The organism is Streptomyces sp. NPDC126510 (assembly GCF_040302345.1).
In the GTDB taxonomy this organism is placed as follows: Bacteria; Actinomycetota; Actinomycetes; order Streptomycetales; family Streptomycetaceae; genus Streptomyces.
Window position 1 is genome coordinate 62,767 of sequence record NZ_JBEORR010000017.1, and the last position, 57,671, is coordinate 120,437.

Below are 57,671 nucleotides of genomic sequence, written 5' to 3' on the forward strand. Positions count from 1 at the left end.
CACGGCGCTGACCGTGGCCGGGGCCGGCTATCTGGTGTGGCTCGGCTGGGGGGTGCTGCGGCAGCCTGCGGCCCTGACAGCCGCCGAGGAGGCCGTGGGCGGCGAGGGCACCTCCCGTGCGCGGGTCCTGCTCAGAGGGATCGGGATCAGCGGCCTCAACCCCAAGGCGCTGCTGCTCTACTTCTCCCTGTTCCCGCAGTTCATCGACCCCGCGGGTGCCTGGCCGGTCGCGGGCCAGACCGGCCTGCTCGGCTCGCTGCACATGACCGCCTGTGCCGTCGTCTACCTCACCGTGGGAGTCCTCGCCCGCACCGTCCTGAGGACCAGGCCCTCCGCGGCCCGGGCGGTGACCCGGGTGTCCGGCGCCATGATGATCGCCATCGGCGGGTTCCTGCTGGTGGAGCGCCTGGCCGGTTGAGCGGCATCGAGCGGCCCCTGCCGGGGCACAACGGGGCGCGCGGCGATCGGACCGTACGCGCTGGTCACAGTGGCGCCTCTCGGCAGACGAGCCTCAGCGAGCCGGTAGCGGGACAATCGGGTGCAGGGACCGAGTAGGCAGGTGCGGTACATCCGGAGGCACCGTGCAGGGACGCGTACCGGAGGACTTGGCGGTCGTCGTCGACGCCGGCGGGGTGATCATGGTGTGGAGCGACGGTGCCCGCCGCCTGCTCGGGCACGAACCCGCCGAACTCGTGGGCCGGCCCGTCACCGACCTGCTCACCACCGACCTCCCCGAATCGACGCGGCGGCATGTCGCCGAGGGCCGGCCGTGGTCCGGCGAGGTGGCGCTGCGGCACCGGGACGGAGACCGGGTCGTGGTCCGGCTGCGGGGGACGCCGCTGCGGGACGCGGAGGGCCGGCGGCTCTGGCTCGTGACCGGCACCGTGCCGGCGTACCCGCGGGCCGCGCCCGGGCCTCTGCCCCTGTGGGACCTCACGCTCGCCCAGCTCCCCGTGCCGGTGGCCGTCTACGACCGGGACGCCCGGCTGGTCGGTGCCAACGACATCATGGCGGAGGTGATGGGCAGGTCGGTGGAGGAGATGCGGGGCCTGACCCTGTGGGAGATCGAGCCGAACCCGCCCTTCGACACCTATGACCGCCTTCAGCGACAGGTCCTGCGCACCGGTGAGATGATCTTCCACGAGGAGCACGGCACGGCCCCGGGCGAGATCCGGCCACACGCCTGGTCCATGTTCCTCTCACCGCTGAAGGACGAGACCGGCACGGTCCAGGGCATCTCGGCCACCGTGTTCGACACCACGGAGCAGTCCTGGGCCCGGCGGCGGCTGGCGGTGATCAACGAGGCGAGTCTGCGGATCGGGAGCACCCTGGACGTGACCCGGACGGCCGAGGAGATGGCGGAGGTGGCCGTCACCGCGGGGTTCGCGGACTTCGTCACCGTGGATCTGCTGGAATCCGTGGCCCGGGGCGACGAGCCGGGACCGCTGCCGCCGGACTCGCCGGTCATGCTGCGGCGCAGCGCGCAGCGGTCGGTACTGGAAGGCTGCCCGGAGTCGGTGGTGGCGCCGGGCGGCGCGATCCGCTACCCGGTGGGGACGCTTCCGCTGCGGACCCTGGCCGCCGAGCGGGGCGCCCGGCACCGGCCGGGGGATCCGGATCTGCTGGAGTGGCTCGAGTCCTCCCCCGACCGGGCCGAGACCGTGTCCAGGTATCTGATCCACTCGGTGATGATGGTGCCGCTGCGCGCCCGGGGTGTGACCCTGGGCATGGTGCACTTCCTGCGCCACCGGACCCCTGACGCGTTCAGCGAGGACGACCTGCTGCTCGCGGAGGACATCGTCGCCCGGGCCGCGGTGAGCGTGGACAACGCCCGGCGCTTCACGAGGGAGCGCCGCATGGCGCTGGCCCTCCAGCGCAGTCTGCTGCCCGAGCGGCTTCCGGACCTGGCGGCGATGGACATCGCCTACCGCTACCTGCCGACCGGGTCCGGTGCGGACATCGGAGGCGACTGGTTCGACGTGATCCCGCTGTCCGGCACCCGCGTGGCCCTGGTGGTGGGCGACGTGGTCGGCCACGGCATCCACGCGTCGGCCACGATGGGCCGCCTGCGGACCGCGGTACGCACGCTCGCCGATGTCGATCTCGCCCCCGACGAGCTGCTCACCCAGCTGGACGACCTGGTCATCCGGCTCGACCGGGAGGAGGGCCCGGGGGTGCGCGGGGCGGAGGAGACGCCGGGGCAGGTCGGCGCCACCTGTCTGTACGCCGTGTACGACCCGGTGTCCCGCCGCTGCACCATGGCCCGCGCCGGGCATCCGCCGCCCGCGCTGGTCACGCCCGACGGCGGCGTACGGTTCCTGGACCTGCCGGCCGGGCCGCCGCTGGGTCTGGGCGGCCTGCCGTTCGAGGCCTCCGAGATACAGCTGGAGGAGAACAGCACGCTCGCCCTCTACACCGACGGTCTGCTCGAGGCGCCGGGGCACGACCTTGAGGCCGGCACCGCCCTGCTGCGCCAGGCACTGAGCAGCCCGGCGGGCGCGTTGGAAGAGACCTGCGAACAGGTGCTGCGCACGCTGCTGACCGGCCGGCCCGACGACGACGTCGTGCTGATGCTGGCGCGGACGACCGTGCTCGACGCCGGGAAGGTCCGCACCTGGCAGCTGCCACCGGACCCCGCGGCCGTGGCCCGGGCGCGCAAGATGGCCGGTGAGCAGCTGGCCGAATGGGGGCTCACGGAGGCGGAGTTCGCCACCGAACTGATCGTCAGCGAACTGGTCACCAACGCGCTGCGGTACGGCGGCGCCCCCATCGAGCTGCGGCTGATCCGCGACGCGACCCTCATCTGCGAGGTGTCCGACGGCAGCAGCACCGCGCCGCATCTGCGCCGGGCCCGGGTCTTCGACGAGGGCGGGCGGGGGCTGCTGCTCGTCGCGCAGCTCGCCGAGCGGTGGGGCAGCCGCCAGACGGCCACGGGCAAGACCATCTGGGCGGAACAGCCCCTGCCCGCCGGGGTGTGAGCCGGGCTACCGGGTGTCGACGATGCCGCCGGTCACCGCGATGACCTCGCCGACCGTGTAGCTGGAGTCGGCGTCGGAGGCGAGGTAGACATACGTCGGTGCGATCTCCTCGGGCTGGGCCGCGCGCTCCAGCGGGGCCTCGCTGCCGATGTGGGCGAGCCCGTCCGGCGGCATGTGCGGATCCGCCTCGTTGAGGGGTGTCCAGGTCGGCCCCGGCGCGACCACGTTGGCCCGCACCCCCCGCTTGGCCAGGTGCACGGCGACGGACTTGGTCAATGTGATCAGTGCGGCCTTGGACGCCGCGTAGTCGATCATCGTGGTACTGCCCTTGAGGGCCTCCTCGGTCGCGGTGGCGATGACCGCGTCGCCGGGGCCGAGATGGGGCAGGGCGGCCATGAGCAGGTGGAAGTACGCGTAGACGTTCGTCTTGAACGTCAGGTCGAAGTCCTCCGCGGTCAGCTGCTCCAGTTCCAGTTTGCTGTTGAGGTAGGCCGCGTTGCTCACCAGGATGTTCAGGCCCCCGAGTTCCGCCACCGTCCGTTCGACGGCCGCTCGGCAGAACTTAGGGTCGGTGAGGTCGCCGGGCAGCAGCAGACAGCGCCTGCCCTGCTCCTCCACCTCGCCGCGCACGCGCTCGGCGTCCACCTGTTCCTCGGGAAGGTGGACGACGGCGACGTCGGCGCCCTCGCGCGCGTACAGCAGCGCCACGGCCCTGCCGATGCCGGAGTCGCCGCCGGTGATCAGTGCGGTCCTCCCCTCCAGTTTCCCCGCGGCCCGGTAACGGCTCGCCCGGTAGCGCGGCTCGGTGCGCATGTCGGCCTCGAGGCCGGGCCGCCGCTGCTTGTCGGAGTCATAGGGCGGGTCCGGCTCGGACACGACCTGGGGTGCGGACTTTTCCTGCTCGGGCTGCACATCTTCCCCTTTGCCGGTGTCGTCCACGGCGTGGCTCGGCTCGCCTGTCACGCCGTCCTTGCCCGGGCCGCGTTCCCACCACGGCGGCAGGCATGTCCCCTGTCGTCCGGAAGGGGGCGCGGTGTCCGGAGCGGAATGCCGGGAAGCACGAGGGGTACTCCGACGATCTTGCAAGCCGGCCTTCGGGCCGTACGTCGTCGGAAGGAGAGCCGTGTCTGACGAGACGGTGAAGAACGTCTTCGTGATCGGGCTCGACGAGGCCAACCTGCCCACGCTCCAGCAGGTCCCGGGAGCCGACCAGCTGCGTTTTCACCAGCTGCTGACGATCGAGGAGCTCCAGGTCGGCGAGGTGGACCTGCCGACACTGCTCGACAGGGCCCAGGGCGTGCTCGACGCGTTCGACGGCAGCATCGACGCGATCGTCGGCTACTGGGACTTCCCGGTCAGCACGCTCGTCCCGATGCTGAGCGAGCGCTACGGCACCCGCAGCACCAGCCTGGAGTCCGTGGTCAAGTGCGAGCACAAGTACTGGAGCCGGCTGGAGCAGCAGAAGGCCACCGACCGGCACCCGCGCTTCGGCCAGGTCGACCTGTCGGCCGAGCCGCCGCGCCCGCCGGAGGACGTGACCTTCCCGATGTGGCTCAAGCCCGCTCTCTCGTACTCCTCCGAGCTCGCCTTCGGAGTGGATGACGAGGAGGAGTTCCGCAAGGCGGTCGCCGAGATCCGCGACGGCATCTCCCGCATCGGCCGTCCCTTCGAGCACATCCTCGAACGCATCGACCTGCCGCCGGAGATGCACGGCGTGGGCGGCCGGGTCTGTCTCGCCGAGGAGGCGATGTCCGGCGTCCAGGTCGCCGTCGAGGGCTACGTCCACCAGGGCGAGGTGACGGTCTACGGGGTCCTGGACTCCATCCAGTACCCGGACTCCTCCTGCTTCCTGCGCCACCAGTACCCCTCGATGCTGCCGCCCCCGGTCATCGCCCAGCTGCATGACGTGAGCGAGCGCGTGATGCGGCAGATCGGGATGGACTCGGCCACCTTCAGCATCGAGTACTTCTACGACCCGCGGACCCAGGAGATCAACCTGCTGGAGATCAACCCGCGGCACTCCCAGTCGCACGCGGAGCTGTTCCAGTACGTCGACGGCGTGCCCAACCACCACTGCATGGTCCGTCTCGCCCTCGGCGAGGACCCGCACATGCCGCACCGCGAGGGCCCCTACGCGATGGCGGCGAAGTGGTACCACCGCTGGTTCACCGACGGTGTGGTGCGCCGGGTGCCGGGCCCCGAGGAGATCGCCCGCATCGAGCGGGAGACCCCGGGCGTCCGCATCGAGGTGATCCCCGGCCAGGGCGACAGGCTCTCGGAGCTGCCCGGGCAGGACAGCTACAGCTATGAGCTGGCGCACATCTACACCGGCGGAGCCGACGAGGCGGAGCTGCGGGAGAAGTTCGACCACTGCGTGGCCGCCCTGGGCCTGGCCTTCGAGGACGCCCCGGCCGGGACCGACGCCGCGCGAAAGTGAGGAGCACGTCACTTCCATGCGTTACGTGAGCAACCTGCCGTACGAGACGAAGGAAGAAGAGCACGTCACGATCCCGATGTCCGACGGGGTCCGGCTCTCCGCGCACATCTGGCGCCCCACCTCCTCGGACCAGGAGCCGGTGCCGGCGGTGCTGGAGTACATCCCGTACCGCAAGCGCGATCTGACGGCCGTACGGGACTCGATCCACCACCCCTACCTCGCCGGCCACGGTTACGCCTGTGTCCGCGTCGACCTGCGCGGCACCGGTGACTCGGAGGGCGTGCTGCGCGACGAGTACCTGGAACGGGAGCAGGCGGACGCCGAGGAGGTCCTGGCCTGGCTGGCGGAGCAGCCCTGGTGCGACGGCGGCACGGGCATGATGGGCATCTCCTGGGGCGCCTTCGCGGCGCTGCAGGTGGCGGCCCGCCGGCCGCCGAGCCTGAAGGCCATCGCCATCGCGTCCTTCACGGACGACCGGCACTCCGACGACATGCACTACATGGGCGGCGCCCTGCTGTCGGACAACCTGGCCGAGGCGGGCACCATGTTCGCCTACGGCACCTGCCCGCCCGACCCGGCGGTGGTCGGCGACCGCTGGCGCGAGATGTGGCACGAGCGGCTGGAGAACACCGAGCCCTGGGTGCTGGAGTGGCTGCGGCACCAGCGCCGCGACGACTACTGGCGGCATGCCTCGGTGTGCGAGGACTACACGAGCGTGCGATGTCCGGTCCTGGCCTCCAGCGGCTGGGCGGACGGCTACTCCAATGCCGTGACCCGGCTGCTCGGGAACCTGGACGTGCCCCGCAAGGGGCTGATCGGCCCCTGGTCGCACAAGTTCCCCCACCTCGGGGAGCCCGGCCCCGCGATCGGCTACCTCCAGGAGCTCGTGCGGTGGTGGGACCACTGGCTCAAGGGCGTCGACAACGGCGTGATGGACGGGCCGATGCTCCGGGCGTGGATGCAGGACAGCGTGCCGCCCTCCACCTCGTACGAGGAGCGGCCGGGCCGCTGGGTGGGCGAGCCGGACTGGCCGTCCCCGCACATCCGGCCCGTCACGCACCCGCTCACGCGGCACACCATCGGACCCCCGCAGGACGCGACCGCACAGGTGTCCGAGGGCGGTGCGGCGATGACCGTGCGCTCGCCGCTGTCCGTCGGCCAGTTCGCGGGCAAGTGGGCCTCCTACAACGCGCCCCCGGACCTGCCCTACGACCAGCGGGAGGAGGACGGCGGTTCCCTCGTCTTCGACAGCGAGCCGCTGACCGAGCCGGTGGAGATCCTCGGCTCGCCGAGCGTGGAGCTCGACCTGTCGGTCAGCGAGCCGGTCGCCATGGTGGCCGCGCGGCTGTCCGACGTGAGCCCCGACGGCGCCGCGACGCGCGTCTCGTACGGCATCCTGAACCTGACCCGCCGTGACAGCACGGAGAATCCCGAACCGTTGGAGCCGGGGCGGCGCTACCGGGCCACCATCCCGCTGAACGGTGTGGCGCAGGCGTTCCCGCCCGGCCACCGCATCCGGCTGTCCCTGTCGACGTCCTACTGGCCGCTGGCCTGGCCGGCGCCGAAGCCGGCCCTGCTCAGCGTGCACGAGCACTCCAGCACGCTCACCCTTCCGGTGCGGCCGGTGGAGGAGCCCGACGAGGTGCCGTCGTCACCTTTCGGCGAACCCGAGGGCACTGTCCCCTTGGCCACGACTCAGGTGACGCCGCGGGAGCAGCGCTGGGAGGTCAAGCGAGACCTGGTGGACTACCGCTCCGAGCTGGACATCGTGAAGGACCAGGGCACGGTCCGCTTCGAGGACATCGGTCTGGATGCCGGCCGCCGCGCCCACGAGCGCTACACGGCGGTCGCCGACGACTTCACCTCGGTCGGCGGCGAGACCACGTGGACCATGCGGTTCGGGCGGGACGACTGGGACGTCCGGGTGGTCACCCACACCCGGCTCACGTGCGACGAGACGGATTTCTTCGTCGACGCGACCCTCGACGCGTACGAGTTTGACCGCCGGGTGTTCTCCCGCACCTGGAACGAGAAGGTCCCCCGCGATCTGCTGTAGTCGGCGTCACCGCAGCAGGGCGGTGCACCAGCGGAAGTGCCCGTCGTCCGGGCCCATGCCGAAGAGGTCGTAGGTGATGAGGGCGTAGGCCCTCTGGTAGAGCTCCAGTACCTCTTCGGCATGGCCCAGTTCCCGGGCGAAGAGACGGGTCAGCTCGGCGGTGTGGTGGGCGGCGTGAGGTCCGTACATGTCCCAGACGGCGGCCGTGACGGCGGCCTCGAAGGCGGGGTCGCCGGCGGTGGTGCAGAACCCGAAGTCGAGGACGGCGACCGGGCGTCCGGTCTCGTCCATGTGGATGTTGGGCGGCACCAGGTCGCCGTGGACGACGCTGTCGGCCCGGTCGGGCAGCGCCCGCAGCGCGGCGGTCGTGCGGGACACGACGTCCGCGAGTTCGGGCACCCGCGCGGCGAGGGCGTGCCGGTTCCGGCCGGCCGCCCGTTCCACGAGGGCGGCGAGCGCGTCGGGGAAGCGGGAGTGGCCGTGCCAGAGCGGCCGGTCGTCACCCTGGACCACCAGGCGCCGCATGGCCTCGCTGCCCGGGACGGAGGCCAGTGCGCGCAGGACGGTGAGCAGGGCGTCGGTCTCGCTGCGGGGCAGGTCACGGGCGGGCGGCTCGCCACCGTCCTGGTCCGAGCGCAACGGGCGCCCCCCGAGCTCGCGTTCGTAGCTGACGAGCACTCCGTCGTGCTCCTCGACGTCGAGGATCTCAGGAGTGCCGAAAGGCAGGGGATGCGCGGCGATGTCGGCGTAGAGCCGCCGGGTGAGGCCGAAGTCCTCCGGAGGGCGCCTGTCCCAGACCTTGGCCACGGTCCCGTCCCGGAGCCGGTAGACGGTCCCCTCCATCCCGGCAGCGAGCCGCCTGGCACGGGGATACCCACGTCGGGCGAAGTACCGGAGCCAACGGTCGGACCGGTGCGTGTCGATGTCGGTCACACCCGGCATTCAACCAGTGCCCCGGTCGAGTCGCCGGGTCGGCAGGACGTCGCTGCCGCGCCAGCATCATGGCCCCTGCCGGTACGGCGGCGGATACTGGAGCACTCACGATACGGACCGGTTCCCGGCCCACCGTCGCCGCAAGGAGGGCCCCATGACCGTGCGCACAGGACGTGTCGAACTCACCCCCGCCGCCGAGGACCTGCTGCGGCGGCTGACCGGGACGCACGGGCCGGTGATGTTCCACCAGTCCGGCGGCTGCTGCGACGGCAGCGCTCCGATGTGCTACCCCCGGGGCGAGTTCCGGGTGGGTGCGTCGGACGTCCTGCTGGGGCACGTGGCCGGGGACACGCCGTTCTGGATGAGCGCCGACCAGTTCACGTACTGGTCGCACACCCATCTCACCGTGGACCTGGTCCCGGGGCGCGGCAGCGGCTTCTCCCTGGAGGCCCCGGAGGGCGTCCGTTTCCTGCTCCGCTCCCGTCTCCTCACCGACGAGGAACTGCGACGCCTCGCGTCGGAACCGCCCCTGCCGAACGGGGCGGACCACACCGCATAGGTGTTCCTCGTACGGACGGCCCGCGTCCGGGGCCCATTCACGGGGCGGCGCCTAGGCTGGCCCCATGTACACCTCCCGGATCTCCGGCCACGTCGACGCTCCTCGTGCCGCCGTCTACCGGGCGCTGGTGAGCGCGGAGGCGATCGCACGCTGGCGGGTGCCGAGCGGCATGAGCGGCGAGGTGCACGAGTTCGACGCCCGCGAGGGCGGCAGGTTCCGTGTCTCGCTCACCTACGAGGCACCGGACGCCTCAGGGAAGTCGGCCATGCGCACCGACACCTATCACGGGCACTTCGCACGACTGGTGCCGGACGAGCAGGTGGTGGAGGTGCTGGAGTTCGAGACCGTCGACCCGGCGCTGGGCGGCGCCATGACGCTGACGACCACGCTCACCGACGCGGAGGGCGGCGGCACCGACGTGCTGATGGTGCACGAGGGCATCCCCGACGCCGTACCCTCCGGCGACAACGAGACGGGCACGCGTATGGCCCTGGCGAACCTGGCCCGGCTCGTGGAGGGCGGCGGCTGCTTCTGAAAGTGCATTCTCCGGATGCGTGCATACGGAAAAGATGTGAGAAATCGCCGATAAGCCTCAACGGCGGAAGAAGACCACCCGTGGCATGACGTGCTTGGGAAGTGATTCACCCAGCGCCACCCCGTGCACCCGTGCGCCCCCCTGGAGAAGGGGTTCACCAAGTCGAGGCCCACTTGGACTGGGCAGGACATGGGGCAAGCGCCACTTCGGTGAAACGTCACCGTTTTCCCAGGTCGACTGAAGCAGGTGGTATTCGATGAACGGCTGCGTTCCTGAATCGGAACAGGCATGGACAGTTGGTACTGCTCCAGGCATATTCCCATCCATCGGCCACGGTATCGCCTTGTTCCGCCGGCCGCTGGATTTTCTGAATTCTCTTCCCACGCGGGGCGATCTGGTCGAGATACGCCTCGGCCCCCGGCGGGCGTGGATGGTGTGTCACCCGGAACTGGTCCACCGGATGCTCCGGGACACCCGCACCTTCGACAAGGGCGGACCCCAGTACGAGAGGCTTCGGGCCCTGATGGGTGACGGGATCGTCACCTGCCCGCATGCCGAGCACCGGCGTCAGCGCCGTTTGCTGCAACCCACTTTCCGCCCCCTCGGCGTGGCCGCGCAGACGGACATCATGGCCGAGGAGGCCGCGTCGCTGTGCCGGGACTGGCGCAGCGGGCAGCGAATCGATGTCAGTGCCGGCACGCTGGGTCTGACGACCCGTCTGATCAGCCGGCTGCTGCTGTCCGACTCGCTGGGTCCCGCCGCGACCGACGAGGTGCGGCACTGCCTCGCCGCCATCGTGCGGGGCCTGTTCGTGCGCACGGTCGTACCGGTCGACGCCCTCTTCCGTCTCCCCACACCCGCCAACCGCCGTTACCGGCGGGCGGTGGACCGGGTGCGCGAACTCATCGGCACGGCCATCGACGAGCGCCGCGGGGGCGCTCCCCGCGACGATCTGCTGGGGCTCCTGCTGAACGCCGCAGCGGACGCGGACGGCGGGCCTTCGATCACCGAGCGGGAGGTCCACGACCAGTTGGTGTCCCTCCTGCTCACCGGTTCCGAGAGCCCTTCGATGTGTCTGGCCTCCACCTTCAGCCTCCTGGCCCGGCACCCGGACGTGGAGCGGCGGCTGCACGCCGAGGTCGACACCGTCCTCGCCGGCCGGTTGCCGGACGCCGACGACCTGCCGCGTCTGGTCTACACCCGGGCCGTCCTCACCGAGACGCTGCGCCACTCCCCTCCCGGCTGGCTCTTCACGCGGGTCACCACCCGGGAGACCGAGTTCGCCGGACGCCGGCTGCCGCGGGGAACCACGGTCCTGTACAGCCCCTATCTCCTGCACCACGACCCCGCGTCGTTCCCGGAGCCCGAGGCGTTCCTGCCCGAGCGCTGGCTGGCGGGCGAGGCCGCCGCCCGCCCGCACGGGGCGCTGATCCCGTTCGCGGCGGGCAACCGCAAGTGCATCGGTGACCTGTTCTCCATGGCCGAGATGACGGTGGCCCTGGCGACCATCGCCGGTCGCTGGCGGTTACGGCATCCGGCCGGGCGCGTCCCCTCCCCGCGCCCGGGGGCGACGCTGGGGCCGAGGTCCCTGACGATGATCTGCGCATCACGGTCGGACGCGCCGGGCGACACCGCGCCGCACGGCCTCGCCCTCACGCCGGGCACCGTGCGGGCGGCATCCAAGACGGAGAACACCCGGAGGGACGGTGACAACGGTGTCCACCACGCATGAGGAAAGGGCGGCCCTCGCGCAGGACGTGCTTCCCGCGTCCACCTTGGCCGAGCTGATCGACGCTCACCTCTACATGCCCTTCCCGTTCCGGCGCAGTCCGCACGAGGCGGCTGTCACGGCGGGTGTCGACGAGTGGCTGCGCGGGACGGGACTGAGCGACGAACCAGGCGTCCCGGCCATGATCTCCCACACGCGCCCGGCCGAACTCGCCTCCTACAACAGCCCCGACGCGGATCCCGGCATCCTGCAGCTCGTAGCCCACCAGATCGCCTACCAGTTCGTCTTCGACGACCGGGCCGAGGAGGTCGGCCGGCACCGGCCCGGCCGGCTGCTGCCCATGCTGGGCGAGAGCATCGCGATCCTGCGGGACGGCGCACCGCCCGACACCCCGCTGGGAGCGGCCCTGTCCGACCTCTACCGGCAGGTCCGCGCCCGGTGCACACCCGCACAGGCCGCCCGCTGGGCGTGGAAGAGCCGCGAGTACGTGCACGGACTGCTGTACGAGGCGGTGGCCCAGACCCACCCCTCCCCCCTGCGGCCCGGGCTGTGCACGTCGATACGGTCCCTCACCGCGGGCGTCGAGCCCTTCCATCCGCTGTGCGAGGCCGCGCAGCCGTGCGAGCTGACCTCCGCGGAACTCCATCACCCGGTCATGCGGCAGCTGAGCCGGCTGTCGGCCGACGCCGCGGTGTGGATCCCCGACCTCTTCTCCGCTGTCAAGGAGCAGCGGTCCGGCGAAATGATCAACCTGGCGCTCGCCTACCAGCGGGCCCATCGGTGTTCCCTGCCGATGGCCGTCACCCTGGCCATCCAGCAGATCAACCGCACGATCCGCGAGTTCGAGAGCCTCTACGCCGAGATCGAACCGGAGTTGAGCCCTTCGGGCGTCGGCTACGTGGAAGGCATGGCCGGCTGGATCCGTGGCTGCTACTACTGGTCCCGCACCGTGCCGCGCTACGCGGACGCGGCGGCTCCGGGCCTGCGGTGAGAGGGCGCGTCGTCAGAGTGCCGGGCGGGTGCCCATTCGGGCCACGGTACCCGCCCTGCCCGCATTTCACGCGGCTGTAGAAGGTCATTCACCCTTCTTTGTCGTGCTCGTTCCGGATTCCGGAACGGTGTCCCTCGGGAGGCGTACGCTCGCGCTGCCTCCCGATGGCCGACGACAGGAAGCGGTACGGCACATGGCGAATGAGCTGCGGCAACCCACGCCCGAGAACCGGCCGTTGCTCGAGCGCCGCAAGGAGCTGCGGGCACTGGACTCGGCGTTGAGGGGCCTGCGGGACGCCGTCGAGGGCGTCCCTCAGGCACCGCGCGGTGGGCTCCTCGCCTTCACCGGTCCGGCCGGGATGGGCAAGACCGCCCTGTTGACCGAGGCCCGCGCCCGTGCCCGGGCACAGGGGTTCACCGTGCTGTCGGGCAGGGGCGGCGAGAAGGAGCAGGAGCTGGCGTTCCACCTGGTGCGCCAGGTCGTTCAGCCCGCGCTGGCGCCGATGGACGAAGAGGAGCTCCGTACCTTCCTGGGCGGCTGGTACGACATCGTCGCCGCCGCTCTCGGTCTGGTCGCCACGCCGAGCGGCCATGTCCCGGACCCGACCGGGGTCCGGGACGGTCTCGACTGGGTGATGACGCGCCTGGCGGTGATGAAGACGCCCGTGGTCCTGCTGCTGGACGATCTGCACTGGGCCGACGTCGAGTCGCTGACCTGGCTGGCCTCGTTCGCGCCCCGGGCCGTGGACCTGTCGATGCTGATCGTGGTCGCCTTCCGGCCCGACGGACTGCCGCTCGAGGCAGCGGCCTTCAGCTCCCCGTCCGCCGACCTGGGGAGCCGTCCCTTCACTCTGGCGCCGCTCAGTGCCACGGCCGTGGCCCGGATCGTCCGGGACGAGGTCGGCGAGGAGGCCGAGGACGCGTTCTGCGAAGAGTGCTGGGAGGTCACCGGAGGGAGCCCGTTCGAGGCGGTGGAACTCTCCATCAGGCTCGGCGAGCGCAGGCTGAGGGGCACGAGCGCGGACCTGCCCGCCATGCGTGACCTGGCCGCCGCGGTGAAGGGGCCCGGGCTGATCGAGCGGCTCCGGGGGTTCGGTACCAGCACTGTCCGCTTCGCCTACGCCGCGGCCGTCCTCGGGCGGGCCATCTCACCGGAACTGGCCGCCCGAATCGCGGCGATCGGCAGCACGGCGGCGGCCGAGGCCACGGAGAAGCTGCGCGCCGCCCGTGTGCTGGCCGACGGCGAAGTGCCCGGAGGGAGCCTGGAGTTCCTCCACCCGCTGATCGCCACAACCATCTACCGGTCCATCGGGCCGAGCCTGCGGGAGGGACTGCACAACTCGGCCGCGGAGGCCCTCCGGGCGGCCGGGCTCGGCCCCGCCGCCGCGGCCCGCCACCTGCTGGAAGTCCCCTGCGAGGGCAGCACCGAGGCCGTGGCCTGTCTGCGGGAGGCCGCCCGGGAGGCGCTGCACTCCGGCGCCCCGGAGGCGGCCCGGCGGCTGCTGAACCGGGCCCTGCAAGAGCCACCGATGCCGGAGGAGCGTGCAGCGCTGCTGCACGAACTCGCCTGCGCGACCTTCCTCATCGAGCCGACGGCGACCGTGACGCATCTGCGTCAGGCGCTCGCGGAACCGGGCGTCGATCCCGAGTTGCGTGCCGCGATGGTGTACCGGCTGACCCAGGCCCTGGCCCACACCGACCGGATGGCGGAGGCCGCGACGGTGGCCGCGGACGAGGCGCACCGGGCCGCCGCGCATCCCCGGATCCGGCTGCGGATGCAGGCCGACCACTTCGTGTGGAGCGCGTTCCGCACCGACGAGCCGGACTCGGCCGGCCGTTCGCGGAAGCTGGCCCGGCTCGCCGACCGCCTGCCCGGACGTGGTCTGGAGGAGCGCTACATCATCGGGTCGCGCGCCTGGGACGCGATGATGTGCGGCGAGCCCCGCCGGAAGGCGCTCTCGTATGCCGAGGAGGCCCTGCGCGGCGGGCTGAGCTGGACCCATGAGAACCACGGCTTCGAGGTGCCCGTCTCGGTCGCGCTGGTGTTCATGTACTGCGACCAGCCCCGACGTGCCGAGGAGCTGTTCGCGAAGGGCATGGCCGAGTGCGAGTCGAAGGGCTGGCGCGGTTCCCACCTGGCCCTGGGCCAGACGCTCTCCGGGTACATCCGCTACCGCCGCGGCCTTCTGGCCGAAGCCGAGAACCTGGTGCGGGAGGGTCTGCGCATCGCCGACCGGGTGGAAGGCGCGGTGCCCGCCCAGTGGTTCGCCGTCGGCATCCTCATCCAGACGCTCCTGGCCCGCGGCCGGGTCGTGGCGGCACGCCGGCTCGCCGACTCGTACCACTACGGCGACGTCATCCCGAACGCCGTCATCTACCCCGACCCGCGCACCGTCTACGCCGAACTGCTCCTCGCGGAGGGCCGGACCGACGAGGCCGCCGCCCTGCTGACCGACGTCGGCGATTGGCTGGAGGGCCGGGAATGGCGCAACCCCTCATGGTGCCCCTGGCAGCTGGGGCTGGCCTCGGCCCTGTCGCGCAGTGCTCCCGACCGGGCGGTGCGCCACGCCCGGGACGCGGTGAAGCGGGCCCGGGACTTCGGCGCGGCATCCGCGATCGGCCAGGCGCTCCAAGCTCAGGCGGAGGTGACGGGCGGTGAGGCGGGGCTCGATCTGCACGCGCAGGCCGTCGACCATCTGCAACAGTCGCCCGCGGCGTACGAACTGGCCCGTGCCCTGGTCGGCCACGGCGCCGCGCTGGCCCGCGACGGCCGTCTGCACCAGGCCGCCGATCGTCTCTACCAGGGCCTGGAAGGCGCGGTGCACTGCGGTGCCGAGGGCCTCGCCGCCCGCGCCAGGCGGGAGCTGTCGGCGGCCGGACTGCGGCCGCTGCCCCTGCGCTACGCCCAGACGGACACGCTCACCGCGCAGGAGCGCAAGGCCGCCGAGATGACGGTGGGGGGCCATGCCTCGGCGGTCGTGGCCAAGGAACTGCGCCTCACCGAGGAGGGGGTGCGACGGCTGCTCTCGTCCGTCTACCGCAAGATCGGCACGGACGCGGAGGGCCTGGTCGCGGCGCTGGAGACGTTCCCCCGGCCGCGGCCGTGACCGATGCCCGCCACGTCCCGGTCGCCGGGCGGCCCGGACCGGACCGTGCGTATGCGGCGCCCGCTCACCGCGGCCGGGAGTTGTGCTGCGCCCGATGCCCCATCGACTCCCAGAAAGCCCGCAACTCCGCGATGTCCGTGCGGCGCTGCCAGGACGCCTTGGGATGCAGGCCGGAGCGGGAGTGGGACAGGAGGGTGGCCTGGGCGCGGCAGAAGGCCTCGCCGAGTTCGACGCGCTGGCCGTCGAGGCCCTTGGGCGGGTAGGGGCACAGTTCGAAGGCGCAGTCGTCGCGGCAGTTGGAGCCCGCCTGGGAGGAGGCCGTGCGGACGGTGGTACGGGCGGGGTCGAGCGGGCTGCGGTCCAGGGTGAGGCAGGGCGGCAGGTCGGGGCGGGCGGTGTGCTGCAGGCGGCGGATGCGGTCGGTGGGCCAGTCGCCGCGTTCGGCCAGGTTGAGCAGCAGCAGCACGTCGGCGAGGAGCTGCTGCGCGCTCGGGTGGAGGGCGCTCCAGCCGGTGGAGGGCGGAATCCAGAGGTTGTGCTTGCGGGCTTCGCCCCGGGACGTCTGGGAGCCGACGTGCGCGGCGACGCCCGACTCGTCGATCCACAGGAACCGTTCGGGCTGCCGGGTCTCGAGCGCCCACACGCACAGCTTCCCGGCCGCCGTCACGAAGGGGTGCTCCGGCTCTCCGTCCGGCCGTGCCAGCCATTGACGGACCTGCTGGGCGGGGTCGGAACCGTGGCCGCTCGCGGGGTGGGAGACCGTGGCGCCGTCCGGCAGGTCCCAGAGGGTCAGCGCGTGCAGCAGTGTCAGGCGGGTGAACCAGAAGCGGGTGCGCTTGAGCATGTCCCAGGCCTGTTCGCTGAGGTACTCGCGGGCCTCGGACCGGGCGTGCGGATGACGGTGCCGTCGGTTCGCCGCGTACTTGAAGCCCTGGGCGAGTGCCACCTCCACGTTGAGGTCGAGCCGGGCGCGCGCGTCCGGGCTGTCCTCGGGGATGCCGACGCGGCGCACCCAGCTCTCCAGGAAGGCGTACGGCGTGTCCTGGTGCCGGTGGGTGGTGACCGAGCCGACGAGCAGCGGGACCAGCCAGGCGCACAGGGTGTTGTCCCGCCACTGCCGTTCCTCGGCCTCGCGGTCCTCACGCTCCCGTCTCCGCTCCTGACGCCGCTGCTGCTCACGCTCCTTCAGTTCCCGCTTCATTCGGGCGACCTGGCCCTCGCCGTGCCGTCGGCGCCGGCTCTCGCGCTCGCCGACGACCTCGGGCTGCTGGCCGCCCCACATCTCCTCGGTCCAGTCGGGCTCCCGCTCGACCCGCCCGCTCTCGACCACCTGCGGTCCGCGCAGTCTGGGCTGGAGCGCCTCGAAGGCGAGGTCGCCGCCGGCGCCGATCTCCTGCGCGATGGCGTGACGGACGGCGTACGAGGGCTCCAGGCGCGCGATCTCGAAGAGTTCCAGGTAGGCGGGCCGGAGGGTCTGGCGCTGGGCGACCCCGCGCATGGCCTCGCCGAACCGGGTCACGAGCAGGGCCTTGGCGGTTTGCAGGGTGTGCGGGTCGCGGGCCCGCAGCTCGGGCCAGGAGGTGCACAGCCGCATGGCGATCAGGTGCTGTTCCGGCTCGGCGTCGACACTGTCGATCTCCAGAGCGGCCGCGTAGAGCTCCAGGGCCTTGCTGTGCAGGGTGCGGCCGAAGAGCGGGCGCACCTCCCGTTCGTCGTCGTCGCCCTGGCCGCAGGTGCGGAACGACTGCGCCTGGCAGGCGGCCTCCATCAGGAGGTCGCGGGCGGCGCTCACCGGGCACCAGCAGGTCCCGTCCGGGCCCGCCGCGCCCGGCTCGTCGTGGACGCACGCGCCGTCCGGCAGCCGGGAGTGGAGCACCATGGCGATCAGCAGCTCCCGGCCCGGACTCCGCAGGGCCGCCGGGAAGAACGACCCCTCGCGGGGTTCGTCCGGGACGTCGGGATGGATCACCGCGTTCAGGAAACGGGCGCCCAACTGGGCCTGGATGACGCTGTGCTGGAAGCGGACGCGGTCCCCACCGAGCTCGATCAGCTCCATCCGGGCGCCCCAGTGGGCGGCAAGCCTGAGGTCGATGCCGCTGTCGCCGACCCTGCGGGCCAGTTCGCGGACGATCTCGGGGAAGCGGGAGTCGGCGGGGTCCTGCTCGTCGACGACGTCGGCGAACCGCACCTCCGAGGTGTCGAGGGCGAGCCCCACGCACGCGAGCGCCGACAGATAGTGGACGGTCGAGCGGCGCTCCTCCGGGGAGAGCGGCAGGTGCGGCCGGAAACGGCCGCTGATGAGGGCGCTGAGCCAGGTCTCGAACAGATGGAACCGCAAGGACGCCCGGTCGCCGCCCCTGGTCTCCACCGCCTCTTCCTCCGTGGGGACACTGAGGGCGCGCTCCAGCAGGCCCTGCTCGTGCAGTTCGGCCGCGATCTCCAGATAGGTCGGGGCCTCCGCGATGCCGGCCCGCTCGACGATCCAGTCCAGCCGCTGGCGGTCTTCCCCCGCGCCCCCTGAGGAGATGTAGGTGAGGGCGGCCTCCTCGCTCAGCGGCTCCAGCTCGGTGAGGGAGGCCTCCATGCCGCGCAGCGAGTCGTGCGGCCGGGAGGTGATGATGAGCGGCAGCCCCTCCTCGTTGGCCCGGCGGATGGCCAGCCGGATGATGGTGTCGCGCTCCTCCGTCAGGGCGGTGGCGGTGAGCGCCTCGTCCAGGCCGTCCGCGAGCACCACGATCCGCCCCTGCTGGCTCAGCCGCCGCCACACCTTCTCCGCTTCCGCGCCGGAGCGGATGGTGCCCTGTACCTCCCGGCAGAAGCGGGCGAAGGCCAGGTCGCGGAAGTCGAGGTCCTTCTCGGCGGCGCGCAGCCGCAGCGGCACGGGCACGGCCCCACGCTCCGCGAGCCTCTGGGTCAGCAGCACCACCAGCGCTGTCTTGCCGGTGCCGATGCCGCCGACGACGACATGGGTGCGGCGGAAGCGGCGGTCGCGCAGGTCCTCCATGAGGACGGCGCAGAGCTGGTCGCGGCCGACGACCCGGCCGAAGATGCCGCCCGCGGTCTCCACGAGTTCATGGGGGTCTCCGAGTGCCTTGCGTACATAGGCCTGGCGCACGTGGCGGAATCGGAAGAACAGGTACGTGACGGTGGCCAGGGCGAGGGTGAGGAACGGCATGAACAGCGACTGCAGGATGCTGCAGCTGAAATTGTCCTTACCGTCGCACTGATCGCTGATCCATCGGACGGGCGAGTGGAAGCTCTTGTCCTGCGGCAGGGTGATGAGGGCCGTGACGGCGAGGAACAGCATGAGCAGCGCCCCGATGAACGTCAGCACCAGCAGTGCCACGTACGTGCCGTTCTTGCGGACCCGCCAGGTCCTGGTCCGGTCGTAACCCTGCCGCATCAGCCGGCGCCGGTGCAGGGCGCCGCGGACACCGAGCCCGTCGCGCAGTACTCGCCCGAGCCGCCGGGGCGGTCCTCCTCCTTCGCTCACCCTGTGAATCTTCCGCCTCCCGGGATGTTTCCGGCACGGGCGACCCCGGATTCACCCGACGGAAGCGCCGAAGACGCCCGCCACCCGGCCGTACGGCACCGGTGCCGCTCGAGCGGTAACCGGGCGCTTCGCCCTCCCTCTTCCTCCACGGCCGCGTGCTTGACGCTGAACCGTTTCACTGCTTCCCTCGAATGACTGCCCATGGGAGCGCTCCCATGCCATCCCCACATGAAGGGAATCCCGTGCAGACCTCCCCCCACGCCTTCTTGAGACGCGCCCTGCCGGCCCTCCTCGCGGCCATGCTCATGACCTGCCTGCTCTCCTGGGCCGACGGCTCGCCCGCGGCTGCGCGGACCGGCTTCACCGGCACCACGGGGAAGGCGGCGGCACCCGGGCAGCCAGGCGACCCGAACATCAAGTTCGTCGGCCGCTGGGACACCACCGGCTCGGCCACTGCCTACACCCCGTACTGGGCGGGCGCCTACTACCGGGCCGGCTTCACCGGGCGGACGGTCAAGCTGAAGCAACGGAACACGATCGACCTGTGGGCGCGGATCGACAACGGTCCCGTGCGGTTCTACGACGACGTCAAAGGGACGGTGAACCTGACCCCGACGGCCCTCTCCCCCGGCAACCACACGCTCCAGGTCAACTACCAGGTGGTAGCCGGGTCGTACAAGGGTGACGCCGTCTTCCAGGGCCTGGTCCTGGACAGTGGCGCGACGACGTTCGCACCGCCGGCCCCGGCCAGGACGATCGAGTTCGTCGGCGACTCGATCACCGTGGGCACGACGAGCTCGCAGAACGCCCGTACCGCGTACGGCTGGCTGATCGGGGAGCGGCTGGGCACGGAGCACACGCAGATCGCCCAGGGCGGGGCCTGTCTGGTCGCCGCGGCAGACGGATGCGTCGGGCTGGAGCGACAGTTCACCAAGCTCAACCCGAACGCGGCGACGCCGGACTGGAATTTCTCCCGCTACCGGGCCGACGCGGTCGTCATCAACCTCGGCACCAACGATGCCGGGCACGGGGTGAGTGCGGCGCAGTTCCAGTCGGCGTACGGCAGCCTGCTGCGCAAGGTACGGGCCGCGTATCCGCAGGCGTGGATCTTCGCACTGGAGACGTTCCGTGGGCGGTTCGTCCCGCAGACCGAGGCCGCGGTGAAGGCCGCCGTCGCCGGTGGAGACGCTCGGGTGTCCTTCGTCGACACGACCGGCTGGCTGGGCTCGGGTGACCTGACGGACTCGGTGCACCCCAACGACCGGGGACACCGGGTCATCGCCGACCGGCTGGCGCCGGTCATCGCGGCGCGGATCGGTTCGTAGCGGGCCTGAAGGTCAGGGGGCGGGTCTCAGATCGGGCCGGGGCCCGCTCCTCCCTTGAGGCGTTCCAGGTCGGAGGGGCGGACCTGGATGACGACCAGGGCGATCAGCGCGGCCACGGCGGTGAAGATCGCCGCCATGATGAAGGCGGCCGACACACCGGCGGTGAGGATCTCGTCGGACCAGGGTTTGGGCAGTTGCCCGGTCTGCTGGAAGCGGATGCGTTCGGCCGGGGTCGCCTGCCGGAGGAAGTCCGGGACCTGCTGCTTCGCCTCGTTGGTGCTGGCGGTGCCGAACATCGTGACGAGGATGGACAGGCCGAGGGAGCCGCCGACCTGCTGGGTGGCGTTGAGGAGTCCGGAGGCCGCACCGGTCTCCGGCGTGGGCACGTTGGACAGCGCCATGAGCGTCAGCGACACGAACTCCATGCCCATGCCCAGGCTGAAGACGAGCATCGGGCCGAGGACGCTGCCGGCGTAGGTGGAGTGAACGTCGGTCAGGGTCAGCCAGGCCAAACCGGCCGCCGCCAGGATCGCGCCCACCACCATGAACGGCTTGGGTCCGTAGACGGGCAGGAACCGCGAGGCCAGTCCGGCTCCGACGGCGATGACCGCACTGACCGGCAGGAAGGCCAGTCCGGCCGCGAGCGGGCTGAACCCGAGCACGTCCTGCACGAAGAGCGTGAGGAAGAAGAACATGCCGAAGATGGCGGCGGCCAGGCACAGCATGATGCCGTAGGTGCCCGCACGGTTGCGGTCGGCGAACATGTGCAGCGGCGTGATGGGTTGTCTGGAACGCCGCTCGATCATGATGAAGGCCGCCAGGACCACCACCGCCCCGGCGAACGAGGCGAGGGTCAGTGCATCCCGCCAGCCTTCCTGCGCCGCTCTGATGAAGCCGTAGACGAGCAGCACCATGCCCGCGGTGGAGGTGAGCGCGCCGGCGATGTCGAAGCGCCCGGGGTGGCGTTCGGACTCCCTGATGAAGCGCGGCGTGGCGAGCACGATGAGCAGGCCGATGGGCACGTTGACGAACAGCACCCACCGCCAGTCCAGCCACTCCACCAGCATGCCGCCGGCGAGCAGGCCGATCGCGCCGCCGCCGGCCGAGACCGCGGCGAAGACCCCGAAGGCGCGGTTGCGCTCCGGCCCCTCACGGAAGGTGGTGCTGATCAAGGCCAGGGAGGTCGGGGAGGCGATGGCGCCGCCCACACCCTGCAGGGCCCGTGCGCCGAGGAGTTGGCCGGAGTTCTGGGCGAATCCGCCGAGCAGGGAGGCGAACGCGAAGAGCAGCACGCCGAAGATGAAGACGCGCCGTCGGCCGAGGATGTCGCCGGCCCGGCCGCCGAGCAGCAGCAGACCGCCGAAGGTGAGGGTGTAGGCGTTCACCACCCAGGACAGGCTGGTGGTGGAGAAGTCCAGCGCACTCTGGATGTGCGGCAGCGCGATGTTCACGATGGTGATGTCGAGGACCACCATCAACTGGCACGAGGCGATGACGAGAAGTGCCATCGTGTGTCCGCCACCACCGGGTTCCCTGGTGGTGGTCGCCTGTGGTGAAGCCGGCTGCGGGCTGCTGCCTGCGATGTCCACCGTTCGACGGTACGCCCGGCCCCCGCACCCCACCAATCGATCACCGTCGGCCCGGCGGCGACCGGTGCGGGGCAGCGGTGCGTCGACCACGAGTTCGCGCCGGCCGCGCCGGACGCGGGAGCCGTGGAGGTGCTGCGGCTGACCGGCGAGAAGGGTGATCGCCGGCAGGTGAGTGCGGACCGTCGCCGCGGACGGGCACAGCCGCACGGCGATCTCGCCCTCGCGCCCTGTCCCGGGCCCGTGGGGAACGACGGTGCGGACCGGGCGTTCGGCTCGTCCTCGCTCAGCGGCCACCGCGAATGAGGCCCGTCAGATACCGCCAGAGCGAGGAGCGCTGCCGGGCGGACGGGTCCGGCAGGACCTCCTCGGCCACCCCGGGTGCGGGGTCGTCCGCCCACGGCCGCGGGGGCGGTGCGGAGGCGAGTTCGTAGTGCACGGGCAGGGAGCGCAGGCCGCGCATGAACGGTGAGGAGCGCCACGGCAGTTGGTCGGCGGGCAGGGCGAGGTCGAGGTGGTCGAACCGCTCGAACAGGCGCCCGACCCCGGCCGCCGCGACCGCCGAGGCGAGTTCCCGCGCCGGGCACTGCCGCGGCCCCGCTCCCCAGGACAGGTGGGCCCGGGTGCTGATGGTGGTGCCCGAGGCGACGTGGTCGGCGAAGAGCGGGTCGGCGTGGGCGGCGCCCGGGGAGACCCACACGGGGTCGCCGGCCCGGATCGTGTAGTTGCCGAGGGTGGTGTCCCGGGCCGCGAACCGCGGGACGAAGTTGACCAGGGGCGGCTTGCGCATGACGACCCGGTTCATGCTCTCCCTGACCATCCCGGCGGACAGGCTGGCACGCACGCTGCCCTCACCCGAGATGACCTCCACGACGGTGTTGGAGATGAGGATGCCGACGTGGTCGGAGGTCATGCCGAGCAGCATGAACAATTCGCGGGCGAGCTGGTCGAGCGAGAGGTCCGGGTGGGCGGCGAGCAGGTACGAGGGGAAGTCGTCGCCCGGCTTCTCCAGCTTCAGCGCGGCCAGTTCGGCCAGTGCCGCCAGCAGGCGCTCCAGCGCGGCCTCGGCGTCCTGGCCCGCGTCGAGCACGCGCCACATGTCCATCAGCGCGTCGTCGCCCTGCGAGCCGGGGAAGCCCAGCAGATGGCTGGCCACCATCAGCGGCAGCGGCCGGGAGAACTGCGCGGACAGGTCCGCCACGCCCGCTTTGCCGCCCTGCCCGACGAGGGTGATCAGTTCGTCGGCGTAGGCGGTGACGGCGGACTTCAGGCGCTTGGCCTGGGGATGGCGGGGGTCCTGGAAGGGCTTGAGGGCGACGTCCCACGCGGTGCGCAGCGGCCGGTAGCCGGGGCCGCCCTGGATCAGGATGTGGTTGACCTCCAGGGAGGGTCCGAGCGGCCAGTCGGCCGGCACCCTGCCCTCGGTGCGGGCCCGCCAGTTCTCCAGGCCCTTGGGCCAGCCGTCGTCGTCCTGGAGCACCTGGAGCGATTCGCGGTAGCCGAGGACCAGCCAGGCCGGCACCCCCAGCAGATCGACCGGCGCGACCGGGCCGTGCTGCTGCCGCAGTCGTTCGTACACGAGCGCGGGACGCGTCTCGTAGTCCCTGGTCAGCAGAGGTTCGGGAGCGAGTTCCTCCAGACTCGTGCCGTCCAGGTGCACGGGTCCGCCGTCACCCCGCTGGGATTCCATCGTCTTCCACCCTCCGACACGCCCTGTACCGGCACACCATCAGCCGGTAGCCGGAAACGGTGGGGACCCTACCCCAGGCCGAACTCGCGGGTAACGACCGGGGGTGGGTGGTGGTGACGGCCGGTCCGCGTCAGGCGGCCGTGTACCCGAGTTGACGGCGCATGTAGGGCGTCATGAGGCTCTTCGCCTTGGCCAGGGTGGTGGTGCGGCTGCCGAGGACGGCGGATTCACCGCCCGGCACGGGCAGCACGGTCAGTCCGTCGGCGGACCCGAAGGGCACGATGAGCGGGGTGCGCCGGGTCGGGCGGTAGAGGCGCGGTTCCCTGCGGTGCTTGCCCGAACTCTGCAGATAGCCACGGATGTTGTGGGCGGCCGTGTCGGCCTGGGCGAGGGCGGCGGGGGTGACCTTGAGTTCGCTGACGTCGTTCACGTCGCCGACGGCGAACACGTCCAGCCTGCCCTCCACCCGGAGCGTCCGGTCGACCTTCACGCGGCCGGCCGCGTTGAGCCAGTCGCCGTGCCCGGCCAGGCGCAGCCAGAGCGTGTTGGGGGTGGTGCCCGTCGCCCAGAAGGACAGGTCGGCCTCGACGATCGTGCCGCGGGCGTCGCGGTAGGTGCCGAAGTCGGTGCCGGGCGACATGAAGGAGTCGAGCAGCACCTCGACGTCGTGGGACTCCAGCCAGGCCAGGGCCTTGCGCCCCGGGCGTGCGTTGCCGGCGGAGTCGAGCAGCGCGGGCCCGGAGTGGGCGAGGGTGACCCGGGCGTCCGGGCGGGCGAGGCGGATCTCGGCGCTGAGTTCGACGCCGCCCGGACCGCCGCCGACGACCAGGACGTGCTCGGCAGTGGCGACGTCGCGCTGGTGCTCGGCGAACGACTTGGCCGCCTCCTCGGTGGTGGTGCCGGTGAAGCGGGCCGGCTCGGGATAGTCGGCGCCGGTGGCGATCACGACCACGTCGTACGGCAACCGCTCGCCGGTGGCGAGGACGACCTGCCGCTCGGCGGTGTCGATGCGGACGGCCTTGCCCGTGACCAGGCGCCCGTGGCGCAGCAGACGGTCGTAGGGGATGAAGGGTGTGTGCGTCCACTCGGGGTGCACCCCGGCGCGCAGGGAGGCGATGCGGTGGAAGAAGACCTCCTTGCGGTCCACCAGCGTGACCCGGGCCGTGCCGTCGAGCCGCCTGGCCAGCCGGACACCGGCATAGCCACCGCCGATCACCACTACGTCGCCGTCGTACACACCGAGTCTCCTGTGCCTGGTGGGGGAAGCGAGGGCCGCCGCGGACGGGCCCCGCTCGGATCGGCCCCCGGCGGCCACTCGACTGACGCGACAGTAGCGATTGAGAGTTAAAGGAATTCCGAGGTTCCGTGCATGTTCCGTGAAGGGATCGGCACCTGAACGGCCGTCACTTCCCCCAGATCTCGCGGTAGGCCTCCCGGTAGCCCGAGGGGTCCCAGGCCGTGGCCCCTTCGCTGTTGTCGGCCGTCGCGATGTGCACGGGGGCCACGTACCCGCTGTCGGGGCGGCCGGAGAAGGCGCGGTTGAACTCGTCGACGATCTGCCAGCCCTGGAGGGACAGCGGCTCGGGCACGGTGGCGGCCTGGTACTGCTCGCTGTTGACACGCTGGAAGGCGGACGGGTCGCCGTCCCCGGCCCCGATGTTGAAGGGCGGGCCCGAGCCCTTCTCGCCGGCGGCGCGGAAGGCGGGGGCGGCGTCGGCGAAGTACAGGTCGTTGATGGCCACGGAGTGGGTCCAGCGGTCCTGGAAGCGGGAGAGCAGGGAGGAGATCTCCCGGGGGGTACGGCTGCTCGCGTCGGGGATCGGGATGTTCTCCACCGAGAGCAGCCGTACGCCCTGACATTCGGCCAGTTGATCGCGGATCAGGTCGGACTTGTTCCGGGCGAAGGGGATCGACGCGTCGGTGATGAGCACGACCCCGGCGCGGCCGTTCGAGTCGGAGATGATCCACTGCGCGCTGATGCGGGCCACGTCCTCGACGCGGGTGGTGACGTTGGTGAAGAGGTCGGGCCGGCTGCTGGGGCCGGGGTCGGGGACCGCGTGCCAGCCGATCAGCGGGATGCCCTGGGCGTTGGCCCGGGCGGTCTGCTGGGCCGTCGAGTCGGGATCGAACCCCCCGATGACGATGCCCGAGGGCCGCAGGGCGACGGCTTCGCTCATGGCCGCCTGGATACCGGCCGGGGTGCCGCCGCCGTCGATCACCCGCACGTTCCAGCCGATGGCACGGGCGGCGTCGCGCACCCCGTCGGCCGCGCCCGCGACACCGGGGTTCGTCATGGTCTGGGCGACGTAGACGAGGCTCTTGCCGGACACCGCGCGGGGGCCACTGTTGGGTCCGCCCCAGGGGGTGTCGGTCCGCTCCGCCCGGGCGACGGCTTCCCGGGCCCGGGTATGGACGGCGGGGCAGCCGCTCGGGCCGGTAGTGCTCTCGTCGGCGGCGTCGGAGGAGCCGCGTTCGCAGCCGGTGAGGACCGCGACCGTGGCCAGCAGGGCGCAGGAGGCGAGCCGCGCGGCGCGGACTGCGGGGGCGGCCTTGCGGGTGTGGTGCACGGGAGCTCCAGTGAGGGGATCGACGCGCCGGGGCGAGCCGTCAGGGTCAGGGCGGGGTCGTGCCGCCCTCCCGCGCGGGAGAGGACGGGGGCGGCGCGGCGGGCGTGTCGCGGGCCGCGCCACCGCGCAGCCGGCGGCGGGCGGCGTATCCGGCCAGACCCACGGCGATGAGCAGGGTGCCGCCGTTGAACAGCGGGACCGTCCAGAACTCGGCGCCCAGCTGCGCGATGCCGGTGAGGCCGACGGCGAGCACGGCGACGGCGACGACGGTGCCGAGGGCGTTGGGCCGGCCGGGTTTGATCGCCGTGGAACCGAGGAGGGCGCCGACGAAGGCGGGCAGCAGGTAGTCGAGGCCGACGCTCGGGTTGCCGATCTGCTGCTGGGCGGCGAGCAGCACCCCGGCGAAGCCGACGATCAGGCCGGAGGCGGCGAACGCGTGGACGGTGTACCTGCGGGTCGGGATGCCCACGAGGTCGGCGGCCCGCGGGTTCGACCCGACGACGTACAGGTACCGGCCGAGCGGCAGCCGCTCCAGCACCAGCCAGAGGGCGGCCGCGAGGGCGAGCACGTAGAAGGCGGGGACCGGGAGGCCGAGGAACGAGGAGTCGTAGAGGTCGGTGAACCCGGGGGGCAGGCCCTGCGGGCCGGGGACGATCCGGCCGCCGTCGGTGATCCAGCCGGTCACGGCGTACATCATGCTGCCGGTGCCCAGGGTGGCGATGAAGGAGTCGATCCGGCCGAACTCGACGATGACACCGTTGAGGACGCCCACGACCAGACCTCCGGCGAGCACGGTGACGCAGGCGAGCGGCCAGGGCCAGCCCTCGCGGACGACGAGCTGCAGCACCATCACATGGGCCAGGCCCAGCCCGTAGCCGATGGAGAGGTCGAACGCGCCGGTGACGACGGGCACCATGGCGGCGAGCGCGAGGACCGCCGGGATCGACTGGTTGGACAGGATCGAGTCGAGGGTGTCCAGCGTGGGGAAGGTGTCCGGCAGGGCGAGGGAGAAGGCCAGGTAGAGCAGGGCCGTGAGGACGAGCAGGCCGTAGGCGCCGATGTGGTGGCCGCCGGGACGGCGCCGCGGCCGGGGCGTCACGGCTGCCCGGCCGGCGACGGGGGCATGGCCGAAGCCGCCCGGGTGAGTCCGGCGACGGTGAGCGCGGGGCCGCTCAGCTCGGCCGTCACGGTTCCGCGCACGAAGACCAGAGTGCGCCGGCACACGCTCGCCACCTCCTCGAAGTCGGTCGACAGCAGCAGCACCGCGAGACCCCCCTCCAACGCCTCGTGGAGCAGGCGGTGGATCGCGGCCTTGGCGCCGACGTCGACGCTCGCGGTCGGCTCCTCCAGGATCAGCAGCCGCAGGTCCGTCCGCAGCCAGCGGCCGAGCATGACCTTCTGCTGGTTGCCGCCGGACAGTGTGGCGATGGGCGTCTCGCTGTCGCGGGGGCGCACCGAGAAGCGCTCCATGAGGGCGGCGGCCCGGGCCCGTTCGCCGCGGGGGCCGATCCAGCGCTGTGCGGGCAGACCTCCCGCGCGGGGGTTGGCCAGGAGGTTCTCCCGTACGGTCAGCTCGGCGAGGCAGCCCTCGCGCAGCCGGTCGCCCGGCACCAGGCCGACCCCGAGGGCGACGGCCTCCGCCACGGTACGCGGGTGGTACGGCCGTCCGTGCAGCACGGCCCGCCCGTCCAGGAGGGGGTGGGCACCGGCGAGGGCGCGGCCCAGGTCCATGTGCCCGGCGTCGGAGAGGCCGACCAGGCCGAGGACCTCCCCGGCGGCGAGCTCGAAGGTCACGGGCCCGGCCCGGGAGGTGCGCACGCCGTCGAGGCTCAGGACGGGGGGCGCACCGGCTGCTGGTCCGGCACGGCGGTGGGCGGCCGGTTCGTCCGCCTCGCCGACGATGTCGTGGACCAGACGCGCGGGGCTGCGGTCGGCGAGCCGGCCGTGGCTGACGAGCCGGCCGTCACGCAGGACGGCGAAGCCGTCGGCGACCCGGTAGACCTCGTCCAGGCGGTGGCTGACGTAGAGGACCGCGTGTCCGCGGTCGCGCAGATCGTGCAGGACGCGGAAGAGGCGGTCGCAGTCCGCGGCGGGCAGGCGTGCGGTCGGCTCGTCCAGGACGATGAGCCGCGCGCGTGCGGCCAGGGCCCGGGCGATCGCCACCAGCGAGCGGTCGGCCGGCGCGAGACCGGAGACCGGCGTGTCCGGATCGAGGTGTGCGGCGACGATCCGCAGGGCCTCGAGGCAGCGCGCGCGGGTGCGCCGCCAGGAGATCAGACCGGACCGGCGCCCGTACCCGGTGGTCAGGGCGAGGTTCTCGGCCACCGTCATCCACTCCACGAGGCCTAGGTCCTGGTGGATGAACGACATGGCCCGGGTGGCGGTGGGGCTGCCGAGGGGTGCTCCCGCGACGGTGACCTGCCCCGCGTCCGGGTCGTGGACTCCGGCGAGGATCTTGATGAGGGTGGACTTCCCGGCGCCGTTGGGCCCGAGGAGGGCCAGGACGCTGCCCGGATGGACGTCGAGGTCGGCCCCGGCCAGCGCGACGGTGCCGCCGAACCGCTTGCTGAGTCCGCGGATCCGGACCAGGGGTTCCGGCCCGAAGGGCGAAGCCGTCTCCGGGGGCGTGTCGGGAGCGTCGCGCACTCGATCAAATTACAGCATTCCGGGCATTTTTCAGCCTGCTACGGCTCCGACGGGGAGTGGCCTCCCCGGTGTCCGGCCGATGGCCGCCTCACACCGTGTCGAGCCCGCACTCGGCCCAGATGACCTTGCCCTCGGGCAGATAGCGCGTGCCCCAGCTCTGTGACAGCTGCGCGACGAGGAACAGGCCGCGTCCGCCCTCGTCCGTACTCGCCGCCCGGCGCAGGCGCGGTGCGGTGTTGCTGGCGTCGGAGACCTCGCAGATCAGGGTCCGGTCGTAGAGCAGCCGCACCCGGATGGGCTCGGCGCCGTGCCGGACGGCGTTGGTGATCAGCTCGCTGAGGATCAGCTCCGCTGCGAACGCGGTCTCCTCCAGCCCCCGGTCGGACAGCCACCGCACGGCGGACGCCCGCACCTCGCCGACGAGGGCCGGGTCGGCGGACAGCTCCCAGGTGGCGATCCGGCCGGGGTCCAGGGCGTGCACGCGGGCGACGAGCAGGGCGATGTCGTCGTGCGGGTGCGCGGGCGCCACGGTGTCCAGGACCGCCTGGCAGGTCTCCTCGGGGGCGCGCCCGGGATGGGCCAGGGCCTCGCGCAACTGCTCCAGGACCACGTCGACGTCGCGGTGCCGGTCCTCGATGAGCCCGTCGGTGTACAGCACGAGCTGGCTGCCCTGGGGAAGGTCGACCTCGACGGCGTCGAAGGGCAGGCCCCCGAGACCGAGCGGAGGCCCGGCCGGCAGGTCGGGGTAGGTCACGGTGCCGTCGGGGCGGACGAGCGCGGGGGGCGGGTGGCCGGCGCGGGCCATCAGGCACGTCTGGGCCGCCGGGTCGTAGACGGCGTAGAGGCAGGTCGCACCGATGACGCCGGCGCCCTTGCCGTCGGGGTCCTCCCGGTCGAGGCGCCCCACGAGGTTGTCCAGGTGGGTGAGGACCTCGTCCGGCGGGAAGTCGAGCTCGGCGAAGCTGCGGGCGGCGGTGCGCAGCCGGCCCATGGTGGCCGCGGAGAGCATGCCGTGGCCGACGACGTCGCCGACGAGGAGACCGACGCGGGCGCCGGGCAAGGGGATGACGTCGTACCAGTCGCCGCCCACGTCCGACTCGGCGGGCAGGTAGCGGTGGGCGACCTCGACGGCGTCCTGGTCGGGCAGGCCATGCGGGAGGAGCCGGCGCTGGAGGGCCAGGACCATGGTGCGTTCATGGGTGTAGCGCCGGGCGTTGTCGATGGACAGGGCGGCGCGGGAGGCCAGTTCCTGGGCGAGGGAGCGGTCGTCGTCGCCGAAGGAGCCTCCGGCGCGGTAGAAGCAGGCGACGCCCAGGACGACACCGCGGGCGAGCAGGGGCACCGCGATGAGGGAGTGCACGTGGGCCAGCAGCCGTGCGGTGGGCTCGGGGTCCTGGGCGAGCCAGCCCGCGGCGGCTTTCAGGTCCGGTTCCAGCACGGCCTCGCCCCTGCTGAGGCAGCGCAGCTGGGGCGTGGCCGGGCCGAAGTCGATGCGCTTGCCGACCGGCGTGAAGGGCAGGCCCTCGCGGATGCCGTGGACGACCGTGCGGCGCAGGTCGGCGAGGGGGTCGGCGGACTCCTCGCCGCGCAGCACGGCGTCGGGCAGGTCGATGGTGACGAAGTCGGCCAGTCCGGGGACGGCGGTCTCGGCCAGCTCCTCGGCGGTGCGGCGCACGTCCAGGGTGGTGCCGATACGGGTGCTGGCCTCGGACAGCAGCTCCAGACGCCGGCGCGCCGCGAGGGCATAGGCCCCGACCTGCGGCTCCCCCAGCATCACCAGACCCCGGGCCGGGAAGGCCTCCTCGGACTGCCGCTCACCCGCGGCACTCCCGCCACCACCGGCCGCAAGGGCCCCATCGGGCTCGCCAACGCCCCGGGCCGGGAAACCCTCCCCGGACTGCCGCCCACCCGCGGCACTCCCGCCACCACCGGCCGCAAGGGCCCCATCGGGCTCGCCAACGCCCCGGGCGCCGTCGCCCGGGCCGGCCGCACCGGGCTCGACGGGACGTCGATCGCCGCCGGTCGCGGCAGGCCCGGCGGGGGGCGGCGGGTGGTCCGTCGCGGCAGGCCCGACGGTGCTCGGCACGTGATCCGCCGCTGCGGGCACCGCGGGAGGCGCTTCGCCGTGCGTCGGGTCGGTTCCATCGGCGCCCGTGGCGACGCGGAGCCCGTCGGTGCCGCCAGGGCCCGCCGTTCCGCCGTCTCCGTCGGGCGTCACGGCGGGGAGGGAGGATGCGGTGAGGTGCCCGGCCGGCAGGGTGAGCGCCGGGCGCGGGGTGGAGAGTGCGACGGCGGGGGCGCCGAGGCCGGACAGTTCGTCCGTCTGGCGGGGTATGACGAGCGGCTCCCCCACCGGGACGTCCGGCAGCAGGGCCTCGATGGCGAATCCCCGGACCCCCGAGCCGCTCGTCACCGGACGGCTCACCAGCGTCACCCGCCGGCCGCCGGGCAGGGTCACCTCGGTGGCGCCGCGCTGCGCACGGGAGATCAGCTCGGCGGCCTTCTCCCGGAGGATCTCCTGGTCACGGGGGTGGAACTCGTTCGCGAGCGCCTCCAGCGCCACGCCGTGGCGCGGACCGGCGGTCACGGCCCCGGGTGCCAGGTACGTCCGCAGCAGGGCCTGCTCGCGCGCGGAGCTCTGTCCCAGCAGCCGCCGCTCGATGCCCTCGGCCGCCCGGCGGATGGCGACACCCAGCGCGGGCCGCTCGAAGGCGCGCGGATAGCCGAGGCAGAGGACGCCCTCGATACGCCCGCTGAGCGGGTCCCGGACGGGCATCGCGACGCAGGCGTTCTGCTGGGAGCGTTGCGCGAAGTGCTCGGCGCCGTAGACGCGGATGAGCTGCCGTTCCGCCAGGGCCAGTCCGATGCCGTTGGTGCCGGCGACCTGCTCGGCGAAAACGAACCCTGGGACGACCTGGATGGCTGGGAGGCTCCGGGCCATCGACGGGTCCCCGAAGCGGCGCAGCAGGACCGTCCCGGTCGCGTCGGCGACCGAGATGTTGACCTGGCTGCCGGCGAACGCGGACTGCAGCCGGTCGAGCACCGGCGCGGCCGCCCGGACGATACGGCCGCCCGCGTCGAAGTCGTCCCGGTAGGGCAGGTCGAAGGTGTCCGGCGACAGCCCCAGGGACCGGCAGCGCTGCCAGGAGTTCAGGATGGACGTCCGCACGCCCGTCGCGACGGGCTCGCCCTGGAGGAACAGCTCGCGCAGACTGGCGGGCCCCGTGCCGTCCGTCGCACGCCCCGCCGGCCTGGGTTCCTCGCCGGACCGAACCACGCTTCGCCTCACTTGCGCCCGCGATAATCCGCTGCTCGGAAGAGAATCTGGCATTGATGAGGATACGGGCATTACGGGCGGGCGTCACGGCGCGCCGGGGTCGGGCGGGGCCGACGGCCGGGCGCCGGGCGGGGCAGACGGCCGGGCGCCGGGCGGCGGGACCGCGCTCACCCCAGGAAACTCAAGCGCACCTTCCGTTCCGGGTTGTCCTTGTTGGTGTCCACCAGGCACACCGACTGCCAGGTGCCGAGCTCCAGCCGGCCGCCCAGCACGGGAAGGGTCGCGTGGGGCGGGACGAGGGCGGGCAGGACGTGGTCGCGGCCGTGACCGGGGCTTCCGTGCCGGTGCTGCCAGCGGTCGTCGGCGGGCAGCAGGCTGTGCAGCGCGGCCAGGAGGTCGTCGTCGCTGCCGGCACCGGTCTCCAGGACGGCGATGCCGGCCGTCGCGTGCGGCACGAAGACGTTGAGGAGGCCGTCGCGGCCGGCCGCCGCCTCACGCAGGAAGGACTCGCAGTCGCCGGTGATGTCGAGGACCTTCTCGGCGGCACCGGTGCTGACGTTCAGAACGCGGGTGGTGAAGACATCTGACATGCCCCCATCCTGACGCACGCGCCGGACTTTCAGCGGGCCACGCGGGGCCGGTTGGTGATACACGCGTCCCACTGATCGAGACGCCGTTGACCGTGCGCATGCCAGCTGGCTAGGTTCGGCCGCATGTTGCGTTCAGCCCTGCTCACCACGCGCGGTCACATCGACCTGCTGCGGGTGGCCTCCGCCGCGTGTCGCCGCGGCTGCTGACGCCCCTCTCCTCCTCCCCCCCGGCTCACTCGCCCCCGTTCCGCCTGTCCGCCGATCGCTCCTGATCACATGGGCACGGCGGCGGTGAGGCGCGCTTGCCGCAGCCCGCGCTCTCCCCCGTGGATCACTCATGAGCATCAGTCATGCCCCGCCGGTATCCGAAAAACACGATATTTCGCCTGTATCGGCTTCCGATCTCGACCTTCAGCCCCTCGTCCCCACGTCTTCCCGCCGCGCTCGCGTCCCGCGCTGGCTGCGCCGCACCACCGGCCCGGTGCTGTTGCTCGCGCTGTGGCAACTCCTCAGCAGCAGCGGCGCGTTGCCCCCCGACGTGCTCGCCTCACCCAGCCGGATCGCCCAGGTCGGCACAGACATGCTGGCCGACGGTTCACTGTCCACCGCCATGGGCACCTCACTCCAGCGGGTCGCCGGCGGGCTGCTGCTCGGCCTGGTCGTCGGCACCGGACTCGCCCTGCTCTCAGGCCTGTTCCGGATCGGCGAGGACCTCGTGGACGCGCCCGTGCAGATGCTGCGGACCGTGCCGTTCGTGGGACTCATCCCGCTGTTCATCATCTGGTTCGGCATCGGCGAGGCACCCAAGGTCGCCATCATCACGCTCGGCGTGACCTTTCCCCTCTACCTCAACGTCTACGCCGGAATCCGGGGCGTGGACGCCCAGTTGATCGAGGCCGGCGAGTCCCTCGGACTGTCGCGGTGGGGACTGGTGCGGCACGTCGTCCTGCCCGGCGCCCTGCCGAGCGCCATGACCGGCCTTCGGTACTCGCTCGGCATCGCCTGGCTCGCGCTGGTCTTCGCGGAGCAGGTCAACGCCGATTCCGGCATCGGGTTCCTGATGGTGCAGGCGCGGGACTTCCTGCGGACCGACGTGATCGTGGTCTGCCTCGTCGTCTACGCCTTCCTCGGCCTGCTCGCCGACTTCATCGTCCGCTCTCTCGAAAAGGTGCTGCTGCAATGGCGACCGACGTTCACCGGCCGGTGACCCCGCAGGCGGTCCATGTCGACGGCCTCACCCGGTCCTTCGACGGCCGGGCCGTCATCGACGACCTGCGACTGGACGTCCGGCCGGGCGAGTTCGTGGCCCTGCTCGGCCGCAGCGGCTGCGGCAAGTCGACGCTGCTGCGCATCCTCGCCGGGCTCGACCGCGACATCGAGGGCACCGTGCTGGTGCCGCGCCGCAAGGCCGTCGCCTTCCAGGCACCGCGGCTGATGCCGTGGAAGAAGGTGTGGCGCAACGTGCTGCTCGGTCTGCCCGGCAAGCCCGAGCGCACCGTCGCCGAGCAGGCTCTGGACGAGGTCGGCCTCGGCCACCGCACGGACGCCTGGCCCAAGACCCTCTCCGGCGGCGAGGCCCAACGCGCCTCCCTGGCGAGGGCGTTGGTGCGCGAACCCGATCTGCTGCTGCTCGACGAACCGTTCGGCGCGCTCGACGCCCTCACCCGGATCAAGGCCCAGCGGCTCGTCGGCGAGTTGTGGCAGCGCCGCGGCTGTGCGGTGCTCCTCGTCACCCATGACGTCGAGGAGGCCGTTCTGCTCGCCGACCGCGTCCTGGTCATGGACCGCGGGGTCATCGCCCATGAGCAGCACATCGACCTCGACCGCCCGCGCGACATCACCGACCCCCGCTTCGCCGCCCTGCGCGCCGGCCTCCTCGAACGCCTCGGCGTCGAGTCGACGGCCGCCGAAGCCGCCTGACCCCCTCCCCGCGTACCGCCCGTACGCCGGTACGACCCACACGAACGGAACCACCATGCGACGACGACGCCTCTCCCCCGCCGCCCTGCTCCTCCCCCTCGCCCTGCTGCTCACCGCCTGCGGCGGCACCCCGGCAGCCGGCACGTCGGACGGCCGCGTCGACGGCAAGGGCTCCGTGACACTGAACGTCGGTGATCAGAAGGGCGGTTCGGAGGCCATCCTGCGGGCCGCCGGGGAACTGAAAAACCTCGACTACAAGATCAAGTGGTCGACGTTCACCTCCGGCCCGCCGCTGCTGGAGGCCATCAACGCCGGGGCCGTCGACACCGGAGGCGTGGGCAACACCCCGCCGGTCTTCGCGGCCGGTGCCGGTTCGAGGATCAAGGTGGTTGCGGCCTGGCACGGCACGTCCAAGGGCGACACCATCCTCGTCCCGAACGACTCCCCCCTGAAGCGCCCCGAGCAGCTCAAGGGCAGGTCGGTGGCCGTCGCCCAGGGGTCCTCCGCACACTTCCAGCTGATCGCCTCCCTGAAGAGGGCCGGGCTGAAGCTGAGCGACGTCAAGGTCAAGTACCTCCAGCCGGCCGACGCCCTGGCCGCGTTCACGTCCGGCAAGGTCGACGCGTGGGCGGTGTGGGACCCGTACACCTCCCAGATCCTTCAGGGCAGGCAGGGGCGGGTGCTGACCGACGGCGACGGCGTGACCAACGGGCACACCTTCCAGGTGGCGGCCCCGGCCGTCCTGAAGGACAAGAAGAAGGCAGCCGCCCTCAAGGACTACCTGGAGCGGCTGCGGCGGGCCTACACCTGGGTGTACGACCACCAGGAGGAGTGGGCGAAGGTCTGGGCCGAGGACACCGGGCTCCCAAAGGACGTGGCGCTGGCCGCGGTGAAGCGCACCTACACGACCCGGATCGCGGTCGCCGTCGACAAGCCGCTGATCGCCTCCGAGCAGGAGATCGCCGACACCTTCACCGCTTTGAAGCTCATCCCGCGCAAGGTCGACTTCGCCGAGTTCACGGACACGCGCTTCAACGGCGATCTGCCGCCCTCGACCACTCAGGCGCGTCCTTCGGCCGGTTCGTGAGGCAGCCGTGTGGGTCCCCCGCCACCGGGGGGGGGGGAGCGCGCGCGTCATGTCCTCGGCAGGAGCTCCATGGCGGGAAGATCCGCAGCGGGAAGATCCACCACCCCGCCACGGTTAGTAGAAATGTGAACAACACACGCGAGGTCGAGGTAGTCGTCATAGGCGCAGGTCAGGCCGGTCTGGCCGGCGCCTATCACCTGCGGCGATCCGGTTTCGAGCTGGACCGCGACTTCGTCGTGCTGGACCACTCCCCCGGTCCCGGCGGCGCCTGGCAGTTCCGCTGGCCGTCGCTGACGTACGGCAAGGTGCACGGCATGCACGCGCTGCCGGGCATGGAGCTCACGGACGCGGACCCGTCACGGCCGTCGTCCGAGGTGATCAGCGCGTACTTCGACCGCTACGAGCGGACCTTCGACCTGCGGGTCAGGCGCCCGGTGGACGTACGGACGGTGCGCGAAGGGCCGGGCGGACGGCTGCTCGTGGAGACCTCGGACGGCGTGTGGTCGGCGCGGGCGCTGATCAACGCGACCGGCACCTGGGACCGGCCGTTCTGGCCTCGTTATCCGGGCCAGGAGACCTTCCGGGGGCGGCAGTTGCACACCGCGCAGTACCCCGGGCCCGAGGCGTTCACGGGGCAGCGGGTCGTGGTGGTGGGCGGCGGCGCCTCGGGGACCCAGCACCTGCTGGAGATCGCCTCGTACGCGGCGGCCACCACCTGGGTCACGCGGCGCCCGCCCGTCTTCCGGGAGGGGCCTTTCGACGAGGACGCGGGCCGCGCGGCGGTGGCGCTCGTCGAGGAGCGGGTACGGCGGGGACTGCCGCCCCGCAGTGTCGTCTCGGTCACCGGGCTGCCGCTCAACGACGCGATCCGGCAGGGCATCGAGGACGGGGTGCTGGACCGGCGGCCGATGTTCGACCGGATCACCCCAACCGGTGTGGAGTGGGCCGGCGGGCGCCGCCTCGACGCCGACGTCATCCTCTGGGCCACCGGCTTCCGCCCCGCGATCGACCACCTCGCCCCGCTCCGGCTGCGCGCTCCGGGCGGCGGCATCCGCATGGAAGGCACGCACGCGGCCGCCGACCCCCGCGTCCACCTCGTCGGCTACGGGCCTTCGGCCAGCACCATCGGAGCCAACCGGGCCGGACGCGCGGCCGTACGGGACATCAGGCGGCTGCTGGAGCGCGAGCCGGTCGCGGCGTGACACGGGCGGGGCCGCCAGGCTGTCACCCGGCCGCCCGGGCCCCGCTCTTCTTGATCTGTGCGTTGAACTCCGCGACGTTGCGCTGGTGTTGCCGGTAGTCCGCGGTGAACCGGGTGTCGCCCGGGCGGACGGTGACGAAGTACAGCCAGTCGCCCGCGGTCGGGTTGACGGCCGCCCGCATCGCCTCCTCGCCCGGGCTGCCGATCGGCGTGGGCGGCAGGCCCATGCGCTGGTACGAGTTGTAGGGGCTCTCGATCCGGGTGTCGCTCTCGGTCGTACGAAGGGCGGAGCGGTTGAGGGCGTAGTTGATGGTGGAGTCCATCTGCAGGGGCATACCGCGTTCGAGGCGGTTGAAGATGACCCGGGCCACCTTGCCCATGTCGGCCCTGGTGGCGGCCTCGGCCTGGACGATGCTCGCGATGGTGACGGCCTGATACACGTTCATGGCGTTGCGCTGCGCCCCGGCGGCGATGGGCGCACCGTTGAACTTCTTGTTCGCGGTGTCGACCATGAGCGCGAGGAGCTGGTCCGGAGTGGTCTTCTCCTGGAGCGGATAGGTGGCCGGGAAGAGGTAGCCCTCCGGATTGCCCTCGGCGTCGTTGGGCAATTTCAGCGCGGCCTTGTCCAGGGACTTTCCGGTACTGCCGGCAGGCAGGGCGAGGGCCTTGTCGACGGCCGCGTAGACCTGGCTCGCGCGCCGGCCCTCCGGGATGGTCAGGGTCATGGGCCGGCTCTCCTCCTCGGTCCCGGTCTCCAGGGTCAGCAGCGGCACCGCCACGGCGGTACCGACCACGACGGCTCCGGTCGCGACGAGGGCGATGCGTCCCCGGCGCGTCAGTCGAATCGTGCTCCGTGGCGGAGTGTTCGTCTCCATGCGGGCACGGTAACCCGCATATCGTCACAAACCCGGCATATTTTCATCTTGTCGGCTCCAGTTGGGCATCCCGGCGTACGAGTGCCGCGTACCGGCCGCCCTCGTCCATGAGGTCCTCGTGCGTACCGCGTTCGACCGCGCGGCCCGCGTCGAGGACCACGATCTGGTCGGCCCCCCGCACGGTCGAGAGCCGGTGGGCGATGGTGAGGGTGGTGCGGTTGGCCGACAGGGCGTCGATGGCGTCCTGGACGGCCGCCTCGGTCCGGGTGTCCAGCGCGCTGGTGGCCTCGTCGAGGATGAGGACCGGCGGGTCGCGCAGGATGGTGCGGGCGATGGCCAGTCGCTGCTTCTCACCGCCGGAGAAGCGGTGGCCGCGCTCGCCGACGACGGTGTCGTAGCCGTCGGGCAGGGCCACGATGTGGTCGTGGATCTGCGCCGCCTTCGCCGCTTGGTGGAGCTCTTCGTCGGTGGCGTCGGGCTTGGCGAAGCGCAGGTTCTCGGCGACCGAGGCGTGGAAGAGGTACGTCTCCTGCGAGACGACACCGACCGCGCGCGCCAGGGTGTCGAAGTCGAGGTCGCGGACGTCGGTGCCGTCGAGGGTGACGCGGCCGCCGGTGACGTCGTAGAGCCGGGGCACGAGGTAGCCGAGGGTGGACTTGCCGGCACCGGTGGGGCCGACGACGGCGAGACTGCCACCGGCCGGGACGGTGAGGTCGATCCCCTCGAGAACCGGGCCGCCCTTGTCGTCGTAGCCGAAGGAGACGTTCTCGAAGCGGACCTCGCCCTTGATCCGGTCGAGACGGACCGGGTCGGGCCGCTCGGTGATGTCGATCGGCAGGTCGAGGTATTCGAAGATGCGCTGGAAGAGCGCGAGCGAGGTCTGGATCTGCACCCCGGTCGACAGCAGGCTCACGGCCGGGCGGAACAGGCCCTGCTGGAGCGAGACGAAGGCGACGATCGTGCCGATGGAGACCGCGGGGCCGCCCAGCTGCAGGGCCATGCCGGCGGTCCAGTAGATGACGGCGGGCAGGGCGGCCATGACGATCGTGATGACGGCCATGCGCCACCGGCCGGCCATGTTCGACCGCACCTCCAGGTCGACGAGCTCCTCGGACTCGTCGGCGAAGGACTTGGTCAGCGAGTCGGAGCGGCCCATCGTGCGGCCGAGCAGGATGCCGCTGACGGAGAGCGACTCGGTGACGGTGGCGGCCATGGCGGCCATCTGCTTCTGACGCTGGGTGGTGATCTTCCGGCGTTCGTTGCCGACACGGCGGCTGATCCACACGAACACCGGAAGCAGCAGCAGCGAGACGACCGTCAGGCGCCAGTCGAGGGCGATCATCGCGACGATCGTGGCGACCACGCTGGTGACGTTGGAGACCAGGGAGGTCGCGGTGGAGGTGACGGTGGCCTGCATGCCGCCGATGTCGTTGGCGATGCGGGACTGCACCTCGCCCGTGCGGGTGCGGGTGAAGAAGGCCAGGGACATGCGCTGGAGCCGGCCGTAGACGGCGGTACGCAGATCGTGCATGACGCGCTGGCCGACCGTCGTGGAGATCAGGGTCTGCAGGACCCCGAAGACGCTGGTGAGGACGGCGCTGAGGATCATGCCGAGGGCGAGCAGGCTGAGTAGGCCCGTACGCCCCTCGGGGATCGCGACGTCCAGGATCTCCTTCAGCAGGAAGGGCGTGGCGACCGAGACCAGGGACGCGGCGCCGACCAGCAGGCCGACGATCGCGAGACGGCCCCGGTAGGGGCGGAAGAGGCCGAGGATGCGGCGGACCTGCCGGGGCTGCTCCTTGGAGTCGGCCGGCGGGGTCCAGGAGGCTTCACGGTCGGGATGCATGGGCTCCTACGAGGTATGCGGCGGATCGGATCACAGCTCATTGTTACCTGTACTCACAATGAACAGCATCCTGATAATGTTCCCGCATGACCACGCCCGATCCCGACGGCCTGCTCGCCGAGCAGCTGCTGCGGCTCACCCGCCGGGTGCATCGCATCCAGAAGCGCCATCTGGAGCACCGCGAGCTCGGCATCACCCCGGCCCAGTCCCGGCTGCTGCGCACGCTGGCGCACTGGGGCTCGCCGCCGCGCATGGCCGACCTGGCCGAGCGCCTCGAGGTCGTGCCGCGGGCCGTGACGACGCTCGTCGACGGCCTGGAGGCGAGCGGCAAGGTGCGGCGGGTCCCGGACCCGGCGAACCGACGGGTGATCCGCATCGAGCTGACGGACGACGGGCGGGGCGCGCTGCGCGAGCTGCGGGCGGCGCGCAGGTCGGCCGCGGAGGAGATCCTCGCTCCGCTGACGGAGGATCAGCGTCAAGCGCTCGGAGGGTTGCTGGACACGTTGATCGACGGGGCGCCGGCGCAGTCCTGCTGACGGGCCGGAACCAAGACAGCGATCACCGGCACGGCACAGCCGACCGGCGGGAGCACGGCAGCGGGCATTCGCGGCACAGCCGACCGGCGGGAGCACGGCAGCGGGCATTCGCGGCACAGCCGACCGGCGGGAGCACGGCAGGGGGCGCATTCGCGGCACAGCGGACCGGCAGCAGTACGGCAGGGGCGCCTTCACCGCCAAGCCGACCGGCGGGAGCACGGCAGCGGGCCGCGCCGCCGCTCGTCCTGCCCGTGCGGTGGCGCGGCCCGTTGCCGTTGCGGTCAACCGGCCTCGGGAGCGGGCTCCTTGAGGTCCCCGGCCTTCTGGGCCGGGATGTCCGGCACCGGTGCCCCGATGTCGGCCTCGGCACCGGCGCCCTTCTGGGTACCGACCGGCGCGGCGGCGTCCTTCCCGGCGTCGTCCGGCGCCGGGGTGTCCTCCCCGTCCAGCGTCCGCTTCGCCTGAGCGGTGTCCAGCGCCCCCTCCCAGCGGGACACCGCGAAGACGGCGACACAGTTGCCGAGCAGGTTCGTGACGACGCGCATCGAGTCCATGATGCGGTCCACACCGAGCAGCAGCGCGACGGCCCCGGCGGGGATCGCCCCGAGGGACGAGGCGGTCGCGGACAGCGCGAGGAACGCCGAACCCGGAATGCCCGCCATGCCCTTGCTGGTCAGCATCAGCACCAGGACGACGGTGATCTGCTGACCGAGACTGAGGTCCACACCCACCGCCTGGGCGATGAACAGCGTGCCGATGGACAGGTACAGCGAGGCGCCGTCGAGGTTGAAGGAGTAGCCGGTGGGGAGCACCAGCCCCACGGCGTCGTCGCGGGCGCCGGCCCGGCGCAGCTTCTGCATGACGCGGGGCATCACCGACTCGGTGGACGCGGTGCCGAGCGCGAGCAGCATCTCCTCGCGGATGTAGCGCAGGAACTTCCAGAGGCTGAGCCCGGTGACGGCCTTCAGGGCGACGGCGAGCAGCGCGTCGAACAGCGCCGCGGCCACGTAGCAGAGCACGATGAGCTTGGCGTACGTCCTCATCACGCCCAGGCCGTAGTTGCCGACCAGGTGGGCCATCGCGCCGAACACCGCGATCGGGGCCAGCCGCATGATGAAGCCGACCACCGCGAAGATGATCTCCTGGGCCTGCTCGATCGCGGGCAGGATCTTCGGCACCTTCGTATGCCCGAGGTGCAACAGCGCGGCACCCACCAGGCAGGCCAGGATGAGGACTTGGAGCAGCTCGTTCTCGGCGAAGGCGCCGACGAAACTCTGCGGAAGCGCGTTCAGCACGAACTCGGCCGTGGTGGGCAGATGGCCACCGCCCGTCGTCTCGTCGACCGCCGCGGTGTTCAGCGAGGAGGGGTCGACGTTCATGCCCTTGCCCGGGCCGACGACGTTGGCGGCGACGAGACCGATGACCAGGGCGGCCGTCGAGGCGATCTCGAACCAGATGAGGGCCTTCACCCCGATCCGGCCAAAGGCCTTCAGGTCACCGGCCTTGGCGATGCCGACGACGACCACGCAGAACACCAGCGGCGAGATCACCGTCTTGATGAGCCGCGTGAAACCGTCGCCGAGCGGCTGGAGAGCCGTGGCCGTGTCCGGCCACAGCTTTCCGACGACGATTCCGAGGACGAGTGCGCAGGAAACCTGCGCGAAAAGCGAGGTGCGCAGGGTGCGTGCGACGCGTCGCGGGAGGGACGGTACGGACGGCGGCACGAAGCCTCCTAGGGGGACGGGACACAGAGAAGCCGGAGGGGACTTCTGTGATGCGGAACGGGGATTCCACTTCCGACACCCTGAAGGCTGTCTTGATCGCGCACAAGACCGCAACGTTTCAGCCAAGTAAAACGTCGTGAGTGATACACGTCACACGCACCCGGGGGTGTCGCCTCAGCAACGGCTCCGGTCCTCCGTGAGCACCCCCTGCACGGTGCTCACGGTGCGGTCGTAGCACCCGCGCGAGCCGTACAGCCGATAGCGCTCACTCGTGGTGCCGACCGCGTGGCGCTGGTCGCGCGGTACGTTCGCCGTGTAGGTCGCGTCGCCCGTGTACGAGTCGTCGAGCCGTGACCACGCCGTGCGCCGCCCGCCGTTGATCCCCACGACCGTGGCGCGGTCGCCGAGCGTCATGACCGTGCGCAGGCGGTCGCCCGTGCCGAGGGTGGTCGTGCCGTCCATCGTGTAAGTGCGGTGAGTGCGCGTGGTGCGTGCGCCGACGGTCACCGACTCGTCGTCGGTCCAGGTGGCTTCGAGAGCGTCACGCGTCTCGCCGTCGGTCCAGCGGTGCGCGGAGGTACCGGTCAGCGAGCGGCTGACGGTGGTCCTGACGCGGCCGTGCGACGTGTCGAGGTAGCCGGCGACGGTCAGCCGGTGGGCCCCCTCGGTGACCACCCGGTGCTCCGAACCCGGCGTGTACACCGACGAGTCGGAGAGGTCTCCCGCCCTGTGCGCGGTGAGTTTCCCGGTGACCCGCTCACGCTGCTCGTCCTGCCAGACGAGGACGTTCACGGGCGTGCTCCAGCCGCTCTGCCCCTCCGGTACGCCGACCACCGAGACCTCGACGCGGTGCGGGCGGCCGTCGTTGAGGATCCCGGCGAAGGGGGTGAGGTCGTAGGTGATCGGCTTGATGTCGAAGGCGCGCGGACCCGGGATCACGTACCAGAGGAACGGGTTGGACCAGCCTCCGGTCCACACCGTCGGGAACGGCGTGGCGATGCCGGCGAGCCGGCCGTCGACCCTGATCTGCACCTCCCGGTAGGGGCCTTGACCGGCCTTGCAGGAGTACGGCGCCGGATCGGGCACCGTCAGGTACCAATACTCCTCGCAGCCGCCGCCGGACCCGGTCGCGTACACCTCGGCGAGGATGCGCTCGCTGTTGCGCGGGGTGGTGAGGGCCGAGCCGCCGTCGAGGGTGAGGACCCGGTCGGGGCTCTTCGGATCGGGGCGGCCCCGGTAGAACGTCAGCGTGACCTTGACGTCGAGGACACCCGTGTAGGTGTCGTCGACGACGTTGCCGATGAGCATCTCGACGTCCCGGCTCCTGCGGAAGGTGTCGCCGTAGCGCGTGACGTCCTTCTCCACGGACCACTCGATGCCGTCGGGTGAGGGCTGCGGGGTGGACGTCCGGAAGATCTCGACGCCGCCGACGCGGAGGTAGCCGAGCCGGTCGTACTGGCGCCCCTTGACCTTGCCGTCCAGCCGCAGCACCACCTTGCTCCAGCGGTCGCCACAGCCGCCGGGCGGGGTGTAGGTGCCGCGGTAGGGGGTGAAGTCCCGGAACCGCGCCTGCGCGAGGGTGACTTCGCAGGACTTTCCGGCGGGCTTCGCGACGGGCGGCGCGGCCGTGACCGGGTCGTGCCAGTCGGTGCCGAACTCGGCGGGGACGCCGGCCGCCCGTGCCGGGAGGTCCTCCGCGCCGGCGGGAGCGGTGCCGAGGAGGGTGCCCGCCAGAAGGGTCGCTCCGGCAAGCATGGACATGACGATCCGTCTCTTCATGGGCGGTGTTCTACGGGGAGTCGGCCACCCGCGCAATGAGGCCTAGGCCGCCAGGTCCGCCCTGTCCCCCATCACCACCACGGGACGCTGTCGCGGGTCGAGCGTGCGCAGCAGGTACCTCATCGCCCGCTCGGGCACGCTGACACAGGCCGACGTGCCGCTGCCGTGGTCCATGTGCAGCCAGATCCCGCCGCCCTTCTTCTCACCCTCGGGGCGGGTCTGGTCGTTCGGCGGGGTGCCTTTGACGCGGTTGTAGTCGATGGCGATGACGTAGTCGAAGTCGTGCCAGTGCGACTTGGCCCACCAGCGCGGGGCCGCGAAGGCGGCGGAGCGGGTGTACGGCAGTCCGGAGCCCGGGTCCGGCAGCACGCCGCCCGCGTCGCTGAGGGTGAACACGCCGACGGGGCTGCGGTCGTCGTCCTCGTGGTGGTCGGTGGTCCAGCCCTTCTTGCCGTTGTGCCCGGCCCAGCCGCGCTCCCGCTGCCAGGTCGAGCCGTGCTTGGTGTACAGCACGACCGTGGAGCCGGCGGAGTCCTTCCCGTCGCCGTAGACCGCGACGACCTGGCGGGAGCCGGCCGGGATCCGCCGCTGGAGCCGGTCGCCGACGCCGGGGATGCGCGTCGGGGCGGCCGTGGCCGCGTGGGTGCGGGCCGCCGGGCGCGCGGCTTCCGTCCCCCCACTGCCCTCCGCGCCGCCGCAGGCGGACAGAGCCGTCAGGAAAGAGGCGAGGACCGCCGTCGCGGCCACCGCTCGTCGTACGCCACCACTGTGCATCGCTCCATGGTCGCACCGCGTTCCGGGCGACGGGCTGAGGCCCTGACAGTCGGTGCGCGAGGGGTGCCGGCCCGCCGCCGGCCGAGCGCACGCGACTGTCGGCCGGTTCCGTTCGGTGGGCGGAAAACCTGTTGCCCGCCACCACGCGGCAGGGCGAACCTGTCACGGTTTGCTGCCTTCGGCCGGACCCCGCCCCCCTGACACGAGCCACTGGGACGTCATGCAGATTCAAGACCTTCCGTACCCCGACCCGGGCGTGCCGGACGCGCGTTCGGGTCCCCGATTCCTGTGGTGGCTCTTCCGGAACCAGCTGGGCGGTCAGCTCAAGTCGTTGAGCTGGGGGCTGCTGCACTTCGCCTCCGTCGCCGCCCTGCCGTTCTGTGTCGGGGTCGCCGTGCAGGCCGTCGTCGACCGCTCCGGCACCCGGCTCGCCCTGGCGGGCGGCCTGCTGGCCCTGGCCTGCGTCGGCAACGCCGTCGGTGACACCTTTCTGCACCGCACCGCGATCACCAACTGGATCACCGCGGCCGCGCGCGTCCAGCAACTGCTCGCCCGTAAGACCGCCCATCTGGGTTCGGCGCTGACCCGGCGCGTGGCGGCCGGTGAAGTGGTGGCGGTGTCGACGGGTGACGTCGAGAAGATCGGCTGGTTCGTCGAGGCCCTGTCTCGCTTCACCGCGGCCGTGGTCACCGTCGTGCTGGTCTGCGCCGGCCTGCTCGTCTACCAGCCCGCGCTCGGCGTGGTCGTCGCCGTGGGACTGCCCGCGCTGGCGCTCGCCGTGCTCCCGCTGCTGCCCCGCGCCACCCGGCGCGCCGACACCCAGCGCGAGAAGGCCGGACGCGCCACCGAACTGGCCTCCGACACCGTCGCCGGCCTGCGGGTGCTGCGCGGCATCGGCGGCGAGGAGCTGTTCCTCGACCGCTACCGCAGCGCCTCGCAGGAGGTCCGGCACGCTGCCGTGCGCAGCGCCCGGATGTGGTCCCTGATCTCCGCGATCCAGGTCCTGCTGCCCGGGCTGCTGCTCATCGCCGTCGTCTGGTACGGCGTGGGGCTGGCGCGCGAGGGCCGGATCACCGTCGGCGAACTGGTCACCGTATACAGCTCGGTCATGGTGCTGACGTATCCGCTGCGGCACTTCGAGGAGATCGCCATGGCGTACTCCTTCTCCCGGCCCTCCGCCAAACGGGCCGCGGGAGTGCTGTCCCTCCAGCGGCCCACGGACACGGCCGGATCACGCGCGCCCGAGGTCCCCTCGGGCGATCTGTACGACCCGCAGACCGGGCTGCTCGCGCCCGCCGGCCGGCTCACGGCCGTGGTGTGCGGCGACCCGGACGCGGCGGGCCTGCTGGCGGAACGACTGGGCGGGCACCCGACCCACGAGGGCACCTCGGTGCTGCTGGGCGGGGTGCCGCTCGACGAACTCCCGCTGGACAGCGCCCGTACGGCCGTCCTCGTCCAGGACAAGGACCCGGTGCTGCTGTCCGGCACGCTGCGCGAGCTGCTCGACGTACCGGCGTCGGGTGCGGTGGCACCGCGGGAGGCGCTGGCCGCCGCGCAGTGCGACGACGTGCTGGCGGCTTTGGTGCAGGGCTCGGTGGACGCGGCCGACCCGATGGACGCCCGGATCACCGAACGCGGCCGGTCCCTGTCCGGCGGCCAGCGGCAGCGGCTCGCGCTCGCCCGGTCGCTGGTCACGGACCCCGAGGCGCTCGTCCTGGACGAGCCGACCTCGGCCGTCGACTCGCACACCGAGGCGCGGATCGCGCAGGGCGTGCGGGAGTTGCGCGCGGGGCGCACGACCGTGGTGTTCACCTCCTCCCCGCTGCTGCTGGACCGCGCCGACCGGGTGGTGTTCCTGCACGGTGGGGAGGCCGTGGCGGTCGGCGCCCACCGTGAGCTGGTGAGCACCGAGCCGCGCTACCGGGCGGTGGTCACCCGTGAGACGGCGGACGACGAGGCCGCGTTGAACGGCTCCGTCGCCCTGAAGGACGTACTGCAGGAACTGGAAGAGATCGAGGAGAAGGCATGATCGGCGTCGCGCCACCGGCGTACGACCCGGCGGCCCCGACGACGGCGAACACCCTGCCGGTCGGCGCCCCCGAGACCGTCCGCGGCTACGTGGCCGAACTGCTGCGCCGGCACCGGCGGGCGTTCCTGTTGCTGGTCGCCGTCAACACCGCGGCCGTGATCGCCTCGATGGCCGGTCCCTGGCTGCTGGGCGGCCTGGTGGAACGGGTGTCCGACGGGGTGGAGAACCTGCGGCTGGAGCTCACGGCCGGGCTCTTCGTGGCCGCGCTGGCCGTCCAGGCCGTGTTCGTCCGGCAGGTGCGGCTGCGCGGCGCGATGCTGGGTGAGCGGATGCTGGCCGACCTGCGCGAGGACTTCCTCGTCCGGTCGGTCGGGCTGCCGCCCGGGGTGCTGGAACGGGCCGGGACCGGCGACCTGCTGTCGCGCATCACGACGGACATCGACCGCCTGGGCAACGCCATGCGCGAGGCCGTGCCGCAGCTGTCGATCGGCGTGGTGTGGGTGGTCCTGCTGATGGGCGGCCTGGTGATCACGGCACCGCCGCTGGCGCTCGCCGTGCTGCTGGCCCTGCCGCTGCTGATCGTCGGCTGCCGCTGGTACTTCCGGCGAGCGCCGTCGGCCTACCGTTCCGAGGCCGCCGGTTACGCCGCCGTGGCCGCCGCGCTCGCCGAGACCGTGGACGCCGGGCGCACCGTCGAGGCCCACCGCCTGGGCGAGCGCCGCGTCGCGCTGTCGGAGCGCCGGATCCGGGAGTGGACGGCATGGGAGCGGTACACGCTCTGGCTGCGGTCGGTGCTCTTCCCCGTCATCAACACCACCCACGTGACCGTACTCGCGTCGGTCCTGATGATCGGCGGCGCGTTCGCCCTGCACGGGTGGATCGACGTCGGACAGCTGACCACCGGCGCGCTGATCGCCCAGATGCTGGTCGACCCGGTGGGCATGATCCTGCGCTGGTACGACGAGCTGCAGGTGGCCCAGGTGTCGCTGGCCCGGCTCGTCGGGGTCCGGGACATCGAACCGGACGCCGGGGATCCGAGCGTGGCTCCCGACGGCCGGCATGTGCACGCCGAACGGGTGCACTTCGGCTACCTGGAGGGCGTGGACGTCCTGCGCAAGGTGTCCCTGGAGGTGGCTCCCGGCACCCGGCTGGCCCTGGTCGGCCCGTCGGGCGCGGGCAAGTCCACCCTCGGCCGGCTGCTCGCCGGGATCTACGCGCCCCGGGACGGCCGGATCACCCTGGGCGGCACCGAGCTGTCCCGGATGCCCGCCGAGCACGTCCGCTCCCACGTGGCCCTGGTCAACCAGGAACACCATGTCTTCGTGGGCTCCCTGCGCGACAACCTGCGGCTCGCGCGGACCGGTGCGGTCGACGCCGAGCTGTGGGCGGCGCTGGGCGCGGTCGACGCCGACGGCTGGGCCCGGGCGCTGGAGGACGGCCTGGACACCGAGGTCGGCTCGGGCGGGCTTGCCCTCACCCCGGCCCAGGCCCAGCAGATCGCGCTGGCCCGCCTGGTGCTGGCCGACCCGCACACACTGGTCCTGGACGAGGCGACCTCCCTGCTCGACCCGCGCGCCGCCCGCAACCTGGAACGCTCTCTGGCCCGGGTCCTCGACGGCCGCACCGTCGTGGCCATCGCCCACCGGCTGCACACGGCCCACGACGCCGACGTCATCGCCGTCGTCGAGAACGGCCGGATCAGCGAGCTGGGCAGCCACGACGAGCTGGTCGCGGCGGACGGGGCGTATGCGGCGCTGTGGAGGTCGTGGCACGGCTGAGCACCTCGTCGTGCCGGGCGGCGTGCGCCTCCTCGAAGGGCGGCCACGTCCGTGGCGTTGCGCAGTAGTGAACCGGGGTGGAAGGCTGGAATCAGGCACCGGCTCGGGGAACGCCCGGGAACCAGTGGTCCGGGCGGCGTCAGTGCTCCGTGGCGGCGGCCCGGCACGGGTCCCGTGAGAACGGGCCCGTCCCACCCCCTGGAGGTACCCGTGAACAGCTCCGACGGCTGGGGAGACGACGTCTACCAGCCGGACCAGGACGAGCAGAGGGAGGACACGGGGCTGCTCGACGCCGAGGACACCCTGGAGAACGACGGCGTCGAGGATCCCCTGGACCGGGGCTGGTCCCCTCCCGAGCGGCCCTGGGCCGTCGAGCACCTCGGGGTGACGGCGGCCGAGCGGCAGCGGGGCGAGACGCTGGACCAGCGGCTCTCCGAGGAACTGCCGGACGCCGCCGCCCCGGACGGTGACGGCCTCGGGGACTGCGCGGGCACCGACGGGGAACTCCTGGACAACGAGGTCGGCGCCGAGCGCTCCGGCCGGCTCGTGGCACCCGACGAGGGCGCCCACGAGGACGAGGAGGAAGCGCTGGTCGCCATGGACGTGGGCATCGACGGCGCCGCCGCGTCGGCCGAGGAGGCCGCCGTGCACATCGTCGACGAGGACACCCTGTCCGGCTGATCGCAGGACGGCCCGAGTCGCTCGAGGAGCATCCATGCCGCAGGACAAGCACCCCGACTACCACCCCGTCGTCTTCCGCGACCGCGCCGCCGGATACGCGTTCCTCACCCGGTCCACCGCGACCAGCGAGCAGACCATCGAGTGGGACGACGGCGAGACCTACCCGGTCGTGGACGTGGAGATCTCCTCGGAGAGCCACCCCTTCTACACGGGCAAGGCCCGCACGGTGGACTCGGAGGGCCGGGTCGCCGCGTTCGAGCGGCGCTACGGCGGCGGCTGAGGCGCCTTCCGAAGGCCGCGCTCGGATGCAGGACGAGCGCGCGTCCCGGGCCCTCAGATGAAGTTGAGCGCCGCCGCGCAGCCCACTCCGCCGAGCAGCATGAACACCGGCATCAGCACCTTGAGCTCGATCCAGCTGCCGGCCCGGAAGCGCATGGCCTTCGGTGGCCCGATCGGGTACCAGCGCTTGCGCCCGACCGGGATGGGCCACAGGATCGGGCAGCCGGACACGGTGAGCGCGTCCCCGATGTCGTGCACGATCGCGCCCAGCACCACCGGCAGCCCCAGCCACAGGTACTCCTGGCCCGGTGCCGTGAACAGCCAGTCCGCGCCGTTGCCCGGCTGGTCCAGTATGCCCGCCAGGATCCACGCCGTGGTCGCGGCCAGCAGCCACACCAGGACCTCGCTGCTGGAGCCGCGCGTCGCCCGCCACAGCAGGCCCTCGATGGCCAGGACCATGTGCACGAAGAGCACCGCGAGCACGCCCCAGCGGTCGCTGGTGATCGCCACGACCGAGGTGCCCGCACCGATCAGGACCGCCCACAGCCAGGTGTGCGTCAGCGTGCGGTGCCCGCCGGAGCGGCGCGGGTCGCCCTGCTTCTTGGTGGCCTTGTAGACGGCGTACGACAGCTTGTCGACGATCTCGCACAGCCAGCGCGACACCGGTCCGAAGGACCGGGAGATGGTGGCCGCCTTGTGGTCGAGGTCCGGGGCGAGGGCGGCTCCGGCGCAGATCAGGGCGCCGACGAGGAGGACCGGCCAGGGCATCGGGTGCCCGGCCGCCGCGGCGGCCGCACCGACGCCGAGCCAGGCGGCGGCCCCCGACAGTGAGTGTGCTGGTCCCATCATGGCCGTGGCCCGCCTCATTCCTCATGTACCGCTGTCCAGTTGGCCGGGCGCGCTGGCGTCCCGTCGGCGCCCCAGCGTAGCGTTCGTGATCTTCGGGCCCGCAGCCGATTCCCGTATCGGGCATCGGGCCGGGCAAGATGGGGGCGTGACCCTCATCGATCAGCTGCCGCGGACCCCCGACCCCGACGCCCTGTACGAAGCCTTCGAGTCGTGGGCCGGTGAGCGGGGTCTCACGCTCTACCCCCACCAGGAGGAGGCGCTGATCGAGGTGGTCTCCGGCGCCAACGTGATCGTGTCGACGCCCACCGGCTCCGGCAAGAGCATGATCGCGGCGGGTGCGCACTTCGCGGCCCTCGCCCGTGACGAGGTCACCTTCTACACCGCCCCGATCAAGGCCCTGGTGTCGGAGAAGTTCTTCGAGCTGTGCAAGATCTTCGGCACCGAGAACGTCGGCATGCTGACCGGCGACGCGTCGGTCAACGCCGACGCTCCCGTGATCTGCTGCACCGCCGAGGTGCTGGCGTCGATCGCGCTGCGCGACGGCAAGGACGCCGATGTCGGCCAGGTCGTGATGGACGAGTTCCACTTCTACGCCGAGGGCGACCGCGGCTGGGCCTGGCAGATCCCGATCCTGGAGCTGCCGCAGGCCCAGTTCGTGCTGATGTCGGCGACGCTCGGCGACGTCTCCTTCTTCGAGAAGGACCTCGCCCGCCGCACCGGTCGCCCGACCGCGGTGGTCCGCTCGGCGACCCGCCCCGTGCCGCTGTCCTACGAATACCGGTACACGCCGCTCACCGAGACCCTCACCGATCTGCTGTCCGCCCGGCAGGCGCCCGTCTACATCGTGCACTTCACGCAGGCGCAGGCCGTGGAGCGTGCGCAGGCCCTGATGAGCATCAACATGTGCTCGAAGGAGGAGAAGGAGCAGATCGCCGAGCTGATCGGCAACTTCCGCTTCACCACCAAGTTCGGCCGCAACCTCTCCCGTTACGTCCGGCACGGCATCGGCGTCCACCACGCCGGCATGCTGCCCAAGTACCGCCGCCTGGTGGAGAAGCTCGCGCAGGCCGGTCTGCTGAAGGTCATCTGCGGCACCGACACACTCGGCGTGGGCGTCAACGTCCCCATCCGCACCGTGCTGTTCACGGCCCTCACCAAGTACGACGGCACCCGTGTACGCACCCTGCGCGCCCGGGAGTTCCACCAGATCGCGGGCCGGGCCGGACGGGCCGGGTACGACACGGAGGGCTTCGTCGTCGCGCAGGCGCCCGAGCACGTCGTCGAGAACGAGAAGGCCCTCGCCAAGGCGGGCGACGACCCCAAGAAGCGCCGCAAGGTCGTCCGCAAGAAGGCGCCCGAGGGCTTCGTCGCCTGGTCGGAGCAGACCTTCGAGAAGCTCATCGGCTCCGAGCCGGAGCCGCTGACGTCCCGCTTCCGTGTGACGCACACGATGCTGCTGTCGGTGATCGCCCGCCCCGGCAACGCCTTCGAGGCGATGAGGCGGCTGCTGGAGGACAACCACGAGCCGCGCAAGCAGCAGTTGCGGCACATCCGCCGGGCCATCGCGATCTACCGCTCGCTGCTGGACGGCGGCATCGTCGAGAAGCTCGACCAGCCGGACGCCGAGGGCCGCATCGTCCGCCTCACGGTCGATCTCCAGCAGGACTTCGCCCTCAACCAGCCGCTGTCCACCTTCGCGCTCGCCGCGTTCGAGCTGCTCGACCCCGAGTCCCCGTCGTACGCCCTCGACATGGTGTCCGTCGTGGAGTCCACGCTCGACGACCCGAGGCAGATCCTCGCCGCCCAGCAGAACAAGGCGCGGGGCGAGGCCGTGGCCCTGATGAAGGCGGACGGCGTCGAGTACGAGGAGCGCATGGAGCGTCTCCAGGACATCACGTACCCGAAGCCGCTGGAGGAGCTGCTCTTCCATGCCTACGACACGTACCGCAAGAGCCACCCCTGGGTCGGCGACCATCCGCTGTCGCCGAAGTCCGTGATCCGCGACATGTACGAACGGGCGCTGTCGTTCACCGAGTTGGTGTCCCACTACGAGCTGGCCCGAACCGAGGGCATCGTGCTGCGCTATCTCGCCAGCGCCTTCAAGGCCCTCGACCACACCGTCCCGGACGACCTCAAGTCCGAGGACCTCCAGGACCTGATCGCCTGGCTGGGCGAGATGGTGCGCCAGGTCGACTCCAGCCTGCTGGACGAGTGGGAGCAGCTGGCCAACCCGGCGGAGATGACGGCCGAGGAGGCCCAGGAGAAGGCCGACGAGGTCAAGCCGGTCACCGCCAACGCGCGCGCCTTCCGTGTCCTGGTCCGCAACGCCATGTTCCGCCGCGTGGAGCTGGCCGCACTCGACCAGGTCGGCGAACTGGGAGACATGGACGGGGAGTCGGGCTGGGACGCCGACGCGTGGGGTGAGGCGATGGACAAGTACTGGGACGAGTACGAGGATCTCGGCACCGGCCCCGACGCCCGCGGCCCCAAGCTGCTGCTCATCGAGGAGGAGCCGGAGAACGCCCTGTGGCGGGTCCGGCAGATCTTCCACGACCCGAACGGCGACCACGACTGGGGCATCAGCGCGGAAGTCGACCTCACGGCCTCGGACGCGGAGGGCCGCGCGGTGGTCCGCGTCACCGACGTCGGCCAGCTGTGACGGGCCGGGCAGCAGCGAGCACAGGAGAATCCCACCCATGACGTCCAACCCGGCCGAGAGGCTCGTCGACCTGCTCGACCTGGAGCAGATCGAGGTCAACATCTTCCGCGGCCGCAGCCCGCAGGAGTCCCTGCAGCGGGTCTTCGGCGGTCAGGTGGCGGGGCAGGCGCTGGTCGCCGCCGGCCGCACCACCGAGGGTGACCGTCCGGTGCACTCGCTGCACGCGTACTTCCTGCGCCCGGGCCGGCCGGGCGTGCCGATCGTCTACCAGGTCGAGCACGTGCGCGACGGGCGGTCGTTCACCACCCGCCGGGTCACGGCCGTGCAGCAGGGCCGCACGATCTTCAACCTCACCGCCTCCTTCCACAAGCCGGAGGAGGGCAGCTTCGAGCACCAGTTGCCGCCGGCCCGCGAGGTGCCGGACCCGGAGTCCCTGCCCACCGTCACGGACGAGATCCGCGAGCACCTGGGCGCACTTCCCGAACAGCTGGAGCGGATGGCCCGCCGCCAGCCCTTCGACATCCGCTACGTGGACCGGCTGCGCTGGACCGTCGAGGAGGCCCGCGACGCCGAGCCGCGCAGCGCCGTGTGGATGCGCGCGGTCGGGCCGCTCGGCGACGATCCGCTCGTGCACACCTGCGCCCTCACCTACGCCAGCGACATGACCCTCCTGGACGCCGTCCGCATCCCGGTCGAGCCGCTGTGGGGCCCGCGCGGCTTCGACATGGCGTCGCTGGACCACGCCATGTGGTTCCACCGTCCGTTCCGCGCGGACGACTGGCTCCTCTACGACCAGGAGTCGCCGATCGCGGTCGGCGGCCGTGGCCTGGCCCGGGGCCGGATCTACGACCGTGAGGGCCGTCTCGTGGTGTCCGTGGTGCAGGAGGGGCTTTTCCGGAAGCTGGGCTGACCTTCGCGGATGAGGGCCCCGCCCGTCGGGTTTCCGATCGCGCCCCCGACCGGATCCGGCGACCATGGCAGGAGCAGGCACCGCCGGCCTCGCACGCCCGCCGATCCGGGAGGTGGCCACGCTGCACACCGTGCTCCCCGTCGTGTTCGCGGTCTGCGCCGCCTTCAGCAACGCGGTCGCGACCGTGCTGCAACGCAAGGCGGCGCTCACCGTGCCCGCCTCCCAGGGGTTGCGGGCCGGGCTGATCGTCGATCTGCTGCGCCGGCCGGTGTGGCTGGCCGGCATGCTCGCGGTGATCGGCGCCGCCGTCTGCCAGGCGCTGGCGCTGGCCACCGGGCCGCTGACCATCGTGCAGCCGCTGTTCGTGCTGGAGCTGCCGCTCACCCTCATCGTCGCCTCCGTGCTGATGCGCCGGCACCTGCCGTGGAGGGGCTGGCTGGCCGTCACGGTGGTGGTGGCCGGTCTGGCGGTCGCGCTCGCGGCCGCCTCCCCCGCCGGCAACCGCACCCATGTGGCCCTGGACCGCTGGATTCCCGCGCTCGCCGTGTGCGCGGGAGCGGTCGCCGCGCTCGCCGTCGCGGCCCTCCGGCGGCCCGCGGGCCGGGCCCGGGCGGCCTGCCTGGGTGCCGCGACGGCGATCAGCTACGCGGTGACCGCGGCGCTGATGAAGGCCGCCACCCACATCCTCGACGATCAGGGCCTCGTGGGCTTCCTCACCGCCTGGCAGACGTACGCCTTCGCCGCCACCGGTGTGTGCGCGCTGTTCCTGCTGGAGAACGCCATGCAGGCCGGCCCCCTGGTCGCCTCGCAGCCCGCGCTCACCCTGGGCGACGCCCTGGTGAGCCTCGCCCTCGGCATCACCCTGTACGAGGAGACCATCCGATCCGGGTGGTGGCTGCTGCCCCAGCTGATCGGCGTCGCGCTGATCGCCGCGGGGGTGCTCACGCTGGCGCGTATTCCGTTCACACAGTCGCTGGTGGCTCCGGACGAGGAACGGGCAACCGCGGCGGCACCCTGAGCATCGTGCACCGGGACCCGAAACCTGACCGGCGTGTTGGAGGAGGAGGTGCTCGTCGGCCGGCGACACGCTCACCACCGGGGCGTCGGTCGGCCGGCGAAGCGCGTGGATGTCTCCGCCGGCCGGGCACGCGCAAATCGGCCTCTTCCCCGGAGGGGAGTCAGCCCGTCGCTTTGATCCGCCGCCCCGCGGTCACGGCCGCGCCCGCCAGCGCTGTCGCCAGGGCGGCCCTGCGCAGCGCGGTGCGCCGTCGCCCGCCCCAGCCGCCGTGCACCGCGCCCTCGCCGGGTGCCGGTACGTGCAGCGCGCCGTGCGTGGCGGGGGCGTCCTCGTCGTGGTCCAGGTGGGTCCTGTCGGTCTGCCGGGCCATGGCCCGCTCCGAGAGCGCGGGCGCCATCCGGGCCTGACGGACCAGCGCGCGGCCCGCCGGGCCGACCACGACCTCGCGGCGCGGGCGGCGGACGAGCGCCACTACCGCGTCGGCGACGCGCTCAGGCGTGTAGACGGGCGGCATGGCCACGACCTTGTGCCCGGTGTAGTTGGCCGCCTGCTGGAAGTGCGGCGTGTCGATGGTCGCGGGCAGCACCGTGCAGACGTCGATGCCCTTCACGCCTTCCACACGCAACTGCTGGCGCAGACCGGAGCCGAGCGCCCGGACGGCGTGCTTGGACATGCCGTAAGGGTGGCTGTAGGGCTGGGCTACGGCCCCCACGATGGACGAGATGTTGATCAGCGTGCCCGAGCCCTGCTCCCGCATCACGGGCAGCGCCGCCCGGGTGCCGTACACGCACCCCATGACGTTCACGTCCAGCACCTTGCGGAAGTCCTCCAGCGGCACGTCCTCGAAACGGCCGAAGGCGTTGACCGCTGCGTTGTTGACCCAGACGTCGATCCGGCCGAACTCCCGCACCGCGCGCCGCGCCAGGTCCTCGACCGCCTTGACGTCGCTCACGTCGGTCGGCACGACCAGCCTCCGCGCCCGCCGGTGCTTCGCACACTCCTCGGCCGCCGTCCGCAGCGCCTCCTCACGCCGCGCCGCCAGCACAACGGCGCAGCCCTTGCTGGCGAACGCCTCCGCCGTGGCCCGTCCGATGCCGCTGGACGCCCCGGTCACCACCACCACGTGATCCCGCAGTCGCATCCCGCACCTCCTCACCTCTGCACGGGCCGGGCGCCTGGTGCCCGCCTCCGCGGCAGGCCGGGTACCCGCACCGCGCGCGACGGCACGGGCGAGGAGAGCGGGTGCATTTCCCGACGTGCCCCGTGAGCAGGGGCGGCGCCTTGTGGTGGGTGTGCCGCGCAGGTCGGCCCAGGACGTCGAGGATGCCTTTTCATCGTCTTCGACGCGACCTCTCGACGGGCTGTGAGTTCCTCGTGAGCGGCGCCGTCTCGCCGGGACGCCCGGACGGTGGGGCCGAGACGGTCGGCAGCCGGGCGGCCCACCCGACGCGCTCCGGCCGGGTCACCGGTCCGGCTGGCACCGGGGGCACCACACCGTCCCCCGCCCGGCCATCCGCGACCTGCGCAGCCCGGCCCCGCACCGCGGGCACCTCGGGTCACGATCGTCCCGGTGGCCGGTGAGCCAGGAGTCACGCGGTGGTACGCAGCCGGCGGTGACCGACGAGCGCAGGGTGCGGCGCATCTCGCTGTACAGGCGACGGCGGTCCTCCGGGGTGAGATCACGGGCCCCCTGGTCAGGGCGCAGCCGGGCCCGCCACAGGATCTCGTCGGCGAGCAGATTGCCGAGCCCGGCGAGCACGGACTGGTCGGTGAGGGCCGTCTTGAGCTGCCCCCGGCGGGACGAGAGTGCCTCCTCGAACTCCGCACGGTCCACCGTCAGCGCATCGGGCCCCTGCCTCCGCAGCAGCCGGTCGACGTCGGACTCGTCGTGGGCCAGCCACAGTCCCTGCAGTTTGCGCTGGTCACGGAAGCGCAGCTGGCGGCCGCCGCCCAGGGTGAACAGGACGCGGTCGTGCGTTTCGACAGGATCATCGGCATGTCCGCAGACCAGCCGCCCGGTCATGCCGAAGTGCAGGACGAGGATGGGACCGCCGGTACGGGCGAGCAGCCACTTGCCGTGCCGCTCCGGCGGGCCGAACCGCCGCCCTTCGAGCGCGTCCCTCAGCCTCCGCGCGTCGACGCCGTGCAGGACGCCCGGGTCCCGCACGTCGACCCGGCGAATGACGCGTCCCTTCGCGCAGGACTCGAGCACCTGCCGGAAGCCTTCGACGTCGGGAAGCTCGGGCACGACCGGCGCGTCAGGTTTCCTGCAGGACGGAGAGCACGTTCCCCGCCGGGTCGGTGAACCAGGCGATCAGCGGGCCGCCGCCGCGGAAGATGCCCTTGTCGTCCGTCTTGAGGTGGTCGTAGCGCTCGAAACGCACCCCTTTCCTGCCCAGCTCGTCGACCGCGGCCTCGATGTCGTCGACCGGGAAGTTGAGGATGGTGAACGTCGCCGGCGTGTGGTCCGGCTTGGGGTAGACCAGGGTGTCCCGGTCACCCGCGATGTGCAGGATCAGCAGCCCGTTCTCCTCCGACACCCGGAGCCCGAGCGTGTCGGCGTAGAACGCCTTGGCCGCGTCGATGTCGTCCACCGAGAATCCGCTGAACGCCTTCGTCGTACCGAACATGGTCGCCTCCCGGACACAGTCTCCTCAGGGGCTGACCCCGGCGCATCCGGAAAGTCATCGGTCGACGGGCCGCCCGGCGGTGGCGCGGTGCCGCCGGGTCACCCGGCCGGGCGCCCGCCTCTGCGGCGGAACCAGCCCAGCAGGCCGTGGGGAGGGCAGCCTGAGAGCGCGGGCCGCTTCGCCACCGGGGCGGGCGGTGAGGCGGGGGATTCTGATGCTGTTGCCGGGGTCCGGGGTGAGACGAGTGGCCTTGAACGTGGTCGCGGCGCGGGGGGCGACGTGGGGGGCGTTGATGATGATGGGGGTGTCGGGGCAGGTGCCTTGGTCACGGGGTCGTGCCGGCGGGCCGTCTCCATCGTGTGGGTCAGGTCCGCGCGGAACCAGGCCACCTCGTCCGGTTCACTCGCCGTCATCAGCGTCACGGCCAGCTCGGCGGTGGGTGAGCCAGGGGTGCCGTGCACCGGGAGCCGGGGGCGGCAGCGGGCCAGGCGGGCTCGCTCGCCGGGGTCCTGGACGACGTGCGCCACATCGGCCGGGCCGAGGAGGGAGGCGACCGCCGCCGCGTGCGCCCACGGGTCGTCGCCGGCCTGCCGCGTCA

At 72.1% G+C, this 57,671-nt stretch carries 44 protein-coding genes (2 of these 44 only partly in view); 23 read left to right on the plus strand and 21 right to left on the minus strand.

Going from position 1 to position 57,671, the window contains the following annotated elements:
* Together ABTX60_RS24150 and ABTX60_RS24155 are read left to right on the plus strand one after the other, a co-directional pair.
* A protein-coding gene (locus ABTX60_RS24150) for a LysE family translocator (RefSeq protein ID WP_352099084.1) crosses the window boundary here: on the plus strand, positions 1-418 show its 3' portion. The gene continues 209 nt to the left of window position 1, outside the view; only the last 418 of its 627 coding nucleotides appear in the window; its start codon lies off the left edge, out of view; its stop codon occupies positions 416-418.
* Between the two features lie 163 nt (positions 419-581).
* Positions 582-2,978, plus strand: coding sequence for a SpoIIE family protein phosphatase (locus ABTX60_RS24155; RefSeq protein ID WP_352099085.1), 2,397 nt, complete (start codon positions 582-584; stop codon positions 2,976-2,978).
* Positions 2,979-2,984: 6 nt separating this feature from the next.
* Here the strand turns inward: ABTX60_RS24155 and ABTX60_RS24160 are convergent, their stop codons facing one another.
* Positions 2,985-3,890 carry an SDR family oxidoreductase gene (locus ABTX60_RS24160; RefSeq protein ID WP_352099171.1) on the minus strand — a complete coding sequence of 302 codons (906 nt, stop codon included), beginning with the start codon at positions 3,888-3,890 and terminating at the stop codon, positions 2,985-2,987.
* 211 nt (positions 3,891-4,101) lie between these two features.
* Here ABTX60_RS24160 and ABTX60_RS24165 point away from each other — a divergent pair, with 211 nt between their 5' ends.
* Both ABTX60_RS24165 and ABTX60_RS24170 read left to right on the plus strand, forming a co-directional pair.
* Positions 4,102-5,415 carry an ATP-grasp domain-containing protein gene (locus ABTX60_RS24165; RefSeq protein WP_352099086.1) on the plus strand — a complete coding sequence of 438 codons (1,314 nt, stop codon included), beginning with the start codon at positions 4,102-4,104 and terminating at the stop codon, positions 5,413-5,415.
* Between the two features lie 16 nt (positions 5,416-5,431).
* Positions 5,432-7,471: a CocE/NonD family hydrolase gene (locus ABTX60_RS24170; RefSeq protein ID WP_352099087.1), complete on the plus strand. Its 2,040-nt coding sequence runs from the start codon at positions 5,432-5,434 to the stop codon at positions 7,469-7,471.
* A gap of 6 nt (positions 7,472-7,477) precedes the next feature.
* Here ABTX60_RS24170 and ABTX60_RS24175 read toward each other — a convergent pair whose 3' ends face one another.
* Positions 7,478-8,413 carry a phosphotransferase family protein gene (locus ABTX60_RS24175; RefSeq protein ID WP_352099088.1) on the minus strand — a complete coding sequence of 312 codons (936 nt, stop codon included), beginning with the start codon at positions 8,411-8,413 and terminating at the stop codon, positions 7,478-7,480.
* Between the two features lie 145 nt (positions 8,414-8,558).
* On the opposite strand from ABTX60_RS24175, the gene ABTX60_RS24180 reads away from it, so the two are divergent.
* From ABTX60_RS24180 to ABTX60_RS24200, 5 genes are all read left to right on the plus strand, one after another.
* Positions 8,559-8,963, plus strand: a complete 405-nt coding sequence (locus ABTX60_RS24180) for a DUF779 domain-containing protein (protein WP_352099089.1) — start codon at positions 8,559-8,561, stop codon at positions 8,961-8,963.
* Positions 8,964-9,027: 64 nt separating this feature from the next.
* Entirely contained in the window at positions 9,028-9,498 is a 471-nt protein-coding gene (locus ABTX60_RS24185) for an SRPBCC domain-containing protein (protein ID WP_352099090.1), read from the plus strand.
* A 343-nt stretch (positions 9,499-9,841) separates the two neighbouring features.
* A complete protein-coding gene (locus ABTX60_RS24190) occupies positions 9,842-11,230 on the plus strand; it encodes a cytochrome P450 (protein ID WP_352099091.1) in 1,389 nt (462 codons plus the stop codon).
* A complete protein-coding gene (locus ABTX60_RS24195) occupies positions 11,214-12,218 on the plus strand; it encodes a (-)-alpha-amorphene synthase (RefSeq protein ID WP_352099092.1) in 1,005 nt (334 codons plus the stop codon). The genes ABTX60_RS24190 and ABTX60_RS24195 overlap by 17 nt, the downstream gene beginning before the upstream one ends.
* 193 nt (positions 12,219-12,411) lie before the next feature.
* Positions 12,412-15,324, plus strand: coding sequence for an ATP-binding protein (locus ABTX60_RS24200; protein ID WP_352099093.1), 2,913 nt, complete (start codon positions 12,412-12,414; stop codon positions 15,322-15,324).
* Between the two features lie 64 nt (positions 15,325-15,388).
* Here the strand turns inward: ABTX60_RS24200 and ABTX60_RS24205 are convergent, their stop codons facing one another.
* Complete coding sequence (locus ABTX60_RS24205) at positions 15,389-18,817, minus strand: NACHT domain-containing protein (RefSeq protein WP_352099094.1); 3,429 nt, start codon at positions 18,815-18,817, stop codon at positions 15,389-15,391.
* Between the two features lie 242 nt (positions 18,818-19,059).
* Between ABTX60_RS24205 and ABTX60_RS24210 the strand changes: the two genes are divergently transcribed.
* On the plus strand, positions 19,060-20,142 hold the full coding sequence (locus ABTX60_RS24210) for an SGNH/GDSL hydrolase family protein (RefSeq protein WP_352099095.1): 1,083 nt from the start codon (positions 19,060-19,062) through the stop codon (positions 20,140-20,142).
* 26 nt (positions 20,143-20,168) lie between these two features.
* Here the strand turns inward: ABTX60_RS24210 and ABTX60_RS24215 are convergent, their stop codons facing one another.
* The 8 genes from ABTX60_RS24215 to ABTX60_RS24250 all read right to left on the minus strand — a co-directional run bounded on the left by ABTX60_RS24215 (position 20,169) and on the right by ABTX60_RS24250 (position 32,498).
* Positions 20,169-21,650, minus strand: coding sequence for an MFS transporter (locus ABTX60_RS24215; protein WP_352099172.1), 1,482 nt, complete (start codon positions 21,648-21,650; stop codon positions 20,169-20,171).
* A gap of 364 nt (positions 21,651-22,014) precedes the next feature.
* Positions 22,015-23,418, minus strand: coding sequence for a cytochrome P450 (locus tag ABTX60_RS24220; RefSeq protein WP_352099096.1), 1,404 nt, complete (start codon positions 23,416-23,418; stop codon positions 22,015-22,017).
* A gap of 130 nt (positions 23,419-23,548) precedes the next feature.
* Positions 23,549-24,655 (minus strand): NAD(P)/FAD-dependent oxidoreductase, encoded by a 1,107-nt coding sequence (locus ABTX60_RS24225; protein WP_352099097.1) that lies wholly within the window; start codon positions 24,653-24,655, stop codon positions 23,549-23,551.
* A 166-nt stretch (positions 24,656-24,821) separates the two neighbouring features.
* Positions 24,822-25,985 carry a substrate-binding domain-containing protein gene (locus tag ABTX60_RS24230; protein ID WP_352099098.1) on the minus strand — a complete coding sequence of 388 codons (1,164 nt, stop codon included), beginning with the start codon at positions 25,983-25,985 and terminating at the stop codon, positions 24,822-24,824.
* Between the two features lie 46 nt (positions 25,986-26,031).
* A complete protein-coding gene (locus ABTX60_RS24235) occupies positions 26,032-27,084 on the minus strand; it encodes an ABC transporter permease (protein ID WP_352099099.1) in 1,053 nt (350 codons plus the stop codon).
* Positions 27,081-28,526: a sugar ABC transporter ATP-binding protein gene (locus ABTX60_RS24240; protein ID WP_502992381.1), complete on the minus strand. Its 1,446-nt coding sequence runs from the start codon at positions 28,524-28,526 to the stop codon at positions 27,081-27,083. The genes ABTX60_RS24235 and ABTX60_RS24240 overlap by 4 nt, the downstream gene beginning before the upstream one ends.
* Before the next feature lie 193 nt (positions 28,527-28,719).
* Complete coding sequence (locus ABTX60_RS24245; protein ID WP_352099101.1) at positions 28,720-31,908, minus strand: SpoIIE family protein phosphatase; 3,189 nt, start codon at positions 31,906-31,908, stop codon at positions 28,720-28,722.
* Positions 31,909-32,075: 167 nt separating this feature from the next.
* The gene (locus ABTX60_RS24250; protein WP_352099102.1) at positions 32,076-32,498 is read right to left on the minus strand and encodes a YjbQ family protein; all 423 of its coding nucleotides are present in this window, start codon (positions 32,496-32,498) and stop codon (positions 32,076-32,078) included.
* 123 nt (positions 32,499-32,621) lie between these two features.
* Between ABTX60_RS24250 and ABTX60_RS24255 the strand changes: the two genes are divergently transcribed.
* From ABTX60_RS24255 to ABTX60_RS24275, 5 genes are all read left to right on the plus strand, one after another.
* Positions 32,622-32,705, plus strand: coding sequence for a putative leader peptide (locus ABTX60_RS24255; RefSeq protein WP_349817350.1), 84 nt, complete (start codon positions 32,622-32,624; stop codon positions 32,703-32,705).
* Positions 32,706-32,835: 130 nt separating this feature from the next.
* Positions 32,836-33,705 (plus strand): ABC transporter permease, encoded by an 870-nt coding sequence (locus ABTX60_RS24260; RefSeq protein ID WP_352099103.1) that lies wholly within the window; start codon positions 32,836-32,838, stop codon positions 33,703-33,705.
* Positions 33,678-34,418: an ABC transporter ATP-binding protein gene (locus ABTX60_RS24265; RefSeq protein WP_352099104.1), complete on the plus strand. Its 741-nt coding sequence runs from the start codon at positions 33,678-33,680 to the stop codon at positions 34,416-34,418. Before ABTX60_RS24260 ends, ABTX60_RS24265 begins: the two co-directional genes overlap by 28 nt.
* Positions 34,419-34,473: 55 nt before the next feature.
* Entirely contained in the window at positions 34,474-35,505 is a 1,032-nt protein-coding gene (locus ABTX60_RS24270) for an ABC transporter substrate-binding protein (RefSeq protein ID WP_352099105.1), read from the plus strand.
* Positions 35,506-35,630: 125 nt separating this feature from the next.
* A complete protein-coding gene (locus ABTX60_RS24275) occupies positions 35,631-36,707 on the plus strand; it encodes an NAD(P)-binding domain-containing protein (protein ID WP_352099106.1) in 1,077 nt (358 codons plus the stop codon).
* Between the two features lie 22 nt (positions 36,708-36,729).
* Here the strand turns inward: ABTX60_RS24275 and mltG are convergent, their stop codons facing one another.
* Positions 36,730-37,581 (minus strand): endolytic transglycosylase MltG, encoded by an 852-nt coding sequence (mltG, locus tag ABTX60_RS24280; protein ID WP_352099107.1) that lies wholly within the window; start codon positions 37,579-37,581, stop codon positions 36,730-36,732.
* A gap of 43 nt (positions 37,582-37,624) precedes the next feature.
* Positions 37,625-39,427 carry an ABC transporter ATP-binding protein gene (locus ABTX60_RS24285; RefSeq protein ID WP_352099108.1) on the minus strand — a complete coding sequence of 601 codons (1,803 nt, stop codon included), beginning with the start codon at positions 39,425-39,427 and terminating at the stop codon, positions 37,625-37,627.
* 86 nt (positions 39,428-39,513) lie between these two features.
* On the opposite strand from ABTX60_RS24285, the gene ABTX60_RS24290 reads away from it, so the two are divergent.
* Positions 39,514-39,963 (plus strand): MarR family winged helix-turn-helix transcriptional regulator, encoded by a 450-nt coding sequence (locus ABTX60_RS24290; RefSeq protein WP_352099109.1) that lies wholly within the window; start codon positions 39,514-39,516, stop codon positions 39,961-39,963.
* Between the two features lie 281 nt (positions 39,964-40,244).
* Here ABTX60_RS24290 and ABTX60_RS24295 read toward each other — a convergent pair whose 3' ends face one another.
* The 3 genes from ABTX60_RS24295 to ABTX60_RS24305 form a co-directional block, all read right to left on the minus strand.
* Positions 40,245-41,687, minus strand: a complete 1,443-nt coding sequence (locus ABTX60_RS24295) for a cation:dicarboxylate symporter family transporter (RefSeq protein WP_352099110.1) — start codon at positions 41,685-41,687, stop codon at positions 40,245-40,247.
* A gap of 174 nt (positions 41,688-41,861) precedes the next feature.
* Positions 41,862-43,466, minus strand: coding sequence for a peptide-N4-asparagine amidase (locus tag ABTX60_RS24300; RefSeq protein WP_352099111.1), 1,605 nt, complete (start codon positions 43,464-43,466; stop codon positions 41,862-41,864).
* Positions 43,467-43,508: 42 nt separating this feature from the next.
* On the minus strand, positions 43,509-44,240 hold the full coding sequence (locus ABTX60_RS24305; protein WP_352099112.1) for a hypothetical protein: 732 nt from the start codon (positions 44,238-44,240) through the stop codon (positions 43,509-43,511).
* 220 nt (positions 44,241-44,460) lie between these two features.
* On the opposite strand from ABTX60_RS24305, the gene ABTX60_RS24310 reads away from it, so the two are divergent.
* From ABTX60_RS24310 to ABTX60_RS24325, 4 genes are all read left to right on the plus strand, one after another.
* A complete protein-coding gene (locus ABTX60_RS24310) occupies positions 44,461-46,269 on the plus strand; it encodes an ABC transporter transmembrane domain-containing protein (RefSeq protein WP_352099113.1) in 1,809 nt (602 codons plus the stop codon).
* Positions 46,266-48,047 (plus strand): ABC transporter ATP-binding protein, encoded by a 1,782-nt coding sequence (locus ABTX60_RS24315; protein ID WP_352099114.1) that lies wholly within the window; start codon positions 46,266-46,268, stop codon positions 48,045-48,047. The genes ABTX60_RS24310 and ABTX60_RS24315 overlap by 4 nt, the downstream gene beginning before the upstream one ends.
* A gap of 210 nt (positions 48,048-48,257) precedes the next feature.
* Positions 48,258-48,728, plus strand: coding sequence for a DUF5709 domain-containing protein (locus tag ABTX60_RS24320; protein ID WP_352099115.1), 471 nt, complete (start codon positions 48,258-48,260; stop codon positions 48,726-48,728).
* 34 nt (positions 48,729-48,762) lie between these two features.
* Positions 48,763-49,008 (plus strand): type B 50S ribosomal protein L31, encoded by a 246-nt coding sequence (locus tag ABTX60_RS24325; RefSeq protein ID WP_352099116.1) that lies wholly within the window; start codon positions 48,763-48,765, stop codon positions 49,006-49,008.
* Between the two features lie 53 nt (positions 49,009-49,061).
* Here the strand turns inward: ABTX60_RS24325 and ABTX60_RS24330 are convergent, their stop codons facing one another.
* Positions 49,062-49,856, minus strand: a complete 795-nt coding sequence (locus ABTX60_RS24330) for a metal-dependent hydrolase (protein ID WP_352099117.1) — start codon at positions 49,854-49,856, stop codon at positions 49,062-49,064.
* 145 nt (positions 49,857-50,001) lie between these two features.
* Between ABTX60_RS24330 and ABTX60_RS24335 the strand changes: the two genes are divergently transcribed.
* The 3 genes from ABTX60_RS24335 (at position 50,002) to ABTX60_RS24345 (ending at position 54,443) form a co-directional block, all read left to right on the plus strand.
* The gene (locus tag ABTX60_RS24335) at positions 50,002-52,515 is read left to right on the plus strand and encodes a DEAD/DEAH box helicase (RefSeq protein WP_352099118.1); all 2,514 of its coding nucleotides are present in this window, start codon (positions 50,002-50,004) and stop codon (positions 52,513-52,515) included.
* Between the two features lie 37 nt (positions 52,516-52,552).
* Positions 52,553-53,425, plus strand: a complete 873-nt coding sequence (locus tag ABTX60_RS24340; RefSeq protein ID WP_352099119.1) for an acyl-CoA thioesterase — start codon at positions 52,553-52,555, stop codon at positions 53,423-53,425.
* A 64-nt stretch (positions 53,426-53,489) separates the two neighbouring features.
* Positions 53,490-54,443: a DMT family transporter gene (locus tag ABTX60_RS24345; protein ID WP_502992378.1), complete on the plus strand. Its 954-nt coding sequence runs from the start codon at positions 53,490-53,492 to the stop codon at positions 54,441-54,443.
* A gap of 160 nt (positions 54,444-54,603) precedes the next feature.
* Here the strand turns inward: ABTX60_RS24345 and ABTX60_RS24350 are convergent, their stop codons facing one another.
* The 4 genes from ABTX60_RS24350 to ABTX60_RS24365 form a co-directional block, all read right to left on the minus strand.
* Positions 54,604-55,584: an SDR family oxidoreductase gene (locus ABTX60_RS24350; protein WP_352099120.1), complete on the minus strand. Its 981-nt coding sequence runs from the start codon at positions 55,582-55,584 to the stop codon at positions 54,604-54,606.
* 321 nt (positions 55,585-55,905) lie between these two features.
* On the minus strand, positions 55,906-56,691 hold the full coding sequence (locus ABTX60_RS24355) for an Fpg/Nei family DNA glycosylase (protein ID WP_352099121.1): 786 nt from the start codon (positions 56,689-56,691) through the stop codon (positions 55,906-55,908).
* 10 nt (positions 56,692-56,701) lie between these two features.
* Complete coding sequence (locus ABTX60_RS24360; RefSeq protein ID WP_352099122.1) at positions 56,702-57,073, minus strand: VOC family protein; 372 nt, start codon at positions 57,071-57,073, stop codon at positions 56,702-56,704.
* A gap of 98 nt (positions 57,074-57,171) precedes the next feature.
* Positions 57,172-57,671, minus strand: the 3' portion of a protein-coding gene (locus ABTX60_RS24365) for a DUF6397 family protein (RefSeq protein WP_352099123.1). It continues 502 nt past the right edge of the window; 500 of the gene's 1,002 nt are visible here — the last part of the coding sequence; its start codon lies off the right edge, out of view; its stop codon occupies positions 57,172-57,174.

Coding starts and splice junctions, on each gene's coding strand:
- ABTX60_RS24170 (WP_352099087.1), top strand. CDS start 5,432: ATGCGTTACGTGAGCAACCTGCCGTACGAGACGAAGGAAGAAGAGCAC.
- ABTX60_RS24175 (WP_352099088.1), bottom strand. CDS start 8,413: ATGCCGGGTGTGACCGACATCGACACGCACCGGTCCGACCGTTGGCTC.
- ABTX60_RS24180 (WP_352099089.1), top strand. CDS start 8,559: ATGACCGTGCGCACAGGACGTGTCGAACTCACCCCCGCCGCCGAGGAC.
- ABTX60_RS24185 (WP_352099090.1), top strand. CDS start 9,028: ATGTACACCTCCCGGATCTCCGGCCACGTCGACGCTCCTCGTGCCGCC.
- ABTX60_RS24200 (WP_352099093.1), top strand. CDS start 12,412: ATGGCGAATGAGCTGCGGCAACCCACGCCCGAGAACCGGCCGTTGCTC.
- ABTX60_RS24215 (WP_352099172.1), bottom strand. CDS start 21,650: ATGGCACTTCTCGTCATCGCCTCGTGCCAGTTGATGGTGGTCCTCGAC.
- ABTX60_RS24220 (WP_352099096.1), bottom strand. CDS start 23,418: ATGGAATCCCAGCGGGGTGACGGCGGACCCGTGCACCTGGACGGCACG.
- ABTX60_RS24250 (WP_352099102.1), bottom strand. CDS start 32,498: ATGTCAGATGTCTTCACCACCCGCGTTCTGAACGTCAGCACCGGTGCC.
- ABTX60_RS24255 (WP_349817350.1), top strand. CDS start 32,622: ATGTTGCGTTCAGCCCTGCTCACCACGCGCGGTCACATCGACCTGCTG.
- ABTX60_RS24260 (WP_352099103.1), top strand. CDS start 32,836: ATGAGCATCAGTCATGCCCCGCCGGTATCCGAAAAACACGATATTTCG.
- ABTX60_RS24265 (WP_352099104.1), top strand. CDS start 33,678: ATGGCGACCGACGTTCACCGGCCGGTGACCCCGCAGGCGGTCCATGTC.
- ABTX60_RS24270 (WP_352099105.1), top strand. CDS start 34,474: ATGCGACGACGACGCCTCTCCCCCGCCGCCCTGCTCCTCCCCCTCGCC.
- mltG (WP_352099107.1), bottom strand. CDS start 37,581: ATGGAGACGAACACTCCGCCACGGAGCACGATTCGACTGACGCGCCGG.
- ABTX60_RS24285 (WP_352099108.1), bottom strand. CDS start 39,427: ATGCATCCCGACCGTGAAGCCTCCTGGACCCCGCCGGCCGACTCCAAG.
- ABTX60_RS24290 (WP_352099109.1), top strand. CDS start 39,514: ATGACCACGCCCGATCCCGACGGCCTGCTCGCCGAGCAGCTGCTGCGG.
- ABTX60_RS24300 (WP_352099111.1), bottom strand. CDS start 43,466: ATGAAGAGACGGATCGTCATGTCCATGCTTGCCGGAGCGACCCTTCTG.
- ABTX60_RS24305 (WP_352099112.1), bottom strand. CDS start 44,240: ATGCACAGTGGTGGCGTACGACGAGCGGTGGCCGCGACGGCGGTCCTC.
- ABTX60_RS24310 (WP_352099113.1), top strand. CDS start 44,461: ATGCAGATTCAAGACCTTCCGTACCCCGACCCGGGCGTGCCGGACGCG.
- ABTX60_RS24315 (WP_352099114.1), top strand. CDS start 46,266: ATGATCGGCGTCGCGCCACCGGCGTACGACCCGGCGGCCCCGACGACG.
- ABTX60_RS24325 (WP_352099116.1), top strand. CDS start 48,763: ATGCCGCAGGACAAGCACCCCGACTACCACCCCGTCGTCTTCCGCGAC.
- ABTX60_RS24330 (WP_352099117.1), bottom strand. CDS start 49,856: ATGATGGGACCAGCACACTCACTGTCGGGGGCCGCCGCCTGGCTCGGC.
- ABTX60_RS24340 (WP_352099119.1), top strand. CDS start 52,553: ATGACGTCCAACCCGGCCGAGAGGCTCGTCGACCTGCTCGACCTGGAG.
- ABTX60_RS24345 (WP_502992378.1), top strand. CDS start 53,490: ATGGCAGGAGCAGGCACCGCCGGCCTCGCACGCCCGCCGATCCGGGAG.
- ABTX60_RS24350 (WP_352099120.1), bottom strand. CDS start 55,584: ATGCGACTGCGGGATCACGTGGTGGTGGTGACCGGGGCGTCCAGCGGC.
- ABTX60_RS24360 (WP_352099122.1), bottom strand. CDS start 57,073: ATGTTCGGTACGACGAAGGCGTTCAGCGGATTCTCGGTGGACGACATC.